This window comes from Bacteroides sp. AN502(2024) (assembly GCF_041227145.1).
Lineage (GTDB): Bacteria > Bacteroidota > Bacteroidia > Bacteroidales > Bacteroidaceae > Bacteroides.
On the sequence record NZ_JBGFSP010000003.1, the window covers coordinates 173014 to 230684 of the forward strand.

Here is a 57671-nt window from a genome sequence, read left to right on the forward strand (position 1 = left end):
CGGCCCTTCCCGACTCCCTTATCCGCATCGATAACCTGATGGAGGACTGGCACACGCCCCTTAGACTCATACGGCAGCAGCACTTTCCCCATAAAGACCGCGTGCTCGAGATCTGGGTAAATCAACCAGACAGCCGGAAGCGGAAGCGCGAGATCATGGCCATCGACAACGGTATCACCTGGGAATACCTGATCGACAAAGCATTCCGTCCGGCCCGTAATGCCCGCATGGTGATCGTCTGCACCGCCGAAGATTCGACTGTGGTGATTCCTCCGTTACCTCCGATTGCAGGCATCAAAGAATATCCCCTCGCCCGACCGCTACCCATACCTGTCATGACGGTAGCTCCGGCGTATCGCGGACAGTTTGTTGCTGTCAAGACCAATCTGGCCGCACTCGGATTGCTCGTCGCTAACCTCGGCGTGGAGTTCTCTTTCGGTCGCGGATTCAGCCTCGACCTTCCGTTCTATTATTCTCCATACGACATCAACTCCAAGTTCCGGGTCCGAATACTCGGAACCCAGCCGGAACTCCGCTACTGGCTGCGACGCGACTGGCCCGGAGATGGTCATTTCTTCGGACTGAACGGCACCGTTGCGGGGTTTAACGTCTCATTCCCCGGTACTGACCGTTTTCAGGATCCCGAACGTGCACTTTGGGGAGTAGGTCTCAGTTACGGTTATGCCCTTAGCTTCGGTACCCACAGGCACTGGGGAGTTGAATTCAACCTGGGCACCGGATACATGAATTATCATCTCGACACGTTCGACAATGCTTACAACGGTAAACTGATGCACACAGAGAAGAAAGATTACTGGGGCATCACCAGGATCGGTTTATCGCTGACATACAAATTCCGGTATCGGAAACAGATCACGTCTAAATCGCAGCAAAGGAGGCCGGAACATGATTAGGATACTATACATATTTTGGGGAATATCGGTCATACTCGGACTCTCATCCTGCCATAAGACCATCCACACCCACCCGTGGGAAGAACCTGCAATCGACGAGAAAGCGATGCTCACGCTTCGCATTGACAACAGTGTGCCACAACTCGGAGCCGTGATCGACTATACGGTTTCCCCCGCCGTCATTATCTATTCCGACGATTTGCCGGAGAACATTGTCGCCCATACCCGTAATGCGGCATCCACCTCCGATGAGAACCCTGATACGCAGAAATTCCTCTTGCAACGGGCACATTCGCTGGCCGGGGCATTCAACGAGATCGCACCGTACATTCTCGACGGTGACAAATGGGAACTTCACTTGAAATACGAAGTGTATGCAGGTACAGCCGAACAGGTGAAGAAAGGGCTCATTAAGCCGTTTCACAGCGATGATATCCAATATCGGGCGGATGTGTCTCATCCCGAACATGATATGGAAATAGAACTGCCATTCGGTGTCGTAACGATTATGGCCGTGGCTCATATCAAGCCTGTGGGAACTGACGACGACTGGTTTTACCAAACCGAGCCCTTGTATAATTTGATTTCCAATACAGACAAACGCCAGGGCGAGCACGACAATGTTTACCGGGATTGTTTTGTCGCCGGACAGGAATACCATATCGAACCAACGGGCATAGAGGGCAATATACAGCACATAACTGCCACCCTGACCCGCCCGCAAGGACGTTATATGGTAATTGCCGATGACTATGAGACTTATCTGAACATTGCCAGCACCGAGATTACGGACGCCGCTTCCCACATCTACTATCCATCGTATATTAACACGGCATACTCTGTGCTCGACCGCATACCCATCGCAAGTTCATACGATTTCGGCTATAACTTCACCCCGTCGCTGGTTTACGCCGATGATTCCCCGTATGTACGCTTGGGCGACGACTGGTCGTTTGTCAATGGCAACCGCAGTAATTTCAACATTGACATCACCGTCAGCGACCAAAGAGACGACCGTGTCATCAATCACAATCCCGGTATCCTTGTACCTGTTTTTCCCGACCGTGTCACTCTTGTTGTAGGCCACTGGCTTACGAAAATCAATGAAGATGGTGGCGGAGTTTCAATCGACCCCAATTTCAGCGACGAGATTGTCATCCATTTCTGACCTCTGCCTTTTTGAAATTCATTTCCTTATCAGTTCTTCCACCCGCCACACCAGCCGGTTGAATGTGCCGGTACAAATGACTTAGAACTTGTAGTCAATGCTAAGACCAAATACTTTGTTGGTACGACTATAGACATTGGTACCAGGCAATCCCGTACCATTATAACTTGAGAATGCCTTCGTATAATCTTCGTAAGTAGTCCACATATAGCCGACATTCAAAGCTGCTCTTTCACTCAAATTCACCTTTGCTCCAAAGCCTAACGTATAGGAGTCGCAAGAGAAACTAGTATCAGTCTGAAAATTATCAGACAATCCGTAATCAGTGATCTGTCCCCCACAACTTAACGTCAATCGCTTGTTTACATCCCACTCGATACCTGCCAAATATTCGTTAGTACCCTTAGTCAGAAACTTCTGCTTGCCATCCGCCATACCCGCTTTCTTGTCATCATAAAAGTGATATTCTACAGATGCACGCAACACTGGAAGGAATTCATAAGCCACTGCCACCGAAAGCATGGAAGGAATATCATTCGGAGTATTGACACCGTCTTTAAAGCCACCTACCAAAGCCTCTGCTTCAGTCGGATATTCCAACTTGTGAGTTTTATTCTCAATATTCATGTTAGCCTTGAACTCATACTTAGCTCCCATGTTTAACTTGTTCCATTTGACATCCACACCTATCACCGGAACTAATCCCCAACCGGTCTGGTCACAGTCCAAAGCCAAATGCATCAAGTCCGTATCACCCACTTTAGCATCTAAGAAACCCTCATAGCCTCCCGAAAAATAATTCATACGACCACCGGCAAAAGCCGAAAGCCAATCAGTTACCTTATAAGATAAGCCCAACTGTACAGAATAGATGTATTGCTTGCCATCCATAGCACTATTGATTTTATATTTGTCCGGAGTCATGATCGGTTGCCCTTGCGCCAGTCCCGCCAAACTCCCCTTAAAAATATTTGCCATAGCAGCTGATTCGAACATAGGCAGACCATCATCAAACGATGCCTTCCCACCTCCGCCGGTGATAGCGAAGAAACCGGAAATCGTCCAATCTCCTTTCTTATAGGCTGCAAACACGCTAGGGATAATCGGTGCAGCAGCTTTTCCCTTATAATATTTATGAAATGGACTATCAGATTTTGTTGGTACCGGAATTCCATTGTTCATAGCAATTCCATTATAAGTATAGAAGCTGGCATCAATATTTCTCGTCTGAAAAGCACTCTGAATACTCAATCCCATATAGAAGCCATCATTCGGCAAAAAAGCTAAACCGGCAGGATTAGACAAAGCTCCGTCTATCTCAAAGGTAGCACCACGGGATAACATACGAAGAAAAGCAACGTGTTGATTAGTATTTGTCAGAAGACCTCCGGCAAAAGTTGGAATTGAAACGATTAGCATCACAAATCCAATCAAGGAATTTTTTCTCATCTAAATCTTTTTTTAATTATTTCGGGCGCAAAGATACGATATTATTGCACATAAGAAATATGTTTGTGCATTTATTTTCGTTTAGCCACTTCCTTTAATTGATAAAACAAACTGTTTCTAATGAAACAATTACTTTTCAAACAATAGATTGATTAAACAAATCAACCTGTTCCGGTGTTTCATATTATATAATATATAGAATAATATGATGACCTATACAATTGCATTTTTCGGCACAAAGCCTTATGACGAGTCTTCTTTCAATGACAAAAACAAAGCGTTTGGGTTTGAGATACGCTATTACAAAGGACATCTGAACAAAAACAATGTACTACTGACACAAGGAGTGGATGCTGTCTGCATCTTTGTGAACGACGTTGCCGATGCAGAAGTAATCCGCATAATGGCCGCCAACGGAGTCAAACTTCTGGCACTACGTTGTGCGGGATTTAATAATGTAGATTTAAATGCTGCTGCCGCTGCCGGAATTACCGTAGTACGGGTTCCTGCCTATTCTCCTTATGCCGTTGCGGAGTACACCGTAGCTCTTATGCTATCGCTAAACCGGAAAATACCCCGTGCCTCCTGGCGTACCAAAGACGGCAATTTCTCCCTGCACGGCCTGATGGGATTCGATATGCATGGAAAAACAGCAGGTATTATCGGCACAGGAAAAATAGCGAAAATACTGATTCACATCTTAAAAGGGTTCGGAATGAACATATTGGCCTACGACCTCTATCCGGACCATAACTTCGCCCGCGAAGAACAAATTGTTTATACTTCATTGGACGAACTATATCACCATTCGGATATCATCTCCTTACATTGTCCGCTCACCGAAGCCACCAAATACTTAATTAATGACTACTCCATCAGCAAAATGAAAGACGGAGTAATGATCATCAATACCGGCCGTGGACAGCTGATTCATACCAATGCCCTGATCGAAGGATTGAAGAACAAAAAAATAGGTTCTGCAGGACTGGACGTATACGAGGAAGAGAGTGAATACTTCTACGAAGATCAGTCCGACCGTATCATCGACGATGACGTGCTCGCCCGTTTACTTTCATTCAACAATGTGATCGTCACTTCTCATCAAGCCTTTTTCACACACGAAGCGATGGAGAATATTGCTACGACCACGCTGCAAAACATAAAAGATTTTATCAATCATAAGCCTTTGCCCAATGAAGTGAAGAAATAAATCAGTCGTCTTCCTCCTTGATTTCGTCGATTTTTCTTGGTAACTCCAACCAGAATACGTAATATTGCAGCTATAAATAGTCAGCTTATGACACTGGATTATATCTATCACAGCGGTTTCGCTATCGAAACAAAAGGGGTAACCGTTATCATCGATTACTACAAAGACTCTTCCGAAACGGAGCATAGCCGGGGAATCGTACATGATTATCTCCTGCAAAGGCCGGGTAAACTATATGTTTTGGCCACCCATTTCCATCCCGACCACTTTAACCGGGAGATATTGACCTGGAAAGAGCAACGCCCCGACATTCAATATATTTTCTCCAAAGATATCTTGAAGGCTCATCGTGCTAAATCCGAAGACGCTTTCTATATAAAAAAAGGAGAAACATACGAAGACGAGACCATCCGTATCGATGCCTTCGGGTCAACGGATGTCGGCAGTTCGTTCCTGCTTCACCTGCAAGATTGGAGTATTTTTCATGCCGGTGACTTGAACAACTGGCACTGGAGTGAGGAATCTACCGAAGAAGAGATCCGAAAAGCCAATGGTGATTTCCTCGCAGAAGTTAAATATTTAAAAGAAAAAACGCCTAACATCGATTTAGTACTATTCCCGGTGGACCGGAGAATAGGAAAAGATTACATGAAAGGGGCCAAACAGTTCATCGAACAAATAAAAACTACTATATTTGTGCCCATGCACTTCAGCGAAGATTATGAAGGGGGAAATGCGCTTCGTAGTTTTGCTGAAAATGCCGGATGCCGTTTCATCAGCATCACCCACCGGGGTGAAAGTTTTGAGATTACCAAATAAACACATGATAATTATGAATAAATTTACAATTCTGTTTCTTACCCTATTCCTTGCATTGCCGATGGCAATGAAGGCAGACTCTGCAAAAGAGAAGAAAGACGACACCAGGTACCTTGTAGGGGCTGTACCTGAAGTAGATGGCAAAGTAGTATTTTCCAAAGAGTTCCAGATTACCGGAATGAGTCAGGCACAAATCTACGACACAATGACAAAGTGGATGAATGAACGTCTGAAAGAAAATAAAAATATTGATAGCCGCATTGTTTTCTCTGACGAGGCAAAGGGGCTCATAGCCGGTGTTGGAGAAGAATGGATTGTTTTCAGTTCAAGCGCCCTGTCACTAGACCGTACACTGATCAATTATCAGATTACCGTTACCTGCAAATCCGGCAACTGCCTGGTAGAGCTTGAGAAAATCCGTTTCACTTACCGTGAAACAGAGAAATACAAAGCAGAAGAATGGATCACTGACAAATATGCGCTCAATAAAGCAAAGACCAAATTAGTGCGCGGACTGGCTAAATGGCGTAGAAAAACGGTAGACTTCGCAGATGATATGTTTATGGATGTAGCAGTAGCTTTCGGAGCACCTGATACCCGTCCGAAGAAAGAGAAAAAGAAGAAGGAAGAAGAGCAACCCAAACCATCAATCGTCACAGCCGCAGGGCCGGTTATCATCGGTGGAACCGATAAAAAGACGGATAGTAAAGTGACGACTGCCGCCCCCGCTCAGACCGCAGTTCCTGCAGTAACCCTCACTCCTGCTACACCGGCAGGCAAGGCTTCCGCAGACATGCCGGGTTATATAGAAATTGATTTGAAACAAATTCCGGGCGAAGTATATGCTTTAATGGGAAGCGGCAAATTAGTAATCAGTATTGGAAAAGATGAGTTCAACATGACCAATATGACTGCAAACGCAGGTGGTGCACTGGGTTATCAATCAGGAAAAGCTGTTGCATATTGCACACTCTCACCCGATCAACCTTATGACACCATAGAAAAGACAGACAGCTATACACTAAAACTGTATGCTCCGAACCAAACAACTCCTTCAGCTGTGATCGAATGTAAGAAAATGCTTTCACAAACCACTCCACAAGCCGGACAACCCCGTACTTATGTCGGAGAAATTGTGAAGCTCTTAATGAAAAAATAAGGGAAATTGCAACAATGGAAATAAAAGGTAAATTTGACCATTTTAATATCAACGTTACAAATCTGGAACGGAGTATCGCTTTTTATGAGAAAGCACTCGGTCTAAAAGAACATCATCGGAAAGAGGCATCCGACGGTTCGTTCACACTGGTCTACCTGACAGACAATGAAACGGGATTCCTGTTGGAATTGACATGGCTGAAAGATCATACCGCTCCATACGAACTGGGGGAAAATGAAAGCCATCTCTGTTTTCGTGTAGCCGGTGATTACGATGCAATCAGGTCTTATCACAAAGAAATGAATTGTGTATGTTTTGAGAACACTGCCATGGGGCTTTATTTCATTCATGACCCGGATGATTACTGGATTGAAATACTTCCACAGAAGTGATTCCATATAAAAAGGAATATTCAGTAAATGTTCCCCCCAAATACCATGGCATATGAAGATGATAGAGTATAATCACTTCATATGCCATTATTATTGTCATTTTTCTGTATATTCTCATATACTCTTATCTGACAAGACATGAAGTTCCGGAAGAAGTCTTCTGACCTCTTCTGATTCTTTCAGTAAACTCATATCATGCAGCTTTCCCCGTTCTGTTCCTGATCTTGTCAATCATCAGTATGGCATTTGCTGTATGTATTCCGAAGAAAATCCACAGGATTTCCGTCTTCTTGTTCCTTGCCTTTATCCTTGCGAGCGAGTAATGTTGCTTTTGAGTGCCGAAGCTTCCTTCAAGCCGTGTGGCCCTTTCTTTTGAGAGTTCGCTTCTAAGCACCTTCCTCAAAGGCTCATCTTTGCCCGCCCTTCCCTTGCGCACAAAGGATGTGGATATCCCATATTTAGTACAGAACTTTCTGTTGGCATTATTGGCATATATGGAATCGGCAGCCACACATCTTACCCTTACATTCATCAGCTTCTGCTGCATACGGATACAGTCCTTCAAGCGTATCCCCTCATTGAAAGCCTTGAACGAGAGGTGTTCGATGAACGATATGCCGTCTATCTGTATATTATTGACCTTTGCACCGAACTCGACGGACTTGGTTTCCTTGCCTCTGACGATGGGACGTACATAATGACGGTCGATGCTGATGATGCGGTCACTGACTTTTCGCCCTTCAAACATTTCCTTTTCCTGTACAAGCACCTTTCTGATGATGGAAAGACGCTTATGGTAATCCTGTGTATATCGGAGTAAAGCACCGTACTCGCTATGGAGCCCATCCCTTTGACTGAGGAGCTTTTCAAGAAGCTTGATCATACGGCGCTTAAGCATTCTTGTCCTTGAAGCTCTCCTCTTTCTTTTCTTGCAGTAGGACAGATAGGATTCCGCCACATTCCTGTATTTGTTGCGCGGACGCCTTATGCCCAGATCCCTGCAATGCCGGCATATATGACTGTAGAGCCATTCGATGCTTTCCCAAAGGAGTTTCATGTCCGTAGGAAAACGCATGTGGCTCTCATAGCATGTGGCATCGGTCATGCAGACGTGAAGGTTATCAAGATAAGGTTTCCAGTGTGAAGCCAGGAGCTCCTGGAAGGAATCAATGTCAAGGCGGGATGCTATCTCATTACGGATGGCACTGACTATCTTGAAGTTGGTTATGGGAAGGGACGGGGGGATCATGATGCCACAGAACATCTGGTAGTGTATGTTCCCGTTCAGATGTTCCACCAGTTTCCTGTCGGAGAATCCGGTGTATGCCTTCAGGACCATAAGGGCGATCTTTGCGGAAGGACTGAATATGTTCCTGCGGCCCAAACGTTGTTCAGACAGGCCTGCGGCTTTTGCCATACGATCAAATGGAAAGACCGAATGAAGCCTGCCAAGCTCACTCTCATGAAAACTCTTGCGGTATTTTTCCAGAATATCAAATTCTGTAAAGCCCAAAGTTGGGTGGATTTCTGAAATTTTTTGTATCTTAGCCATATCTTAGTTGGGGAATTTCCCCCGTTTGGGCCGTCAAACCTTGTTTTCGGGGGAATACCTAAAGATACTAAAAAACCAACTAATTCGCAATAATTTGTGTATGAATTAGTTGGCTCATTTTATAATATTTAATGAATGTCCCTAAAAAGAGAGGCTGTGCCGTAATCAAAGTTTATGGCGCAGCCTCCGTTTTATACGGCTTGATAGGAGCTATTCCCAGATAGAGCCTCTGTTTCATTCAAAATAGAGCCGCTGTTTCACTCAAATAGAGCCGCTGTTTTACCCAAATAGAGCCGCTATTCTGTTCATCTTACATATTGATGAAATTTAACCTGCAAATAAATAACCCTAAGTCTGCGTGTCACCTGCTTTTGCCTACCCGGCCAACCTGAAAGCACTAAATACACTCCCTCCTACTCACAGCATATTCCTGCAAGGGATGACATTTCCTGCTTTCAGCCGCTATCTTCCTCTGTCAAGGCGTTTGCAAATAAAACTGAAACGACTGAAACCGGATAAGTCTTCAATATAACAACCTTTATTTTTTATGCCGGTTCGCTCTTTTCTTCCGGATATCCGCTTTCATCTTCGCTGCACCCGAACCATGCTGTCCGCGAATATACGTCGCTTTTTTCGCTTTCGTCTTCACCTTTTCCTCTTCTTTGGGCTTATCTTTCTTACCTTTAAAAACGATGCCACCCATGATTGCTTCTTCTATACTCATATAATGCTTTATTAGTATTCAACATTTCCGATGGCAAAGATAACCCTTTTCCGCGGATTTATTTATCTTTGCAAAGACAACAATCGTAACCACCAATGGCAACAACAATTCTTTCTGCAGAAAAGGACCCGATGGGAGCCGCTATTTCTGACTATTTCAACCATCACAGTGCTGATCGTTTGCGGGTATTTTCTTCTCAGTTCGAAGAAGATGAAATCCCCGTCAAAGAGCTGTTTCGTAATATACGGTCTATGCCTATGCTAGAGCGTACCGCCCTACAAATGGCTACCGGACGGATTTTGGATGTAGGTGCCGGAAGCGGTTGCCATGCGCTCGCACTCCAGGAAATAGGGAAAGATGTATGTGCCATTGATATTTCTCCACTATCTGTCGAAGTAATGAAACAACGCGGAGTGAACGATCCCCGCCTCGTCAACCTTTTTGATGAAACATTTTCCGAAACATTCGATACGATCCTAATGCTCATGAATGGTTCCGGAATAATCGGACGACTGAACAACATGCCCGGATTCTTCCAACGGATGAAACGTATTCTCCGCCCCGGTGGATGCATACTTATGGATTCGAGCGATTTGCGTTATCTTTTTGAGGAGGAAGACGGTAGCATAGTCATCGACCTGGCCGGAGACTATTACGGAGAGATTGACTTTCAAATGCAGTATAAAGATATAAAAGGAGACACATTCGACTGGTTATATGTAGATTTCCAGACTCTTAGTTTATATGCTTCCGAATGTGGTTTTAAGGCAGAATTGATAAAAGAAGGAAAGCATTACGATTATCTGGTTAAACTTAGCATTGCTTGAAAAGACATCCTCATATAGTGACGGTAGGGACATTCATTAAATATTATAAAATGAGCCAACTAATTCATACACAAATTATTGCGAATTAGTTGGCTTTTTAGTATCTTTAGGTATTCCCCCGAAAACAAGGTTTGACGGCCCAAACGGGGGAAATTCCCCAACTAAGATATGGCTAAGATAGAAAAAATTTCAGAAATCCACCCAACTTTGGGCTTTACAGAATTTGATATTCTGGAAAAATACCGCAAGAGTTTTCATGAGAGTGAGCTTGGCAGGCTTCATTCGGTCTTTCCATTTGATCGTATGGCAAAAGCCGCAGGCCTGTCTGAACAACGTTTGGGCCGCAGGAACATATTCAGTCCTTCCGCAAAGATCGCCCTTATGGTCCTGAAGGCATACACCGGATTCTCCGACAGGAAACTGTTGGAACATCTGAACGGGAACATACACTACCAGATGTTCTGTGGAATCATGATCCCCCCGTCCCTTCCCATAACCAACTTCAAGATAGTCAGTGGCATCCGTAATGAGATAGCATCCCGCCTTGACATTGATTCCTTCCAGGAGATCCTGGCTTCACACTGGAAACCTTATCTTGATAACCTTCACGTCTGCATGACCGATGCCACATGCTATGAGAGCCACATGCGTTTTCCTACGGACATGAAACTCCTTTGGGAAAGCATCGAATGGCTCTACAGGCATATATGCCGGCATTGCAGGGATCTGGGCATAAGGCGTCCGCGCAACAAATACAGGAATGTGGCGGAATCCTATCTGTCCTACTGCAAGAAAAGAAAGAGGAGAGCTTCAAGGACAAGAATGCTTAAGCGCCGTATGATCAAGCTTCTTGAAAAGCTCCTCAGTCAAAGGGATGGGCTCCATAGCGAGTACGGTGCTTTACTCCGATATACACAGGATTACCATAAGCGTCTTTCCATCATCAGAAAGGTGCTTGTACAGGAAAAGGAAATGTTTGAAGGGCGAAAAGTCAGTGACCGCATCATAAGCATCGACCGTCATTATGTACGTCCCATCGTCAGAGGCAAGGAAACCAAGTCCGTCGAGTTCGGTGCAAAGGTCAATAATATACAGATAGACGGCATATCGTTCATCGAACACCTCTCGTTCAAGGCTTTCAATGAGGGGATACGCTTGAAGGACTGTATCCGTATGCAGCAGAAGCTGATGAATGTAAGGGTAAGATGTGTGGCTGCCGATTCCATATATGCCAATAATGCCAACAGAAAGTTCTGTACTAAATATGGGATATCCACATCCTTTGTGCGCAAGGGAAGGGAGGGCAAAGATGAGCCTTTGAGGAAGCTGCTTAGAAGCGAACTCTCAAAAGAAAGGGCCACACGGCTTGAAGGAAGCTTCGGCACTCAAAAGCAACATTACTCGCTCCCAAGGATAAAGGCAAGGAACAAGAAGACGGAAATCCTGTGGATTTTCTTCGGAATACATACAGCAAATGCCATACTGATGATTGACAAGATCAGGAACAGAACGGGGAAAGCTGCATGATATGAGTTTACTGAAAGAATCAGAAGAGGTCAGAAGACTTCTTCCGGAACTTAATGTCTTGTCAGATAAGAGTATATGAGAATATACAGAAAAATGACAATAATAATGGCATATGAAGTGATTATACTCTATCATCTTCATATGCCATGGTATTTGGGGGGAACATTTACTGAATATTCCGACGGTAGATACAATATAACAAACAGCCAGCCGGGTATTCTTCTGTGTAAACCAACAAAATAAGGAGGCAAAAACCTCCTTATTCTTAGTACACCCTCAGGGATTCGAACCCTGGACCCACTGATTAAGAGTCAGTTGCTCTACCAACTGAGCTAAGAGTGCATTATTTTATTTTCATTGCAACCTTGAATTTGTACACCCTCAGGGATTCGAACCCTGGACCCACTGATTAAGAGTCAGTTGCTCTACCAACTGAGCTAAGAGTGCATCATTCCTCATTTGCGGTTGCAAAAGTAGGTCTTTTATTTTATTTTACCAAACAATCATGCCGCTTTTTTACTATCTTTTTTCGTCTTTATTCGAAGACATAAAGCTCAGAAGGCGTATTTCGTTTTAAAGCAAGCAGTTGCACATCCTTGCCTACAATAACGCCTTTGCTCTTTAATTTCCATTCCACCGTCTTATAAGCTAGCTCCGGGTGATTATTATCCTTACTTAAATGGCATAACCAGATATATCGCAAATGTTCAGTGATATGTTCTGCCAAAAACTCTGCTGTATCAGAGTTACTCATGTGACCGGTTTTACTTGAAATCCGCTCCTTCAAATATTTGGGATAAGCTCCCATTTTGAGCATTTCCTCATCATAGTTAGCTTCAAGTATCAGATAATGGGCCTTACTAATATAATGAGCAGCTGTAGGAGTAATCTCTCCAAGGTCAGTCAAAAAAGAAAAGACCTTACCGTCAATTTCAATGCAATATCCCACATTGTCCGTTCCATCATGTGGCACCTCAAAAGACTCAATGCGAAAATCTTCCAATATCATAGGCTCTTGCTTTTCCAGATAACGAACTGACGAGCTAAGCTTCTCCATCATACAATAGCTACGATTAATTCCCGCATGAATACGTGCGGTTGTATAAATGGGAATATTCATTTTTTCTCCCAGATTACCCACAGCTTTAATATGGTCAGCATGATCGTGCGTTATAAATACTGCGCGAATACTATCCATCAGGATATTATAATCTTTCAGTGTCTTTTTGATCGTACGTATGCCTATTCCGGCATCTATCAGTATTCCATAAGTTTCAGTGCCCAGATAATAGCAGTTCCCACTACTGCCACTCGCCAGGCTTATAAATTTTACCTTCATGTTTTATCCTTTTTATTAAAAAGCAAAATGCCGTCAACTTTTGCAGCAAAGTGACGGCAAATATACGCAAAAAAGAAATGTTAATTTGAGACAAAGATACGTTTTTTTTGCTTACTGTCTGTATCTTTGTTCCAAATTAGGTAATTAAAACTATGATTATAGCTGTTGATTTTGACGGAACGATTGTAGAACATCGTTATCCGCGCATTGGTGAAGAGATTCCATTCGCTATTGAAACATTGAAGTTATTGCAACAAGAAAAGCATCGTTTAATACTATGGAGTGTACGTGAAGGAGAACTTCTGGACGAAGCTGTCGAATGGTGTAAAGCCAGAGGTTTAGAATTTTATGCGGTCAATAAGGACTATCCTGAAGAGCAGAAAGACCATCAGGGATTCTCCCGGAAGTTGAAAGCCGATATATTCATCGATGACCGGAATCTGGGTGGTTTGCCGGACTGGGGAGTCATTTATGAAATGATTAAAGGGAAAAAGACATTTGCAGAGATCTATAGCCAAAACGAAGAAGAGGAAAAAACATCCTTGAAAAAGAAGAAAAGATGGTTGCCTTTTTAGGAAGCAAATACATATCAAACCAGCAAAGAATAGATGATGCACTCCTATCTGACATGATTAGAGTGCATTTTTATATTCATAAACAACTATCACTCAACATGAAATCACCAATTACTACGATTCTTTGTTTTCCCACTTTTCTCTAAACTCCCACAGTTGCTCAATAGTGGGATGAAATGTTGAATTTTCCCAGTTTCTGGAAATCATTGTAATCAAAGACTCCAAATACGATTTACCATCAATAATTGTAGTACATTTATTAATCTGAAACTTTTCTGTTGGATAATTCTTTGTCTCAATCATCTTTTTTGCCCAGTTCAATAATTCCTGAACAGATTCATTATCATAAGTATGTTGTATCATATCTTTAGAATTTTCCACAAAGATACAAACTTTATTTATTCATAAAGTAATAATTTTGCTATCAATAAAGAAACAATCCATGATTTTTTATGTTTATATAAATAGAGATAAACTTAAAAATAGAATGACTTATGATTTATAATTTTTTATTTCCCACCAAATCGAATACAACGAAAGTGTCTTTGTTGCTATTGGCTGTCCGGATCATCTTCGGCATATTATTAATGAATCATGGTATCCAAAAATGGAGTAACTTTCAGGAGATGTCAGCTGTATTTCCTGATCCGCTTGGAATAGGAAGTCCCCTATCTCTCGGATTAGCAATTTTTGGTGAACTTGTATGTTCGATAGCATTTATCATCGGATTCTTGTATCGCTTGGCAATGATCCCGATGATTTTCACCATGATGGTAGCCTTTTTTGTAGTTCATGCAAATGACGTGTTTGCGGTTAAAGAACTAGCCTTCATATATTTAGTCGTATTCATATTGATGTATATTGCCGGTCCCGGTAAATTTTCAATAGACCATATCATAGGAAACAAATTATCACGACGGAAATCAAGAGCATACAAAAATTAGAAATAATATCCCCGAGAACTTAAAAATCCGTATATTTGCATACACATTAAGAAATAATTTATTAATATTATTCATTAACCAAAAACATTTTAACATGAAAAGAGGGAAGCTGACTTTAGTCGCAGTAGTACTTAGCGGTAGCTTATTATTCAGTTCTTGTGTAGGATCATTCGCCTTATTCAATCGCCTGTCTTCCTGGAATCAATCAGTTGGAAACAAATTTGTAAACGAACTTGTATTCCTTGCTTTCAACATTGTTCCGGTTTATGGTGTAGCTTACCTGGCTGATGCTTTAGTGATCAATTCTATCGAGTTCTGGAGTGGGTCCAATCCGATGGCTAATGTAGGTGATGTAAAGAAAGTGAAAGGAGAAAACGGCAACTACATGGTGAAAACTCTTGAGAATGGATATTCCATTACTAAAGAGGGCGAAACTGCTTCAATGGACTTGATCTACAACAAAGAAGCCAACACATGGAACGTCGTTGCAAACGGTGAAAGCGCTGAATTGGTAAAAATAAACAATGACGGCACTGCTGATTTGTTCTTGCCGAACGGTGAAAAGATGAATGTAACTCTGGATGCTCAAGGTATGCTCGCAGCACGCCAGGCTACAATGAGCAATCTGATGTTTGCCGCACGCTAAAAATAAAAGCAAATACGAAGGAGATGAAGCTCGATATGCAGTTTCATCTCCTTTTTGTAAGAGCAAATTACAAATGGCTGATTAGAAAGGATATCCCACAGCAAAATGGAAGGCAAAGTCACGACTGAATTTAGGATGAATGATGGGGAAATGGTCCTTCCTCGTTTCATAAGCGGGATTGACAGCTTTCATTCCTCCGTCAAAACGCAGAATAAAGAAATCCAAATCCAAGCGGAGACCTAATCCGTAGGCCACTGCTATTTGCTTATAAAACTCGTCAAACTTGAACACTCCTCCCGGTTGATTGGCATAACTCCGAATGGTCCAAATATTACCGGCATCAATAAATACCGCCCCCTGCAATTTCCAGAATAACTTGCTTCGGTATTCAATACTGGCATCCAGTTTAATATCTCCGGATTGATCGAGTAAATTTCCATTTCCTGCAAAAGAACCCGGTCCCAAGTCGCGAACACTCCATCCACGGACACTATTGGCTCCACCGGAAAAATATTGTTTCTCAAACGGAATGGTCTTCGCATTTCCATAGGGTACAGCTACTCCTATACCGGCATGAAACGCAAAAGAGTTGCGATAATCGATTCTGATATTCTTAGCAAAATCAAACTCCCCCTTCAGATATTGGGCATAAGGAATTCCTAGAATAGCATATTCACCATTACTGTTCTTCCGGATGTTTGCAGCCTTTGACAGAGCATACATTACATTTCCCGCCGATTCGAAATTAAAACGGATAGAGTATGAATTAGAAGCAATCGTATTATTGATAATCGATCCTCCCACGCTATTATAATTATAGCTATATCCCATATTTATAATCAGCCGGTCCTGATAATTATACTGGAATATATGGTTCTGTCCTTTATTAATATAATCCTCTCTAAACCTGTCAGAGATACGAGGCAAATACAAAAAAGCGATATTAATCAAATCAATACGGTGTTGTATCTTATGACGTCGTGTCCACTTGTAGCTCCAGTTGGCAGAAGCCATCGTACGAAGGAATTCCGGGCGCAACTGATAATTATACTGCAAACCAAACTCCGTTGTCGCCCTGATTTTCCGTTTAAAATCAGAGGAGATGAAAGGAAACAGGAAATTAGGAAAATTGATACTCGATTCCACTCCGTACTCTGTATAGTTATTATTCGAATAACCTGCCTGAAGTCCGGAAATGACTTCATACGCTCCACGGAATTTTATCATAAAAGTTTCCGATCCGCGAAAAAGGTTCCTGTTCTGGAAAGAGACGGAAGCTGCCGCTCCCAAGTCACCGGCAGAATTAGTTCCCTCTACCTCAAAAGCCACTGATTTATGTTTGCTCTTGGTCAACATCACATAGCAATCGAGCATCGTTGAATCTCCTATTTGAGTCTCAATAAAACGGATATTCGTATATTTCAATGCCGACAAACGTCCAAAACTGGAATAGGTCTGCTGTACATCCCGCTCGTTATACAGATCGCCGGAAGCAAACCGAAGGTTATCTGTAAGAACTTTAGGACGTAAATAGAGTTTATCCTTATAGTAAATCGGATATCCCTTATAATGCACCGAATCATTGATGTCCACACTACTCATTGCCGAGGAGTGCAAAACATCATAATCCGTAATAAAATTAATCTTATTGATCCAATATTGCCGATGTGCTCTTGCCGAATCACTCGCGTGAGCTTTATACATTTGCAAATGTTGAGTCAGGTCTACATTATAAGTATTACGAACGGTATCGGCAATATATCCGATATAGTCCTTATTAAATTTATAGTAACCATTCTGAAGTAACTTATTCGTGATGCGTTGCCTGTCCATATCCAATACATTCACATCAAAATACATGCCTTCTTTCAGCAAACTGCTGGCAGAATCCTGTTTGAGAAGCGCGGCTATTTTAGGGTCATAAATATCATATTTAATAGATTTAACGACGTATGGCTTACCTGCCGTTACATCATAATAGACTTTGATCTTTTTCTTTTTTACTTTGGTCGAACGTTTCACTGTCGCTGCCATATATCCCATATTATGCACAGCCTTAGTGATCTCTTCTTCAGAGCGTTGAGCTTCATCCTCGCTATATATTACGGGAGCATCCCCTATTCTTCTCAATAACTTATTCCCCCATTTTGTCGAATCACGCCCAGCCAAATTGTATACATAAAGTTGGGTCTTTATCAGACTGAACCACTTGGCATTAGGATTTTGGCGAATATACATACGCAAGGAAGAAGGCCGTATATCTTTTTGGTCCGTACGAATTTTAACTTCATCCAGCAGATAAGATCCATCCGGCACAAACTTTGTGGTAGTACACGAAGCAAGCGACAAGACAGCAACAGAAGCAAGCAAATAAAGAAAATTTCTCCTCATACGGTTTTACGTCGATAGTATGAAAAATGCGCTTACAAAGATAAATTATATTTTCCGACGGAGAAAATAATTTAAGAAAAAGAGAGGTAAGTAAGGATAGATTGGAAATATCTTTATAGCTTTGCAGAAGAATATCAAATCTATGGCATCATTAAGTAAAAACAAAATAAAGTATATCCGCTCGCTGGAACTGAAGAAAATACGTAAAGAAGAGCGGGTATTTCTGGCTGAAGGTCCCAAATTGGTAGGTGATTTACTCGGACATTTTCCCTGTCGCTTTTTAGCAGCCACACCCTCCTGGCTTCAGGAGCATCCGGGTACTGATGCAAGTGAACTGGTAGAAGTTTCACAGGATGATCTTTCACGGGCCAGCTTATTGAAAACTCCCCAACAGGTACTTGCCATTTTCGAACAACCACAATATACACTGGATACGGAATCGGTCCGCCAATCGCTTTGTCTTGCATTGGATGATGTGCAAGATCCCGGGAATCTGGGCACCATTATCCGTTTGGCCGACTGGTTTGGCATCGGACATATTATCTGCTCGCAGAATACGGTAGATGTATATAACCCCAAGACCATACAGGCCACGATGGGAGGAATCGCCCGGGTGAAAGTACATTATACTTCTCTCCCCGATTTTATCCGGTCGCTCGGAGATATTCCTGTGTTCGGAACGTTTCTGAATGGAAAAAACATGTATGAACAACCATTGTCGCCCAATGGCTTGATAGTAATGGGAAATGAAGGGAATGGCATAGGAAAAGAAGTAGCCGCATTAATCAACCGAAAATTATATATCCCCAATTACCCGGCAGGTCAAGAGACATCCGAGTCACTGAATGTAGCCATTGCTACCGCAGTAATCTGTGCCGAGTTCCGTCGACAGGCTGCATGGAAGTAAAATCAAAAGGATAAAATAAATAAGGGAATAACGATTTCCCCTTCTTTTCTGCTTCCTGCAGATACTCATAAAAACATTGGGAAGATTGATTCGAAACATTGGGAAGATTGATTTGAAACATTGGGAGATTTTTTAAAAACCTCCCAATGTTTTTTATTTCTTCTATCTGACTTTCAGAAAGCAACGCAATCACTCCCGGTATCCATTCAACCGATTCAATCTCTTCGGTCAACGGGAATACACCGCGAACAACTCCTCCGTCAGCAATCTCCACCACCTGCTGCTTCATAACTCCAACAGCAGGTATCAGCAAATAATGAGAAGCAAAACGTTTCATTACAATCAGTTGTTTGAACGTCTTTGCTGCTGCCTGCGTTGATTCATCCGGCGTTCCTTTCTTTGCTCTATCCGTTCTTTTTGGATATGCTGTTCCACCTGAATCTGCTCCGGTTTCTTCTCACGATGAGTTCCCGTACGACGACGGTTCATCTCTTCCGGTGTCAGACGCTGTATATCATCTTTGTTCTTATCTACAATCTTATGTAAAGAGTCGGCAGTTTCTTTAGTAACTATCTTTTTCAAAGAATCCGCTTCCAATGCCTTTATCTTATTCAAAGAATCGCGTACGGCAAACTCAAGCGTATCCGTACAATGATAACGAGTCATCCTGAAACGGTCAGCTAATACTGCTCCACCCTTCTCTTGGCTGTTCTTCGGATAATAAATGAAACCTTTTATTTCTTTTATCGGACCTAATGTGTCTGCAAATAAACGAATCTGTTGCACACCCGGTTCAGTCACCGTTTTCCAATGATGGATCGTATCTTTCTCATAAATCACCTGCATGGCCATAGTGACACCTCTTAAAGAGTCGGCAAGCATCGGCTCCAGGAAACGATACCACACTTCCCATACCAGCGTATCCCGGTCTTTGTAGTTAGAGTCGGTCGGCAAAGTAAATACATATTGATTATCCATCCTTTCACCAGTCAACCGTATCATACGCTGCCACGGCCAGACATCGATGCTATCCCCCGGCTTGGTCATTTTCGGTTTCTTATCACGCTTGGCTATCAGGTCACCAACAAGTTCCTGTTCATCTTTCAAGCGTTTTTTCACCTTCTCATAAATTTTCGATAAAATCTCTGTGTTACGGGTATACCAAACCATGGATGAATCAAATACAGCTTGTGTAGTCCCATATTTCTTAAAAACGGCGTCTATATACAATGCCTTCTTATAGTTCTCGCTATAAGGCAAATTATCTCCCATAGACTTTGCCAGATGATAATCATATAGCAAATCCTCCATCTTCGATTCCGAGATTACATCACTGGGCCTTTTCACTTTACACCCGGCTATTGCAAAAGCGAACATGCAGATGAGACACAGATGAAACCGAAATTTACTTTTCATGATCCGTAGCTTCCTTTTTATCTTTATCCAGCGAATGATAGGATTCATTCAAATATTTACTATAAAAAAGTAACAAGGCAATGATACCACAACTGATAGCGGTATCTGCAAAATTAAAGATCGGACTAAAGAATATAAAATGCTCTCCGCCCACAAACGGCATCCATGTAGGCCAATTTGTATCTATAATCGGAAAATAGAACATATCCACCACTTTTCCATAAAACCAGGTAGAATATCCACCGCCTTCGGGCATAAAGCTGGCAATCTGCGAATGAGTGCTTTCATTGAAGAAAACTCCATAGCACACACTGTCTATGATATTTCCTAAAGCACCGGTCAGAATAAGAGCCACACAGACAATATAACCTGTTTTGAACCCTTTCTTTATTATCTTATAAAGATACCATCCTATCAATGTCACCGCAACAATACGGAATGTTGTCAGGAACAGCTTGCCGAAAATTTCCATGCCAAAAGCCATTCCGTTATTTTCGGTGAAATAGATATAAAACCAATCTGTCACACGTATACTTTCATGCCAGTACATGTGAGTTTTAATCCAGATTTTTATGATCTGGTCAATAATCAATACAGAAAAGATAACGAACAGAGCAATTCTTCCCTTTGTGAATAGTTTCTTCATTGTTTATTATAAGTTAAACATAACGAGCTACAAGTGCCGTGCGTAAACTCTGCGCAGCTACTTATAGCCCGTTACCTGTAGCCCATTGCTATCTGTTATTTTTTACCACTGTTCTTTGCTTCAATGCTTAACGTAGCATGAGGAACAGCACGCAGACGTTCTGCCGGAATCAACTTTCCGGTTTCACGACAGATGCCGTATGTTTTATTCTCAATACGTACCAAAGCAGCTTGTAACCCTTGGATAAACTTCAACTGACGTTGTGCCAGGCGGGTTGTCTCTTCCTTGGAAAGCGTATTGGCTCCTTCTTCCAACACTTTATACGTAGGAGATGTATCATCGGTATCATTACCATCCAGTCCCATTAAACTTTTTTTCAACTGTTCATAGTCGCGCTGTGCCAATTCCAGTTTCTCCATAATAATGGCGCGGAATTCCTCGAGTTCCGCATCCGAATATCTAGTCTTTTCTGCCATAACTTTACAATTTTAAAGGTTAATCAATTATGGTATTAGTCTTTTATCACATTCACAAACAGTGAGAAATCATCAAAATCAAGCTTTACTCCATCCTTCACCTCATCTGCAAGCTCCAAAGATGTGCCTAAAACTTGGTTACAAATATAATCTTTATTTTCATTTACCGCGTCATCAGTTTGCGTATTTTTCGAGATTGTAATTTTTATTTTGTCAGTAATCTCAAAACCGCTTGACTTACGTATATTCTGAATACGGTTCACCAATTCACGGGCGATACCCTCGCGACGCAATTCTTCGGTAATAGTAACTTCAAGCGCTACTGTCAGTTTGCCTTCATTGGCAACCAACCATCCCGGAATATCTTCACTAAAGATCTCGACATCCGATACTTCAATAACAACTTCCGCACCATCCAGATTTAATGTATACTTTCCGTTTTTCTCCAGTTCACCGATTGCTTCCTGTGACATTTCTGCAACAGCAGCAGCGACTGCTTTCATTTGCTTGCCAAACTTCGGTCCCAGCTTTTTAAAGTCACATTTCACTTTCTTCACCAATACACCGGCTGCACCATCAACGAATCTGACTTCTTTTACGTTCACTTCATTCATAATCAGGTTCTTTACAGCTTCGATGTGAGCTTTCTGTTCTTCATCTACCACCGGAACCATGATACACTGCAGTGGTTGGCGTACTTTGATATTCACCTTGCGGCGCAATGCCAACACCATCGATGTAACATCCTGTGCCATTTGCATGCGAGCTTCCAATTCCTTATCTATCATTTCTTCCTGATATTTCGGAAATTCGGCAAGATGGACAGAAACTACATTGTCACGTCCTGTTGCTGTAATCAAGTCGGTATACAACCGGTCTGCATAGAACGGAGATACAGGAGCCATCAATTTGGCAACTGTTTCGAGACAAGTGTACAATGTCTGATAAGCAGACAATTTATCCTGTGTAAATTCACCACCCCAGAAACGTTTACGATTCAGGCGAACGTACCAGTTGGACAAATTATCATTCACAAAATCAGAAATCAAACGTCCTGCCTTTGTCGGTTCATATTCATTATAACATGTATCTACCTCCTTTATCAATGTATTCAATACAGACAAGATCCAGCGGTCGATCTCCGGACGTTCTGCCATCGGCACATCCGCTTCTTTATATTCAAATCCGTCTACATTCGCATAAAGTGCAAAGAATGAATACGTATTATATAAAGTACCAAAGAATTTACGGCGAACTTCTTCCACTCCCTCAACGTCAAATTTTAGATTATCCCATGGAGAAGAATTGGTTATCATATACCAACGCAACGGGTCGGAACCATACTTTTCAATTGTCGTAAACGGATCGACCGCGTTATTCAAACGCTTAGACATCTTGTTGCCGTTCTTATCGAGCACCAAACCGTTAGAAATAACAGCTTTGTATGATACACTGTCAAATACCATCGTAGCGATAGCATGTAAGGTAAAGAACCAACCACGTGTCTGGTCTACTCCTTCTGCGATAAAGTCAGCCGGATATACCTGACGACTATCCAACAGTTCTTTATTTTCAAACGGATAATGGTTCTGCGCGTATGGCATAGCACCCGAATCGAACCATACATCAATCAGGTCTGATTCACGCTTCATCGGCTGACCATCTTTCGATACCAGTATGATGTCGTCTACATAAGGACGGTGAAGATCAATCTTATCATAGTTTTCTTCGGTATATTCGCCCGGGACAAAACCTTTATCCTTGTACGGATTCGATTTCATAAATCCGGCCGCTACCGATTTCTCGATTTCATTATAAAGTTCTTCTACAGATTCGATGCATATCTCATCCGTATTATCTTCCGTACGCCAGATAGGCAATGGAGTACCCCAATAACGAGAACGGCTAAGGTTCCAATCATTCAGATTTTCCAGCCACTTACCGAAACGGCCCGTTCCGGTAGATTCCGGTTTCCAGTTGATGGTTTTATTCAATTCTATCATTCGCTCTTTGCAAGCGGTAGAACGGATAAACCAGCTATCCAACGGATAATAAAGTACCGGTTTGTCTGTACGCCAGCAGTGCGGATAGTTGTGGACATGCTTTTCTATCTTGAAAGCCTTGTTGTCTGCTTTCATCATCATGACAATAACGATATCCAAAGATTCGGCAGCCTGCGCAGCTTTCTCGTCATATTTACCATCTACCATGAATTGAGGATCATAGGCGTTTTTCACCCATGCACCCTGATAGTCCTTGTATTTGTCTACATCCACACATTCTTTGACAAAGGTATCATCCAGCTCATCCAACATATAGAATTTACCGGTCAGGTCTACCATCGGACGAGTTTCACCTTTTTTATTGATCATGAATAGTGACGGAATTCCTGCAGCACGTGCCACATTCGCATCGTCCGCACCAAATGTCGGTGCAATGTGAACGATACCCGTACCATCTTCTGTAGTTACATAATCACCCGGTATTACACGGAAGGCCTTATCACTGGCTTTCCAAGTTCCATCTTCAGATACTTCGACAGGTTTTACCCAAGGAAGCAGCTGCTCATATTCCATACCGACAAGATCAGTGCCTTTGTATTCGGCAATCACTTTAAACGGCACAAGTTTATCTCCGGCTTTATAATCCTCCAACTTCAAATCAGCAGCTTTTGCATTGAAATGTACATTCAATAAAGCTTTTGCCAGAACCACCGTAATAGGTTCTCCGGTATAGGTGTTGTAAGACTGTACAGCCACATAATCAATTTTCGGTCCTACGCAGAGTGCCGTATTTGAAGGCAATGTCCACGGAGTAGTTGTCCAAGCGATAAAATAAGGAGTTCCCCATTCTGTCATTTCCGGTTTAGGATTCTTCATTTTAAATTGAGCAACAACCGTTGTATCTTTTACATCACGGTAACAGCCCGGTTGATTCAACTCGTGTGAGCTCAATCCTGTTCCTGCAGCCGGTGAATACGGTTGGATCGTATATCCTTTATATAATAATCCTTTTTTATACAGTTGCTTCAACAGCCACCATAATGTCTCAATATAACGATTATCATACGTGATATAAGGATGCTTCATGTCCACCCAATATCCCATCCGATGAGTCAGGTCTTCCCACTCCTTGGTATATTTCATCACGTCTTTCCGACAAGCCGCATTATAGTCGGCAACAGAGATTTTCTTACCAATATCTTCTTTGGTGATACCTAATGCCTTTTCTACACTTAGTTCCACAGGCAGTCCGTGCGTATCCCATCCGGCTTTACGCTTCACCTGATAACCCTTCATCGTTTTGTAGCGACAGAAAATGTCCTTAATGGTACGAGCCATTACATGGTGAATACCCGGCATACCATTAGCCGAGGGAGGTCCTTCGAAAAATACAAACGAAGGACAGCCATCACGTTCTGTCATACTCTTGGCGAAAACCTGGTTCTCGTCCCATTTCTTCAGCACATCTTTGTTCACCTGCGAAAGGTCAAACTGCGAATATTCAGTAAATCTCTTACCCATAGCTGTCTACGATTTTACAATTTACAAATTGAGGGGTATACCCATTTTTAAGGGTGCAAATTTACAAAAACATTTGTTTAATTGAACAAAAAGCTAAGACTTTTAATCGAATTCGTGTGATGTTAACTATTATAAAACGTCTAAAGCCTAGACAAAACAGGTATATACTTGTTTTAGTGGGAAACCGATCTACTTGTTCGAGAAAGTACCTGCAACTAACCATAAATAGTGAGAATAGCTACACAATATACCTCATAAAGGCGATTGTGAGACATTCTGAGACACACTATCTTTGCAGTATCAGAATTGAATTAATTAGTCATAATTTTATTACGTAGCCACATTTAAGTAAAAATGAAATAGGGTCCTGCCGAAGTGATTTCGTCGGGATTTTATTTTTATTACCCTCCTAACCTGAAAGATCAAGCAACCATATTCGTTGATAAGTTTTCTTTCCGAAAATAGTGACGCTATCCAGCAAGGATAGTGACGAGATACGCACATCCCCCATATAAATAAAAAACGAGTTAATTCTTTTATAGAACCACCCGCCACTGCATCAGAAAAGCCTAAAAGGCTTTTCCATAACACCTCAAATTTCCTGAAAACGAATCTTCTTTTTACCCAAAAAACCTCTTACCTATTGTTATCCTTTCACCTTATATTAAAAAAACTTATCCTATTGAACCAAACTAAAAAACTTTCAATACCTTAAACTGTCTAATCTAATACCTTATGTAACATATTCTTTTACCTTATAAACTAACAGCAATTTCTCAACTGCTTTGCAAAGGTACGAATATTTTTCGTGCACGCAAACGGTTTTATATTTTATAACACTTCCGCAGGCTATAAATTTTTCACATCGCTCAACTCAACCAGCTTATTTACAATAGCATAGATAGTCAAACCGGCAGCACTATGTATTTGCAATTTTTTGCTAATATTTCTCCGGTGTGTAATCACCGTATGAATCGACAAAAAAAGCTTTTCTGCCATCTCCTTGTTTGTCATTCCTTTCACCACACAGATGACGATTTCCTTTTCCCGCTGGCTAAGCGTATCCTGATTATCCATCTCTTCTTCAGAAGCCACATTCAGCAAACCTGCAATTTTCTTAGAAAGAGTTTCCAGATCATCGAATATCGAAACCGACTCATCATACTTGCTCAATGATGAAGCATCCACAAAAGAAGTGACCAAGGCTATTAAACGTATTCTTTTACCGGATAATTCATCTCGAAACTTAGCTACATCAAAGTAATCGCCAAAAGTAGGATTGACAATCAACATCTCAGGACATTGCGTCCGAACGCAATCATGCAAAGCTTCAGTAGACAGTATTTCTATGGGTTGAACTTTTACGTTAGAAAGGCGCTTCAATACAGCAGTCAATCCACTACGAATAATTACAGAGGTCTCTGCAATAGCTATTCGAACTACCTCGTTATTTTTCATTTTCCCTAATCCTCCTTTCCAAATTCAGAATAGCAGGAACAAAAATATAGTCCTCAACCTTACAATGAGATTCCAGTCCGGCTTCGCAAGCATATATATCGAAAAGAGCCGCGTTCAGAAGATTCTCATTTGCTTTAGCAGGACAATATTTAATAATGATATTTTTCAGTTCAGTCAATTTCTCCCCTACCTGATCGTGATGCTTGGAAAATGTACTGATCTGATAGTTTTTAGGAGCAACTCCTTTAATCAATGAATCGACATACTTAAATACGGTTTTCTCTTCATAATCCATGTGTTTACGCACCTCTCGCGTATATTCATCGAAAAACTTAAGGATGAGAAAAGCAACATCATTTTGCGAACAGTCGATTGCCTCAATCAGTTTACGACGAATAGCGGGAAGAGAAAAATCCAAAAAATAAATATGCGCCTGCCGCAGATAATCAATCAATGCAGGTATGGAAATATCATCTTTATATCCATCAAGCCGGGAAAAGCCTTCAGCCATAAAGTTGACTACAATCAGAAAGGTCCGGCAGTCTACTCCATTCAATTCACAAACCTCCTTGACTGTTTTATCACCGAACCCCAACGGAAGCCCAAAACGGCTCATCACTTGCAACAAAGAATAATTATCACTGATAAGATCGATCATCTTATCAGCCGGCTTATATTTTTGTAAATTATCCATCATACCAATTTATATTAAAGACTGCAAAGGAACGGAATATTTTGCTGAAATGCAATCATCATTTGTAGGTATTTTGATTCACCGAAAATGACCAAATACTAATTATATACCAATATTGTCCTAAATAAATTTTGAGCATGAGCTAACTGACTATACTGTTAAGTATAGCCTCGAGAGTTCAAAATCAATCCCCCCTAATCGTTTTCGATGGTTTCGGGAGGTGGTGTAAATGGTTGATCAAGCCATTTTTGGAGGTCGATTTTGGTAAATGTGTTCAGCCGGAGCGTGACCACAAGGTTAGCCAATGCCCATTTGTATCTTGCGATGTGCTTTAGCCATGTCAGAATCAGCATTGTAGTCATAGCAGTCCATATTTGGGTCTCTACGGCATTGCGGGATGTGCCGATAAAGCTCTTGATGCGTAGCAGTTGCTTGAGGTTGCGAAAGAAGATTTCTATGTTCCACCGAGCCTTGTACAGAGCCGCTATGCTTGATGCTGCCAATGTGAAGTTGTTTGTGAGTAACTCAATTTCAAAACCGTGTTCATCGTTCCATACTGCGATGCGACGTAAACGTTTGGGATATTTGGATTTGGCCGCCGAGAGTTCGAACTCGATTATTTCGTCAATAAGTACATTCTGAGCGTGTTTTTCAGGCAAAGGCAACTCCTCTATGGCTTTGTACCGGATATTGTCTTTATGACGCACTACAAAGAACACGTTGCTGCTGTCCCAATTATTCAGCAATGAGTAGTCACAGTAGCCTCGGTCGGCTACTACAATACTATACGGATGTAACTCAATATCAAAAGCAGCTTTGTTGTCGGTGGTTTTGCCATCGGTGATATTCACGAACTCCGGCAAAAGACTGTCATAGTCCAATAGCGTGTGCATCTTGACCGCCCCCTTGGTGGTAGTGTAATGTGCCCAGTCATATATTGACAGAGTCAATGACACCAATGTGGAGTCGAGCAGTTTTATCGGCATCTTGAAACGGAACTTTCTTCGTTGCCATAGGGCTTGCTGTCCGAAATACTGAAACAACGAGTAGAATATGCCGCGAAAAACCGAACTGTCTCGGTTGGCGTTCTGATATGCTACCGTTGACTTGGATGGTGCACGGTTGATTCCCAAATGATTGAGGTTGCCGGTGGCTGATTTCAGCCCGTTTGAGATATCTCTGACTGAATCACATCCTGAGAATTGGCTGAAAATCATGCTAACAAACTGACTCCATGTATTGTAGCCCTTGCAATGCTTGTCTGACCCCGAAGATTTTATGATTTTCCTGATATTTTCTTTCGGGAGATGTGATATTACCTGTGCGAAAAGTGTTATATTTGCCATAGGAAGTAGATGAGTTGGTAGCTTGCTACTAAGGTAGTCATTTTACCTTAGTTCTACTTCCTTTTTATTTGTTCCCCCCAATTTATTTAGGACAATATTGATTATATACTACTATTTTGTGGCACAACTTTAGGCGGGCCAGTCTTTTTTTTAGTAATTTTGTCGCCATCAATTTGTAATTAGTAACTCACAATTTGTAATTAATAAAATGGCAAACGAACTCGAACTGAAATACGGATGCAACCCCAATCAAAAACCTGCCCGTATCTTTATGAAAGAAGGCGAACTGCCCATCGAAGTATTGAATGGACGTCCCGGTTATATCAATCTATTGGATGCATTCAACAGTTGGCAACTAGTGAAAGAACTAAAAGAAGCTACCGGACTGCCGGCTGCCGCTTCTTTTAAACATGTCAGCCCTGCAGGTGCTGCTATTGCGGTAGAAATGAGCGACACGCTGAAGAAGATTTATTTTGTCGACGACATGAAACTATCTCCATTAGCTACAGCATACGCCCGTGCACGTGGAGCAGATCGAATGTCATCTTATGGAGACTTTATCGCATTGTCCGACACTTGCGACGAAGAGACAGCACGCATTATCAACCGTGAAGTATCCGACGGTGTCATTGCTCCCGACTACTCTCCCGAAGCACTGGAGATTCTGAAGAATAAAAGAAAAGGGACCTATAATGTAATAAAGATAGATCTTGCATACCGCCCGGCTCCTATCGAACATAAAGATGTATTCGGAGTAACTTTCGAACAAGGAAGAAACGAATTGAAGATCGATGAAAGTCTTTTGAAAGAGATGCCTACGCAGAACAAGGAAATCCCAGCTGATGCAAAACGAGACTTAATCATTGCCTTAATCACTTTAAAATATACTCAATCCAATTCTGTATGTTATGCCAAAGACGGACAGGCAATCGGTATTGGTGCAGGTCAACAGTCTCGTATTCACTGTACACGCCTGGCAGGAAATAAAGCAGATATCTGGTATCTACGCCAACACCCGAAAGTAATGAACTTGCCATGGATTGAGAAAATCCGTCGTGCAGACCGTGACAATACGATTGACGTTTACATCTCGGAAGATTATGACGACGTACTGGCAGACGGCATCTGGCAACAGTTCTTCACTGAAAAGCCTGAAATACTGACTCGCGAAGAAAAACGGGCATGGTTGGATACGATGACAGGTGTAGCTTTAGGATCGGATGCCTTCTTCCCATTCGGAGATAATATAGAACGCGCACACAAGAGTGGTGTCAGCTATATTGCACAGCCGGGCGGATCAGTACGTGATGATCATGTGATTGAAACTTGCGACAAATACAATATGGCAATGGCATTTACAGACATCCGCTTGTTCCACCATTAAAAAAGAACGACCGTTTTTATTCCAGATATCCCCATTTATAATGAGAATGAGACAAATCTTCCATCATAAATGGGGATTTTCTATTTCTTTAAGACCTTCTATCTTTGCAGCGTTACATTTAAAAACGAATCAAAGATGAATAAAATTGGTGTATTTTATGGTTCCACAACCGGAACAACAGAAGATCTTGCCCGTCGAATTGCAGAGAAATTAGATGTACCATCGGCAGATGTATTTGATGTATCCAAGCTAACAGAGGCATTAGTCAATAAGTATGATGTGTTGGTGCTCGGTTCTTCCACATGGGGAGCAGGTGAACTTCAAGACGACTGGTACGATGGAGTAAAAGTTTTAAAGAAGTGTGATTTATCCCACAAATCTGTAGCTCTGTTCGGTTGCGGTGACTCCGACTCATATAGCGACACATTCTGTGATGCAATAGGTATTCTTTATGAAGACCTGAAAGATACCCACTGTAAATTCTGTGGAGCAACAGATACTGCAGACTATACATTCGATTCCTCCATTGCTGTCGTAAACGGTAAGTTTGTAGGTCTTCCACTTGACGAAGTCAACGAAGATAACAAAACAGACGAACGTATAAGTGCATGGGCAGAACAAGTGAAACAAGAAATTTGCTAATTTTACCGGAACATAAAAAGAACACTTTGCATCATGGAAACTGAAAGAATCATCCCCGGCGAAATCCGAATTTTTCTTAATCATATTTATGAATTTAAGAAAGGCATACGCAACATGGTACTTTACACAATGAGTAAAGAGCACGAAGAATTTGCCATCCGCCGATTGAAAAATCAAAAGATCAGTTATATGATACAGGAAGTAGGTACCAATAAAATCAACCTGTTTTTTGGAAAGGCAGAATGTATGGAAGCCATGCGGCACATCATCATCCGTCCTTTAAACGAACTGACTGCCGAAGAAGATTTTATTTTAGGAGCTATGCTGGGATATGACCTTTGCCAGCAATGCAAACGGTATTGCAGTAAAAAAGGAGGTATAAAGATGGCAGTTTAAGCGATAACCTTAGCATAAGTTTAGCTTTGTTTGCATGTAGTTTGTCTGAGTTGAATCGTTTCTGAAAAGGCAGTTTCCTGATGGTAGATATACTCAAAGGAATTGCCTGTAAAAGAAACGATTCTTTCAATTACAAGCAAAAGCTCCACTTGTTTTACACATATATGTCCACGTAATTTCTCTAATAGTAAATCAAAGTCCAGAGAGCTGCCCATTTACGATAGTAGTAATAAACCAATTGCCATTTAGGGAAATCAAGAGGAAACATACGCCATTGACAACCGGTCTTCACTAAATAAAAAATGGTATTCCAAATCATTCGCAAATCGTATTTTCGCTTTCTTTCTTGCAGGTTCAGCACTTTTGTTATATATTTCCCCTCTATTTCCGTCAAATCAGTCTGATACACTTTTTTTAAAAGTTTGGTCACTTCAAAGAAAGAAACTATCAGACTGATATGACAACTTTGTTAAAAAAAGATTTCAGTCATTTTTTAACGGGCTCTTAACTTGTAACAGAAACTTTAACATGAACAGCAGACAACAACCCTTGAAATCTGAAAAGACTTTAACTGAAATATTTAAATATGAAGTAGCAGACGGCGTTTCCGAATATCATTTAATGATTCACGCAACCCAGTCGAAAGATACTTATGAGGAACAATTAAACGCCATTATAGATACATACTACCAATTACGGGAAAAAGAACTGCAAGGTACAGTCGCCATTTTCAAACGATATTTCTTGAGCGACGCTTCCAATCAGGCAAACACTTTACTGGCACTTACAACTGAAAGTTCGGATTGCGCACTTTCTATCGTCGAACAGCCACCGTTGAACGGGACCAAAATAGCAGTATGGATTTACCTCCAAACGAAGATGCAGACACAAATGCTGCATAATGGTCTTTTTGAGGTTAAACATGGCCCATACCGCCATCTTTGGGGTGGTTGCTCTTTCAATCGGGCTGCCAATCCGGAATACCAGACCCGACTACTATTAAATGACTATGTCATGCAGCTTATCGAACAAGGTTGCAAACTAGCCGCCAACTGTATCCGTACCTGGTTTTTCGTACAGAATGTGGATGTGAATTATCCCGGAGTAGTAAAGGCACGTAACGAAGTATTCATTACTCAAAACCTGACGGAAAAGACACACTACATTTCCAGTACAGGTATCGGAGGACGTCACGCTGACCCTAAAATTCTTGTACAAATGGACACGTATGCCGTAGACGGAATCAAACCCGAACAGATTCATTTTCTTTATGCACCGACACACCTGAATCCCACTTATGAATACGGTGTCAGTTTCGAGCGTGGCACTTATGTAGATTATGGAGATCGTCGCCAAGTATTCATCTCGGGCACAGCAAGTATAAATAATAAAGGCGAAGTGGTATATCCGGGAGATATCCGCAAACAAACAGAACGGATGTGGGAGAATGTGGAAGCCCTGCTGAAAGAAGCAGAATGTACATTTGACGACATGGGGCAGATGATTGTTTATCTGCGTGACATAGCAGATTATACCATCGTCAAAGATATGTACGACAAACGTTTTCCTTGTACACCCAAAATATTTGTACATGCACCGGTATGCCGGCCGGGTTGGTTGATCGAAATGGAATGTATGGGAGTAAAAACCTGTGAGAATAAGGAATATGCTCCCTATTAATATCATTTAAAAGATATACCGTTGAAAAGATTACTTATCATTTTATATATCTGTCTGATAGGATTACTTGCTGCTACCACTTTCATAGAGCAAGCATACGGGACAGAGTTTGCAGAAAGAAACATATATCACACAACCTGGTTTTGTTGTCTGTGGGGAGTAATTGCCGTAATAGGATTTGTAGCCCTCATCCGACGTTCTTTATGGTACCGGCTCCCTGTTTTACTGTTTCATGGCTCCCTCCTTATTATCTTGCTGGGAGCCATGATTACGTTTATCTATAGTGAACAAGGATATATGCATTTACGTCTGAATACAGTAAAAAGTAGCTTCCAGTCACCACAAAACAACAAAAATATAGACTTGCCATTTACTATGAAACTGGACAGTTTCCGGATAGAGTATTATCCGGGCACAGAAGCTCCTGCTGATTACGTCAGTTATATCAACTACTCACTTCCCGGGGAGAAAGATTCTTTTCATAACGAACGCATCTCAATGAACCGTATATTTGCCATGCAAGGATTCCGCTTTTACCAGTCATCATTTGACGAAGATGGTCAAGGAAGCTGGCTAACAGTAAACTATGACCCATGGGGTATCAGAGTAACCTATAGCGGATACATCCTACTAGGTATCTCCATGATTTTACTACTTTTCTATCGCCGGGGGGAATTTCGTCAGTTATTAAATCATCCCTTATTGAAAAAAGGAGGGTTATTCATTTTATTCCTTTTTTACCTAACTGAAACGACGCAAGCACAGGAAACACCTCTTCGCGTATTAAACAAAATACAGGCAGACAGTCTGGCACAACAGCAGGTTATCTACCATGACCGTGTAGTACCGTTCAATACACTGGCAAGAGACTTTGTAAAGAAACTGACAGGAAAAACCTACTATAAAGGATTCACTCCCGAACAAGTAATAAGTGGCTGGATTCTATACCCGGAATCATGGAAAAATGAACCGATGATATATATAAAAAGTCCTGAACTGCATCATTTACTCGGTTTGAAAACCTCTTATGCACGCTTGACCGATTTGTTTGACGGTCCGGTCTACCGTCTCCAGAAAACATGGCAACAAGAACAGGGAAAAGACAGCAAACTCGCTAAAGCGATCCAGGAGACAGATGAAAAAGTCGGTCTGATCCTGATGTTGGAAAAAGGAACATTCATTCATCCATTACCAACTGATGGCAACGTGCAACCTCTCTCCGAACTGGAAGTAAAAGCAGAATTACTCTACAACCGGATTCCGTTCAGCAAGATTCTTTTTATGATTAACCTGTCATTGGGAGTGTTGTCTTTCCTGCTTCTGCTTCATAACAGCCTGCGAAGAGGTGTACCCTCCCCCAAAGCCAAAACAATTTCCCTGATAGCAAAAACTTTCTTTTCTGTAGCACTCTATCTTGCTTTCATATTCCATTTAGCAGGATATTGCCTGCGCTGGTACATTGCCGGTCGTATTCCACTTAGCAACGGTTACGAAACCATGCAGTTCATGGCTCTTTGTGTTCTCTTGATAGCCTGCCTGCTCCATCGAAAATTCTCGTTTATACTTCCATTCGGATTCCTGCTCTCCGGCTTTGCTCTACTAGTCTCCTATCTGGGACAAATGAATCCCCAGATAACCCCATTAATGCCGGTGCTCGTCTCTCCATGGCTAAGTATTCATGTCTCATTAATTATGATGTCTTATTCCCTATTGGCATTTATCATGCTAAACGGAATACTGGCATTGTGCCTCCCCAAAAAAGAGTCGGGAAGCAATGCCTCCGGAAACAACGCTAAACAAGATAACCGGATAGAACAGTTGACGCTAGTCAGTCGTTTACTACTCTATCCTGCCACCTTCTTTTTAGGAGCAGGCATCTTTCTGGGAGCAGTTTGGGCAAACGTTTCCTGGGGACGATACTGGGCGTGGGACCCGAAAGAAGTATGGGCGCTGATTACTTTTCTGGTATATGGAGTAGCCTTCCATTCACAAAGCCTGCGCATTTTCCGCAAACCTCTATTCTTCCATATCTATATGATTCTTGCTTTCCTGACCGTCTTAATGACCTATTTCGGAGTGAATTATGTTCTTGGAGGAATGCATAGTTATGCAAACACCTGAACCACCATATATAGCTAGTAATTGATAGAAGAATACCCATTTTAGGGGATTGCGGGAAAAACGGAAAGCCCCTATCTTTGCAATATCAGAATTAAATTAATTAGTCATAATTATATTACGTAGCCACATTAAAAATACATAGAAATCGGCCGAAGTGATTCACCCGCATTTCTTTTATTTGGTTGTTAAGTTGAAAAAACCATATAATGTATTTATTTGGGAATATGAATAGATGACATATTCTAAAAGAGGCAAGGGCGTCCGGCTTGTGAAAGCCGGACGTTTTTTATATCAGTAATAGCATAAAGTGAGAGAGCTCATACATTCATGAGCTCTTTCCAACCAGCCGTTTCAAAAGCGATATACTCCGCTATAAACTTCTCCATCTCTTCTTTCTTCACTGGATGCAATACCAACTCTTCGAGCAGGGCAAACAACCATACCGTATTCAGGTGGACAAAGAAGTTCGTTATTGCTATATTGATATGCGGATATTTCTGTTTCATCCCTTGAAAAAAAACAGAAATCGTACGCGTCATCAAATCCGTGTATTCAGAACGGAAGGTTTCCAAGACAGAACCTTGTGCCTGAAAAAGCAGCAACTGCAAACGGTCACGATGTTCAGAGACCAATCTGATATATTCTCGTACAGACATTTTCTGATAATCCGAACCCATAAAGACATCAAGCGTCATCTGCTCTGCATCGTGATTATAAATCATAGCATACAGATCATTCAATACCGGTTTCAGAATCGTACGGAATATTTCATCCTTATTGGTGAAATAATGATAGATATTACTCACCGTCACCCCTACCCTTGAAGCAATTTCACGCATAGACGCATCCTTATACCCCTTTTCCAGAAACACTTCTTCGGCTGCCTTCAAGATTCCCTCTTGTATACCTCCTTTCAAAAATTGCATAGCATCACTATTATTTATCCATTCATATTTGTAAGCTGCCTGTTCACCATTCGGGCAAATATACCATTTTTCTTTTTCAATTCCTCCGGTGTTCCCATCTCAGCAAGACTTCCATTCTCCAATACTACAATTCTGTCGGCATTAGCAACGGTTCGCATACGGTGTGCAATAATCAGTACCGTTTTGTTACGTACCAATTCCGATATCCCTGCCTGTATCTTGGTTTCATTCTCAACATCAAGTGAAGCAGTAGCCTCATCCAGCAGCACAATCGGAGCATCCTTCAACAAAGCGCGGGCAATGGAAATACGCTGACGCTCACCGCCAGATAATGTTTCTCCATTCTCACCGATAATTGTCTGGTATCCCTGCGGCATTTTAGTAACAAACTCATCACATTGTGCCAGACGGGCAACTCTTCGGACTTCCTCATCCGTAGCATCCCGTTTGCCAATACGGATATTATCCATAATAGAAGCATTGAAAAGAACCACATCCTGAAAGACAACAGAATAGTTTTTCAACAAAGTTTCAGGATCAATCCGACTGATATCCTGCCCACCGAGGGTAATCTTTCCCGACTGAATATCCCAAAAACGTGCCGCCAACCTGACCACCGTACTCTTACCACTACCCGAAGGACCAACCAAAGCCGTTTTTTCACCTTGTCGGGCAATAAAAGACAAATTATTCAGAATTTGTTTTCCCTGCTCATAAGCAAAGTCTACCTGTCTGAACTCGATGTCAAAAACTTGAGGAGTGAATTCGGTAGTCCCGCTTTGTACCGGCAATGCTTCTATCTCATTCATTCTATTGATACGCACATCCAGATAGAACAAAACGGCCATATTATTCATCACCTCACTGACCGGAGCATATACACGTGACCCGATAACCATAAATATAAGATAGGTAAACAAATCAATCGTACCCGAAGCCAAGAGATTGGCACCTACGATAATAACACTTGCCAGTCCGAGTTTCAATATACTTTGGGAACCATAAACCAACATGCCGAGCACCAGTTCATTACGAGTCATGAACTTTTCATAGGTATCAATGCTCACATCCAGTTTTTCCAGATAGTCTCTCTCCTGATTGTAGGATTTTATCTCCTGAATGGTATCAAGTCCTTCCTGGATATGCTCGGTCACCATTCGCTTGTTCAGATAATTACTGTCATTACTTTTCTGTATTTCCTTCTTCGAAAAAAGAAGAATTGAGGCGGCAAGCGGCACTACCCAGAACAAAGCAATCGTCAACTGCCAGTTATAAAATGCCATACCAACAGCAATAAGCAAAATACTGATAATGGAAGCAAACAACTGAGGAACTGCATGCGAGAAAGTATGTTCGAGATCGGTGCAGTCATCCATAATCGTGGCGGTGAGGTCGGAAAGATTCTTTTCGCCAAAGAAAGCCAGAGGCAACTTACGAAGCTTTTCCGCCAATGAGATACGTCGGTTTGCACTCTCGTCATAAACGGTGGTATAGGTACTACGATATTGCAATACCGCAAAGATATACATGACTATCATAAAGCCAATGCCGAGTATGCTATAATAGAGAATACCATGCATCACCGAAGCCGAAGGCTGAAACACAAGACGAAGATATTCCTCAAGAAAGAGAAAAACAAATACCGCCGGCAACATCAATACAATATTGAGCAGTGTAGTGAAAAACACACCTTTACAGAAATCTTTCGCTCCTTTAGTTGAAAGAGAAAAACGTCTTTTTATTACTTCAATCATTAGTAACCTCCTTTCCTATTGTCCAGCGAACAGATTGCTGGTATTCATTCCACATATGATAATAGATTCCTTTTTTTTCAAGCAGGTTGACATGTGTGCCTTGCTCCGCAATCTTCCCCTTGTCAATGACGAGGATATTGTCGGCATCAGTGATGCTTGAAAGACGATGAGCAATCATCAATACGGTTTTTCCTTTTGTCAGCTCTTTTAAGGCTTGCCGGATGAGATGCTCATTTTCGGGGTCGGCAAAAGCTGTCGCTTCATCCAGTACAATGATGGGAGCATTTTTCAGAATTGCACGTGCCAGTACAATCCGTTGCTGTTCCCCACCGGAGAGATATGTCCCCTCCGTACCAATCTTCGTATTCAGTCCGAGCGGAAGTTTATTGATAAATTCCCGGCATTGTGCCATATCCACTGCCCGTTCCACTTCCTCCATGGTTGCATCGGGGTTACCATATTTGATATTTTCGAGCAGAGAAGTTTTAAACAGCTTTGTGTTCTGGAACACGAAAGAAATATGTTTCATCAGTTCTTCGGAAGCAATTTCTCTTACATTGATGCCACCTATTAAAACGTTCCCTTCCGTTGCCTTCCAGAAACGGGGAACGAGACGGGCAATTGTTGTTTTTCCTCCGCCCGAAGCTCCGACAAGGGCTACCGTGTTTCCCTGCGGAATAGTGAAACTGACATTATCCACCGCCTTCTGATTAGCTCCCGGATAGCAGAAGGAGACCCTTTCGAACCGAATACTGAACTCCTTTACCGATTGTGGATGTGCTACAACAGTCAGATGCTCATAAACAACCAGATTCTCAAGACGTCCGATAGCTTCACTCGCCTGCCCCAAAGCCTGATTGAGATACATACTCTTCATGATACTTTGAGAGAATACAGGAGTAATAAGAACAAACAGAAAGAAATTGAGCAATACCGATGCATAATTACCTGAATAACCAATCAGCAGAATAGCCAACGGAGCAAGGAGAAACACAAAGCCATTGATTATTACGGTATAGAGCGACATCGGCTTCTCCCACATTCGAGTATAGCCGAATACCATTTTATTATAATCCATAATACAACGGTGAAAGTTCTTGAAAGAGTAAATGGTCTGCTGGAAAACCTTCACAACGGGAATTCCTCTCACATACTCTACAGCTTCGGTATTCATTTCCTCCAGAGAAGTCATGTAGTTTTTCATAAACTGCCGCCCCTCCGCATTCATCATAAATCCCATAATCAGCATGGCAATAATCACAGGGATGATACATGCCAGACCAAGTATCCAGTCGAACACAAAAATCAGTATGACAGCGACCAACGGCACTAGAAAAGTAGCCGCAAGGTTGGGCAACTGATGTGCCAGAAAAAGATGGGTAACTCCTGCATTGTCATCTATAATCTTACGAATACGTCCGCTCGTATTAATGTCAAAGAAGCCGAGAGGCATACGCACTATCTGGCGCATGGCTTCTTTGCGCAAATTCGATTCAACCCGAAAAGCTGCAAGATGCGAAGACATCAAGGCGGAAAAATAAAGGACGATGCTTGCCACAGCCATGCCTGCCGCCCACCAAGCATACATCACCACATTACCGGAAGAGGTTATCTCTCCGTATTCAAGCAGTTCTCTCACAATCAGCCAAATAAAGATATAAGGCAACATACCCGCCAGGGCACTTAAGGCAGACAGTAGCATTGCCGCAGGCAAAAGCACTTTCCGTTTACCCATGTAACTCTGAAGTTTTTTCAATGTACTCATAACATACGTTCAATTTATATTAAGTTCGACAATCATTAAACTTATCATTTGTTTTCAAAAAGGAACAATATTCAAAATCGTTCAAAAAAAAGAGCTTATATTTCTATAAGCTCTTTCATCCCATTCAATCCGGTACATGTGCACCTTTGATATATGATTAATCCCGACTCGTCTCTCACTGATTCGCATAAGTTTTCAATTATTTTCTGCAAAGGTACGGCTCGCCGACAAGACGGACAATACCTAAAAATAATGAAAATACACCTCCGCATAAGGAGCCTTTAAATACGACTAAAACGTATGAAGTACTAAAAAGGCGGAAAAAGTTTTTTGCAACTTCATGTCACAAACTCCTATTAATGCTTATCTTTGCCACCCAATCTCATTACAAAATTATAAAGAGTCACTTCAATGTCAAGAGAGCAAATATTAATCAAGACCTCATGGATCAGTACAACCGGCAATGCAATCCTGTCCATATCCAAAATCATAATCGGTTTGTTTGCCGGTAGTCTAGCCGTAATCAGCGACGGTATCGACTCGGCAACCGATGTTGTCATCTCTATCGTTATGGTTTTTACGGCACGTCTCATCAACCGTCCTCCTTCAAAGAAGTACGTATTCGGCTATGAGAAAGCCGAAGGTATCGCTACAAAGATCCTCTCACTTGTGATATTTTATGCCGGTGTACAAATGCTGCTATCGTCCACTAAAAGTATATTTTCAGAGGAAGTGAAAGAGATACCATCGGCTATCGCCATCTATGTCACAGTATTTTCTATTATCGGTAAACTCATACTGGCCTCATACCAGTATAAACAGGGAAAGAAGATCAACAGTTCCATGCTGACGGCAAATGCCATCAATATGCGTAATGATGTTATCATCTCAACAGGAGTCTTATTAGGATTAATATTTACTTTCATCTTCAAGTTACCGATACTCGATTCGATAACAGGATTAATAATCAGCCTCTTCATCATCAAATCCTCCGTCCATATTTTCATTGATTCTAATGTGGAACTAATGGATGGAGTGAAAGATGTCAATGTATACAACAAGATATTCGAAGCTGTCGAGAAGGTGCCCGGTGCCAGTAATCCGCATCGTGTCAGATCACGAATGATAGGAAATCTCTATATGATTACCCTTGATATCGAAGTGAATCCGCAAATCACGATCACGCAAGCCCATGAGATTGCCGATGCAGTGGAGAAGAGCATTATAAATTCGGTAGATAATGTATACGACATCTTGGTACATGTAGAGCCTGCCGGTAAATGTCAGACAGGAGAGAAATTCGGGGTCGATAAAGATATGGTTTAATCTTATTTATTCACCTAATATGTAATAAACTCAAAACGTTGCAAATTTCCTTCTTCATTTGCCCTGTTTACATAAATAAAAACTATCTTTGCGTATCTGAAATCCTGAAATACGAAAAGAAATGGATCAAATAGACAACCTAAAAGAGCTTATCAATCAGAGAGATGTGGACACAGCAATTGAGCAATTGGACCAGCTTCTCCAGGAAAATTCTGTCGAGAAAAAGAAAGATACTCTATACTATTTACGGGGAAATGCCTACCGAAAGAAAGGAGATTGGAAGCGGGCACTAGACAACTACCAGTATGCCATCGATCTCAATCCAGAAAGTCCTGCTGTCCAGGCAAGAAAAATGGCGATAGACATCCTCAACTTCTACCACAAGGATCTGTTTAATCAATAATCGAATTCAAAGATAACGTAATAAAATAAAGATTATGGCAAAAATCAAAGGAGCAATCGTAGTCGACACGGAGCGTTGCAAAGGATGCAACCTGTGCGTAGTGGCATGTCCGCTTGATGTAATCGCCCTCAACAAAGAGGTAAATATGAAAGGCTATAACTATGCCTGGCAAGTAAAAGAAGACACCTGTAACGGATGCAGCTCGTGTGCAACAGTTTGTCCGGACGGATGTATTTCAGTATATAAAGTAAAAGTCGAATAAAAGAGAAGAATATGGCAGAAGAAGTTGTATTAATGAAAGGAAACGAAGCCATCGCCCAGGCAGCTATTCGTTGCGGTGCGGATGGATACTTCGGATATCCTATTACTCCCCAATCGGAAGTGTTGGAAACGCTTGCCGAACTGAAACCGTGGGAAACAACCGGCATGGTAGTACTTCAGGCAGAAAGTGAAGTAGCAGCTATCAATATGGTATATGGAGGTGCAGGTAGTGGAAAAATGGTGATGACATCATCCTCAAGTCCTGGTGTAAGTCTGAAACAGGAAGGTATCTCTTACATCGCAGGTGCCGAACTTCCTTGCCTGATTGTGAACGTAATGCGTGGCGGTCCCGGACTGGGAACCATCCAACCGAGTCAGGCAGACTACTTCCAGACAGTAAAAGGGGGTGGTCATGGGGACTACAAACTAATAGCACTCGCACCGGCATCCGTACAGGAAATGACGGATTTCGTGGCATTGGGATTCGAATTGGCATTCAAATACCGCAACCCGGCTATTATACTTGCCGATGGTGTGATCGGACAGATGATGGAAAAGGTCGTTCTTCCTGCCCAAAAGGCACGCCGCACGGAAGCAGAAATACTCGAACAATGCCCATGGGCTACCACCGGAAAGGCAAAAGGCCGCAAGCCGAACATTATCACTTCTCTGGAGCTAAAACCGGAAGCTATGGAAATCAACAACCTACGCTTCCAAGCCAAGTATCGTAAAATCGAAGAAAACGAAGTACGCTTTGAAGAGATCAACTGCGAAGATGCAGAATATCTGATCATCGCTTTCGGTTCAATGGCACGCATTGGCCAAAAAGCAATGGAACTGGCTCGCGAACAAGGCATCAAAGTAGGTATCCTGCGTCCGATCACCTTGTGGCCGTTCCCGACAAAGGCAATTGCCTCTTATGCTGATAAAGTAAAGGGGATGCTTGTTACGGAACTGAATGCCGGACAGATGATTGAAGATGTCCGCCTGGCTGTAAACGGTAAAATAAAGGTAGAACATTTCGGACGCCTCGGTGGTATTGTGCCCGACCCGGATGAAATTGTAACAGCCTTGAAAGAAACAATAATCAAATAACGAAACCATGAATCCCGATAAAATAAGAAACGTACTGAATATCCTCTTTATGGTATTGGCCGTTGCAGCCGTCATCATTTATTTTGTAGCCAAAGAAGATTTCAAAATATTCATCTACGTATGCGGCGCGGCAATCTTTGTCAAGCTAATGGAGTTTTTTATACGGTTCACCAACAGATAAGGAGAAGAAGTTATGACTAAAGAAGAAATAATCAAACCCGAGAATCTGGTTTACAAAAAACCGACTCTGATGAACGATAACGCCATGCATTACTGTCCGGGCTGCAGTCACGGTGTGGTACACAAACTCATTGCCGAAGTAATAGAAGAAATGGGCATGGAAGATAAGACAGTGGGGATCTCACCGGTAGGATGTGCGGTTTTCGCCTACAACTATCTGGACATCGACTGGCAAGAAGCAGCACACGGACGCGCTCCTGCTGTAGCAACTGCTATCAAACGCTTGTGGCCGGACCGTCTCGTATTCACTTACCAGGGTGACGGTGACTTGGCTTGTATCGGTACAGCCGAGACTATACACGCATTGAACCGCGGTGAGAATATTACCATCATCTTTATCAACAATGCGATCTACGGTATGACAGGCGGTCAGATGGCACCGACCACTTTAGTAGGCATGAAAAGTTCCACTTGTCCTTACGGACGCGATGTTAAAATTCACGGCTATCCATTGAAGATGACTGAAATCGCAGCCCAACTGGAAGGAACAGCTTACGTGACCCGTCAGTCCGTACAATCCGTACCGGCTATCCGCAAGGCAAAGAAAGCAATCCGCAAGGCTTTTGAGAACTCCATGAACGGTAAAGGTTCCAATCTGGTAGAAATCGTTTCTACTTGTAGTTCAGGCTGGAAGATGACTCCGGAGAAGGCGAACAAATGGATGGAAGAACACATGTTCCCATTCTATCCGCTGGGTGATTTAAAAGATAAAGAATAACGCTAAAAGTCAACAGAACAATGAAAGAAGAAATAATTATAGCAGGATTCGGTGGACAAGGCGTATTGTCTATGGGTAAGATTCTGGCATATTCCGGTTTGATGGAAGGCAAAGAAGTAACCTGGATGCCGGCATACGGTCCCGAGCAACGAGGTGGAACAGCCAACGTTACAGTTATTGTAAGCGATGGCAAAATATCCTCACCGATTCTTAGTAAATACGATGCTGCCATCATTCTGAATCAACCTTCACTCGAGAAGTTTGAAAACAAAGTGAAACCCGGCGGTATCCTGATTTATGACGGTTACGGAATTATCAACCCTCCTACCCGTAAAGATATTAAGGTATATCGTATCGATGCAATGGATGCAGCCAACGAGATGAACAATGCCAAAGCATTCAACATGATCGTACTTGGCGGATTATTGAAGCTTCACCCCATCGTAACATTGGAAAATGTGATCAAAGGACTTAAGAAGACCCTTCCGGAACGCCACCATCACTTGATTCCCATGAATGAGGAAGCCATCAAGAAAGGTATGGAATTAATCCGTGAGGTTTAATTAACAGATAATAGACAATGGATAATTGATAATTATTAGCTACGTATCATACGTATGCAACATAATTTTCAATTATCCATTGTCATTAAATCAATTAAAGTAAGTATCTTTGCCTCCAATTATGAGACGAATCTTACTATTATATATATTACTTTCCGTTATAGGTTTGACAACTGTTCATGCACAGTTCGATAATGGTCGACAGAGAGTGGACGAAAACGGATACGACCAATACGGTAACCAGGTAGACCCTACCATGATTCCGGACAGACTGGATAGTGCCAATGTAGAAGTACAGGGATTACCTCCGAAGTTATATATGTGGCGCATCAATAATCAGTTAGGCGACCGTACCATCATCCCGGCAGATACTGTTTATCACCACTTCCAGAATTCAAATCTTACCGAAGGACTTAACGGACATTATAATTATCTGGCCAATATGGGTTCTCCCCGTATATCACGCATCTTCTTCGAACGCCGTGATCCGGAACCGACTATCTTTATGGAGCCCTTCTCCAGTTTCCTTATTCGTCCTACGGAATTTAAATTCACCAACAGTAACGTACCTTATACGAATCTGACGTATCATAAAGCCGGTAATAAAATAAACGGAGAAGAACGCTTTAAGTCTTATTTCTCTGTCAATGTAAACAAGAAACTGGCTTTCGGATTTAATATAGACTACCTGTACGGACGAGGATATTACAACAATCAGAATACGGCGTACTTTAACGCAGCAGTTTTCGGTAGCTATATCGGCGACCGATATCAGCTACAAGCCATATACAGCAACAATTACCTCAAGACAAACGAAAACGGAGGTATCGAGGACGACCGTTACATCACCGCACCCGAAGAAATGGCGCAAGGCCAAAGAGAATATGAGTCAACCAATATTCCCACTCTATTAAGTGCAACGACCAACCGCAATCACAATTTTTATGTATTTCTGACCCACCGTTATAATTTGGGATTCAGTCGCGACATACCGCAAGCCGAAAATGATACCACCCCCGCCAAACAGGAATTCGTACCGGTCACCAGTTTCATACATACCGTTCAGGTAGAGCGTGCACGTCATAGCTTCAACTCCGATGATGATATGCGCGAGAAGAACTATTATCCAAACACCTACCTGGAACCGGATAATCCGCTTGTCAGAGACAGTACGACCTACATAGGTATCAAGAATACCGTAGGCATCGCACTACTGGAAGGATTCAATAAATATGCCAAAGCGGGTCTGACAGCATTCGCTTCCTATAAAATCAACAAGTACACTCTTATGAACATGGAGGGAAATCCGTTGCCCGACAAATACAATGAAAATGAAATATTTGTCGGAGGCGAACTATCCAAACGTGAAGGAAATGTGCTTCATTACCATGCCATTGGTGAAGTGGGATTGGCAGGAAAAGCAATCGGACAATTCAATGTGAAAGGAGACATCGACCTGAACTTCCCGTTGTGGAAAGACACCGTCAGCCTGATAGCTCGTGGTGAAGTCAGCCACAAGCTGGCTCCTTTCTATATGCGTCATTATCACTCCAAACATTTCATGTGGGACGATGATATGGAAAAGGAATTCCGTACCCGTATCGAAGGAGAATTGAGTATTGCACGCTGGAGAACACGTTTGAAGGCAGGAGTTGAAAACATAAAGAACTACACCTACTTCAATCAACAGGCAATGCCGGAACAGAAGAGTGGAAGTATACAGGTTTTATCAGCAAATCTTAATCAGGATTTCAAACTGGGCATTTTCCATTTAGACAATGAAGTAACCTGGCAGAAGTCCAGTGAGCAGACCGTACTTCCTTTGCCTGATCTCTCGTTGTATCACAATTTCTATATGCAGTTCAAGCTGGCAAAAAAAGTGCTTAGTGTACAGTTAGGTGCCGATGTTCGTTATTTCAGTAAATACAATGCACCCGCTTATATGCCGGCTATCCAAAACTTCCATCTGCAACCGACAAACGATCAGATAGAGATAGGAGGTTATCCGATCGTGAATGTATACGCAAACTTACATCTAAAGCGTACACGTTTCTATGTAATGATGTATCACGTGAATCAAGGTATGAGCAGCCCGAATTACTTCCTGTCTCCTCACTACCCCATCAACCCCCGTGTACTGAAAATCGGTCTTTCATGGAATTTCTATGATTAACAGATACTTAGTACCCGTAGTCATCGTATTGGCAATCATCTTTTCTATCCGCCAATGCGGTAAGCCGCAGCCGTCAGGACACCCGCGTGATTATGCAGCCATTTCCAAAGAAGGTATATTGCGTGTAGCGACTGAATATAATTCGATCAGTTTCTACGTGGACGGTGATACCGTCTCCGGTTTCCATTACGAACTGATACAGGCCTTTGCCCGCGATAAGGGACTGACAACCGAAATAATCCCCCTGATGAGTTTCGAGAAACGGCTGGAAGGATTAAGTGAAGGACATTACGACGTAATTGCCTGCGACATATTAGCTACCAGCGAGCTGAAAGACTCTCTGCTCCTCACCTCTCCCATCACGCTCAACAAACAAGTGCTCGTGCAACGGAAAGAAAACGGAGAAAACGACTCACTCTATATCCGTAACCAACTGGACTTGGCCGGGCGGACACTTCACGTTGTAAAAGGATCACCTTCTATCTCGCGCATCCAAAATCTGGGAAATGAGATTGGAGATACCATTTATATCAAAGAAATAGATAAATACGGCCCCGAACAATTAATCTCGATGGTCGCTCACGGAGACATCGACTATACCGTTTGTGACAAAAGCATCGCACGCACGGCCGCCGATTCCATCCCACAGATAGATATAAATACAGCTATCAGCTTTACGCAGTTCTACTCATGGGCGGTCAGCAAACAATCACCAGTCTTGCTCGATAGTCTGAATACCTGGCTGAATAAATTCCAGAAGGAGAAAGAATACCGGAAGATTTATAAAAAATACTATGGTAAAAAATAAACTCCCCAAAACTTGACTTTCGCTTTCGAATGTCGTATCTTTACAGAGTTAATGATAAAGTAGTTTCAATTAAACTACGCGTAAAGGAGGGAATCGCGATTCTCTCCTTTTTTTGTATCCATCCGGGGAAAAAACCTTCTCGCCCGGCTTTTCGTTTCGTTTTACCTGGTGATTACGGTTCTTCAGCCGGAAAACCGGCTGTGTTCCCCTTGCTTTTTACTGAAATGAAGCATCTATTCACTTCAAACAGAGGCTCTGTTTACCTGAAATAGAGCCTCTGTTCCGATAAAACAGAGCTTCTATTTCAACTCGACAGAATGCCTGTTTTCCAACTGTCCCCGCAAAGTTAATAATCAATAAAGTTGCTCTTGACAAAAAATAGCTTTATCTTTGGGGGTTGTTAGAACCGACACAATAGGTATATTATATTATGAGTGAAAAGATAATCAAATGGGGCTTCATTGGTTGCGGAGAAGTAACCAAGACGAAAAGCGGCCCCGCTTTCCAGAAAGTAGAACATTCGGAAGTCGTAGCCGTGATGAGTCGTGACGGCGCGAAGGCGAAAGCGTATGCCCAAGAGAGAGGAATCAAGAAATGGTATGACGATGCACAGGAGCTGATAGATGATCCGGAAGTAAACGCTGTCTATATCGCTACTCCTCCTTCTTCACACGCCACTTATGCCATTATGTCGATGAAAGCGGGTAAACCCGCCTATATTGAAAAACCCATGGCGGTAACGTATGAAGAATGTACCCGAATCAACCGCATATCCCATGAAACAGGAGTTCCCTGTTTCGTTGCATACTATCGCCGTTATCTTCCTTATTTCCAAAAAGTAAAGGAATTGGTTGAGAACGGGACTATCGGCAATGCCATCAATGTGCAGATTCGTTTTGCCCAGCCTCCACGCGACTTGGATTACAATCGCAATAATCTCCCCTGGCGTGTACAGGCTGATATTGCCGGAGGTGGTTACTTCTATGACCTTGCTCCGCACCAGATTGATTTGTTGCAGGATATGTTCGGTTGTATCCTCCAAGCAAGTGGTTATAAGAGTAATCGGGGTGGACTTTATCCTGCCGAAGATACATTGAGCGCCTGTTTCCAATTTGATAACGGATTGGTGGGTAGCGGTTCCTGGTGTTTCGTAGCCCACGATTCTGCTCGCGAAGACCGCATAGAGATTATCGGTGATAAAGGGATGATTTGTTTCTCTGTCTTCACTTACGAACCCATCGGATTGCATACCGAGAAAGGACGGGAAGAAATCCGCGTCAGTAACCCGGAGCATGTACAACAGCCTCTTATCCAAGCTGTAGTAGATCATTTACTGGGCAAGTCGGTTTGCTCTTGCGACGGTGAAAGTGCAACGTTGACTAACTGGGTAATGGACAAGATCTTAGGTAAGCTATAGCCCTGAAAGAAGCCAAGAGAGAATGAAACTAACAATATTTTTGTGACATGACTAAAGAAGATTTAATGAGGAAAGCAATCGAGCTTTCCAAAGAGAATGTCGAAAATGGCGGAGGTCCTTTCGGTGCTGTGATTGCCACGAAAGAGGGGGAGATTATTGCAACAGGAGTGAATCGTGTTACGGCATCTTGTGACCCCACTGCTCATGCCGAAGTGAGTGCAATACGTGCGGCAGCTGCCAAACTAGGTACTTTTAATCTTAGCGGATACGAAATCTATACTTCCTGCGAACCTTGCCCCATGTGTCTCGGTGCTATTTACTGGGCACGGTTGGATAAAATGTACTATGGAAACAATAAGAATGATGCCAAGAATATCGGTTTCGACGACTCGTTTATCTATGACGAACTGGAACTGAAGCCTGAAGAGAGAAAGCTGCCTTCCGAAATCCTCCTACATCATGAAGCCCTTACTGCCTTCAAAGCCTGGGTGGAGAAAGAAGACAGAGTAGAGTATTAGGAAACCGATCTATTAGTTGTCAGCAGCAAAAAGAATTGCAAGCCCTCAGTAAAGAAGGTATCAAACGATAAAGAATAACAGCGATACTAATAAAAATCCCCGGAACGGCTGTATACACTCAGCATTCCAGGGATCTTTTACACACAAAAGTTATTGTTGGAATTGAAAACTGTCTTCGTTGGATTAGAAGCGCATACCTACGGTAAACAGCACCTGACTACGCGTATTCGTTACTTTCGTTGCTTCCGGTGAACCAATATCCGTACCACCCACTCCATTCACAAACGGATAGAAATCTTCCTTATACGTAGAAAACTTATAAGCCAGATCGGCATAAAACATTGATCCGCGATATCCAATACCCAATGTATAGTTACTCATTGATTTAGAATTGGAAAAATCAGTGTCTGTCTGAATAGAGTTAGTAGTCAGGTCTTTGAAAGCATCCTCACGGAAAGCAGCAGTACTATAATTATATCCTGCTCTAAAAGCAAACTGTGGAATCACCTTATACTCCAACCCGAGACGAACCGTACTAACCCCTTTCAACATAGATGTCGTACTATTTTCAAATTCATAAGCAGAAGAATATCCTTCAGTATCTTTGAATTTCATGGAAGAATAATCTTTATACTCATACTCTGCTCCCAAAGCCAAACTCTTACCCACCGTATATCCTACACTGACATTATAAGTCCAAGGAGTCTGAAAATTGAATGAACGAACCATATCTCCTTTTCCCGAAAGATTATCCCATGATTTTACGTCATACCCTTTTATTTCTCCAGTTACAAGATTCATCACATCCGATATAACTTGTGCACTCGTCTTATATTCCAAACGATAGAATATGGGCGTATGTATAGCTAATCCAACCCGAAAAGGCGAATATTCAAAAGGACGAATAATAGCTCCCAACTTCACATCAAAGCCGGACCCCTTTATTCGATTCCAACTCTGCAGATTGTATCCTTCACCGTTTCCATAATTCTCATCATAAAAAGTATACTTATTATAATCTACCGAATAAGCACCTAGTGTCACCCCCAAATATGCCCGATCATTAAAATTAAATGATACATTAAAATCATATTGATCGATTCCGCCGCGCTCTTCCGAACGAAAATTTGCATATCCGTTATCCAACATTCCTTCAAAACGTCCGGGAGAGATATAAAGAGGATTACCATTTATATCCTTATACTGTACATCATTCCCTTGTTCATCCTTATAGGTATATGGAATATTGTTTTCCCCTTCTGTTATTGTTATATCTCTAATCAGTCCGGCATCTGCTCCTAAAATAGATAGCCAGCCAATGCTATTATCCATATAAGGAAAATCTCCCCATTGTGTAATACCGGCTGCTTGAAAGGCCATTAGATAAGTTTGGGAATAAAGTCCCAAATTACCTTCCATGCGCATGTTATTATTAAATGATTTCGCTCTATGATAATTAAAACCGAAATTCACAAAACGCAGCGGAGTTTCATTACCAATCTTCGAAGAAAAGACAAACCCGATGTTATTAAAATCTCCTTTAGTTAAATCGGAATTAAACTTTTTCCCCAAATACTGACTTTCATTCCCATAAAGAGAAAATCCAAATGAAGTCATTACATCACTACTGCGATAAAGACCAATACCTGCCGGATTAGTTCCTATTGTAGATATATCTCCTCCGAGAGCTCCCATAGCTCCACCCATACCCACAAATCGAGCTGTTCCATTTAAATCTTTTCCTGTCAGTTTGGCACCGTCATATATCGTTTGTGCCATTCCCCCAGATGCGATCATTAGCATCCCTAGGGCACTTAAAACCATTATCTTTTTCATTTCTGTCCAAATCAATTAATTAATACTTATCTTCTGGCACTGCTGCTACGAGAAGATCCTCCACCTGATGATCTATAAGAACCACCGCTGGAATAGCTACCCCGATAGCTACCGCCACCTGACGAAGAAGGAGAATAACTACGTGAAGAAGAACGAGAAGTACCATAGGAAGAAGAGCGAGTATTAGTTGCCGGAGAATAACTACGCGGTGCTTCTGAACTACCACGGCTATAAGTTGATCTTGCACTACTGCTTCTAGTAGTTCCGGATGAACGGGAATAACTAGAACTTCCACTACTTCTAGTACTGCTTGGACGAGAATAAGTAGCACTACTACGACTACTTGAGCTACTGCGTTCACCTGAAGTCCGCGTACCCACTACACGTCTGGAAGAGGTTCCCCTGCTATACATAGAACCGGAAGAACGAACAGAACTACCTTCCGAACGAACGGCAGAGCCTCCACGAACTGAAGAGCCACTGGAACGAACGGCACTCGAGCCATAACGACGAACAGTGGAAGGATTCCTGTAACTGCTTTGTCCGAAAGAACGACGGTTTGTATAGGTAGGACCTGTCCAACGACCGCTGCCACCTCCGCCCCAGCCCCAGCTAGGACCACCATGCCAGTGGTGATGATGTCCCCAATATCCGCCACCATACCAGCCACCCCAGTAGCCGCCATGCCAGCCGTCCCAATAACCGGGGTAATATCCCCAAGCGTAGTAAGGACGATTCCATCCCCAGCCATAGTTCCATCTCCAGCCATAGTTCCATCCCCAGCCATAAGAGCCGTAACGCCAATCCCACCAAAGCGGGTTACTAAACGTCGGGAATGCATAAGCATACAAACCATCGGTATATACGTTCCAGTCCCATGAATTCGGACCGTAAACTACATCCCAATACAACGGACTGCTGATGCTGATAGCAAAACGCGGATTACGGAAACGGATGATACGTTCAGCGTATTCATAGTCGTCTGCCGTACCATTGAATTCGCCAGTCACCCATTCTCCGTCCAAATCCGGATTAGATTTTTCTTTTATATATAAGGTATCATTATCCATTACGAATTCATTTTCACGTGCATCGTAACGGCGGTTATATTCATCCACATCCCGTGTTCTTCCCTTACGGTCCTGAATAACTACTGTAGTACCCGGTGAAGTATAGATGTTAGTCGTCACCTGTTTCTTCGGTTCCTTCTTTACCGGAGTTTCTTTCTTCTCCTGTTTGCCTTTGGTAGGAACGAAGTAAAGGTCGTCATCAACGCTTTGTGCCCAAATACCTATCGGAAAGCACAAGGCAAATAGCAAGAAATAAACAATCTTTTTCATATCATCTCGGTTTATGTAATAACTTAAACTTATTCACGTTACAAAGATAAGGAAGAGATTTTTCGTCCGGAGGAGATTTTCCCCAAAGGATAATAGGGAAATCCCTATTTCTTGCGTATCTTTGCCCATTATTCACCAGAATTAAAAAACAACTATGAAGTATTTTGAGTTCACATTTCGCACCCATCCTTGTACTGAAACCGTCAATGACGTACTGGCTGCCATATTGGGTGAAGTCGGATTTGAAAGTTTTGTTGAATGTGAAGGGGGACTGACTGCATACATCCAACAGACATTGTGTGATGAAAACGCCATCAAAATTGCCATCGCGGAGTTTCCCCTACCCGACACGAATATTACATATACATACACCGAAGCAGAAGATAAGGACTGGAATGAAGAATGGGAAAAGAATTTCTTCCAACCCATCATTATCGGAAACCGATGTGTGATTCACAGCACTTTCCACCAAGATGTCCCCAAAGCGGAATATGACATCATCATCAATCCTCAAATGGCCTTCGGAACAGGACATCACGAAACTACCAGTCTCATCATTGAAGAATTGTTGGACAGCGAACTGAAAGATAAATCTCTGCTCGATATGGGCTGCGGAACTTCGATACTTGCCATCTTCGCACGTATGCGGGGCGCACATCCTTGTACAGCTATCGATATTGATGAATGGTGTGTACGAAACTCCATCGAAAATATCGAATTGAACCACGTAAACGATATAGCGGTTTCACAAGGAGATGCCTCGTCGCTTACAGGAAAAGGGCCTTTCGATGTTATCATCGCCAACATCAACCGGAATATATTACTGAATGACATGAAGCAATATGTTGCCTGCATGCATATGGACTCCGAACTCTATATGAGTGGATTTTATGTAGATGACATTGCCGCCATCCGCAAAGAAGCGGAAAAGAACGGACTGACTTTCGTTCATTATAAAGAGAAGAATCGCTGGGCAGAGGTGAAGTTTGTCTATAAAGGATAAGAGCCGGCAAAAGACTCTTGATGGATGCAGAAAAAATAGTGACTGTAGTCAATGAGTACACAACTCTCTCATACATAAAAACGAAAATCCTCTTTCATCCTATCACCGTCGCTCTGAAACGCCCTATTCATCGTATTTACAGAGCGGTGATAGGTTGTCACTAACCTGTCACCTCATCTATCACCTATCACCGCCTGTTTTTTGAAAAAGCGTCTGGTAAACAATCATTTTAATAAGGAATAATTCTTGTTTCATTACGGGGAAACTAGTGTTTCATTATGGGAAACAAAGCATTGCATTACGGGGGACCAGGTGATAGGTGACAGATACGGGTGATAGGTTGAAAGAGGAATTGACGAAATCAATAGGGAGAGAGATGATAATAACGTTTCCATTAGATTCCATATAGTCCTTTTCTGCAATTCAATTGTAAAAGTACTAATACTTCATGAAAATTCCTCATACTTTAGATAGAATCTTTCAAACAGTTTGAGAATAGAGCAAAAGGGTAGCATAAACACCCGTTACTTAATCGTCAACTTTTTTAGTTCCTCTAACGAGCCATTAAACACATTCAAGTCGACGTCTTCTTCAATGCCGGGGACACTTCCTACATCCGTATGCTGCCAGAAGTGCCATTTTCCCTGATACCTTACAGAGTCTACATAATAATGGGCAATCCAATAAGGGTATGCATTGAAGATAGAGTCATCCAGGTAACGGGTTTTGAATTTATAAGAGGTATAAAGAATTGGCTTCACTCCATAATGAGATTCCACCCGGTCCAACCAGCGTTTGATGCCTTGCTGTAGTTCCTTTTTTTCCTTCCGACCGGTCACTTCCACATCAAGCACGGGAGGTAAATCACCGGAAACAAGTTTTACCGTGCGAATAAAGAAGTCAGCCTGTTTCAAAGCATCCGTGCCCGGAATATAAAAATGATAAGCGCCACGGATAAATCCATGATTGCGGGCATTGGCAAAGTTTGCCTCAAATGTGGTATCGTTATGATCTCCTCCTTCCGTTGCCTTCATAAAAACAAAATACAAAGGAGTAGCCGTCTCTTTACTCTGCAACAGCTTCTTCCAATCAATCTTTCCCTGATAGTGAGATATGTCAATGCCATGAATATCATATCCGTCAGGGATACATACACCGTATTCCTTTAAGCCATGGCAAGGTTTCCATCGATAAGCATAAGGACGGATAAAGAAATAATAGAAAGCTACAGAAAAACAACCGACAATTATCACTGCCAGCATATTACGGAGCCAGATAGGCATCACATATCGATGCTTCGCCTGTTCCTTTTTTGAGGTACGGGAAGTCTTGGAAGAGGAAGCTGTTCCCTTTCTTTTAGTAGTGGAAACAGTTCTTTTCTTCTGTACGGCAGACATCGGGTTGTTGCGTTGCGACATTTACTTCAAACGATCAATATTTTAGAAATAGTCACGGATTGCACGGAATACACGGTTTATAAGAAATAACTAAAGACCGTGTTAATCCGCGTAATCCGTGCCTAAAAGAAGTTGTCATTGCAGCGGTTAAGTAACTGTTACATTAACAACCGCTGCTCTGAAGTGTATTTATTTAGCTTGTTCCAGTTGCAAAGTCTTAGTTGCCTGATCGCAAACTTCTGTAGGGCCGAAGTATTGGATCGGCCCCGGATATACATAATCCGTTTCGATAGCCCAACGTTCGCGTTGTGCAGCAAATGCTTTGAAAGGAGCACCATCCAGTTTTACCAATGCTTTCTGGATAACCGGCTTCATTTCACCGTGACGACGTTCCATGTTCATCATCATGGTAATAGGCACACCACCGGCAATCCATTCGGCAGCAGGAGCAGTTGTGTTACGTACAGAAGACATATAACCAGTCTTACCGTTAGCAATCAACATAGAAGCTGTGTAACCCAAAGAGTAGCAATAGTCTGCATCGAAGTTTGACGGAGCAGCACAGCGTCCTTCATAACCGAAGAAGTGGTGCTGAGCAGCAAATTTACCGACATACTTGCCTTCTTCTTTCCATGCAGCCAACTTAGTAGCGACCATTTCAGACAACAGCTTTTCTGTTTCGATCAGTGATACCTGAACGTTTCCGTGCGGGTCACGATCCAAAGTCAACTGACGGGCAACCCCTTCCGGAAGACTTGCATAGATAGCTGAATTTTCCGGAGAAAGTTTACGGATGATATAATCACGCTGGTGGGATTTCTTAATCTGACCGAATTCTTCAGCATTAGCAGCCAGGAAGTCATTCAATTCAGCAATCAGACGTTTCATGGCAGGAATAAACTCTACCAATCCTTCCGGGATCAATACTGTACCGAAGTTGTGTCCTTGTGCCGCACGGTCTGCTACCACTTTAGCGATGTAAGTCACTACATCATCCAAAGACATATCTTTTTCCTCCACTTCTTCTGAAACGATACATACATTAGGCTGTACCTGCAAAGCACATTCCAATGCGATATGAGAAGCCGAACGGCCCATCAACTTGATAAAGTGCCAATATTTACGGGCAGAGTTACAGTCACGTTGGATGTTACCGATTACTTCAGCATAAGTCTTACAAGCTGTATCGAACCCGAAAGAAGTTTCAATCATATCGTTCTTCAAGTCACCGTCGATTGTTTTCGGGCAACCGATTACCTGTACGCCATACTTCTTGGCAGCATAATATTCAGCCAATACACAAGCATTTGTGTTAGAGTCGTCACCACCAATGATAACCAGTGCTTTGATACCCAATTCTTTGATGATTTCATACCCTTTTTCAAACTGGCTTTCGGTTTCCAGCTTCGTACGTCCGGAACCGATAATATCGAAACCACCCGTATTACGGTATTCGTCGATAATATCAGCAGTCAGTTCCATATAATTGTGTTCTACCAGACCACCGGGACCCAGGATAAAACCATATAATTTGTTTTCCGGATTCAATTTCTTGATACCATCGAACAAACCGGAGATTACATTGTGTCCGCCCGGAGCCTGACCACCGGAAAGAATTACACCTACGTTCATAGCAGGAAGAGTTACAGCTTCACCCGCTTCGAATGTAATCAACGGCATTCCATACGTGTTCGGAAATAATGCTTTGATAGCTTCCTGATCAGCTACGGACTGTGTAGCAGCACCTGCTACAGCCTTAACAGCTCCTGAAGCCAATGCTTTCGGAAGTTTGGGCTGGTAAGCAGCCCTTGCGATTTGCAATGCACTTTTAGTCATTTTCTTTAATTTTTTATTTAAAGGTGTTAGTAAATTTCTTGTCAAACTTGAAAAGCGTTGCAAATTTCGCACTTTTTTCCGAATTATGAAAATCAGCGAGCTAATTTATCATCTAATTCCAGGGATTCTGCTCCCAGCCTCCACCAAGAGCCTTATAAAGTTGAACCACCGCAATCAACTCGTCACGAATGGCATTACTCAATCCGATTTGGGCATCAAAGTATCCACGTTGGGCATCCAATACATCCAGATAGTTGATGACCCCATTGATATATTGCAATTGTGCCAATTCCATGTAGCTCTTGGCCGAACGTTCCAGATTGGCACGAAGTTCGTACACTTCCCTGATCTTGTTGAAGTTGACAATTGCGTTACGTGTTTCCTTGAACGCTTCCAGTACGGATTTCTCATAGTTATGTACTTCGCCCTCATAAGCGGCCTTCTTCGCTTTCAATGCCGCACGGTTCTTTCCCCAGCCCAAGATAGGAGTCAATAAAGCTCCTTCCATAATTGCATAGGGAGATTTCAGGAGCTCCGACAAAGAAGTACTTTCATTACCGAAACCGCCTGTCAAGGCAAGACGCGGGAACATATTCGTATAGGCCACTCCTACTTTTGCATTGGCAGCAATCAGCTTCTGCTCTGCCTGACGAATGTCGGGACGGCGTTCCAACAAAGTGGATGGCAACCCTACAGGAAGTATTTCCGGAGAGTTAAATTCCTGAAGCAAACGGGAACGGGCTATCTTATTAGGATATTCACCCGCGAGATAAGCAATATCATTCTCTTTCAGAGAGATTTTACGTTCCAAGTCAGGAACCAAAGTTGCCGTACGTGCCAACTCTACTTGTGCCTGCCGATAGGAAGTCTCGGAAGTCAATCCGCCGGCAAACCGGATACGTGCCAGACGTACTCCTTCTTCACGGGCTTTCAACGTTTGTTTGACAATATCAAGCTCTGTATCCAAAGCTACCAACTCATAGTAAGCCTGCGCCACTTCAGCCACAATAGTCATTCGCAATGCGCGTTGCGCCTCAATAGATTGCAGATACTCGGCAATACTGGCCGAACGTGCCCAGCGTAGATTTCCCCAAAAATCGAGTTCCCATGAAACAAGGAATTGTGCTTCAAAAGTATCCGATCTCTTGAAAGCATCTCCTCCATGATTCTCAAGTTCTCGTTTCCCTGTCACTTTACCTTTAATATTCGGAAGCAATGCTGCCGTAGAAATTCGTTTCTGTGCAGCCATTTCTTTCACACGGGCAGCAGCAATCAGCATATCTTTATTGTGATCCAGCGCACGCTCTATCAGACTTCTCAATGTAACATCCGTATAAATATCTTTCCAGTCCCGGTCACCGAAGCTGACCGAATCCTGTGCTCTTTCCAAGCTATCGGGTAAATGAAGATCAGGACGGACATACCTTGTCCCTACCTTACAGGAAGTCAGTATTCCGGCAAGTAACAGGATAGCAATATATAGTTTCTTTCGTTTCATTATTTCTTCTGTTTTAAGATTTTCGACTTTGTTTTATACACCATCACAAAGAAGAAGGGCACAAGAATGATACCAAATACGATAGCAAATATCATTCCGAAAAATACCCCCGTACCGATTGCCTGCCGGCTTGCCGAGCCCGGACCGCTTGCCAGTACCATCGGAAGCATTCCAAGCACAAAGGCAAGAGAGGTCATCAGAATCGGACGGAAACGCAATTGGGCTGCGTATATGGCCGACTGCACCAGATCTTCACCTTTATCTACCTGTACCTTGGCAAACTCTACAATCAAAATCGCGTTCTTAGCGGCAAGTCCGACCAGCATAACCAAGCCAATCTGGAAATAAACATCGTTTTCCAATCCGCAAACCCAAACTCCTAAATAGGCTCCCAAAGCAGCTACAGGTAAAGAAAGCAACACGGCAATAGGCACTGTCCAACTTTCGTATTGTGCGGCAAGGAAGAGG

52 protein-coding genes, 2 tRNA genes and 1 pseudogene (2 of these 55 only partly in view) are annotated in these 57671 nt (G+C 42.3%); 28 read left to right on the plus strand and 27 right to left on the minus strand.

Annotated elements, in window-relative coordinates; translation table 11 throughout:
• Positions 1 to 92: the start of a hypothetical protein gene (locus AB9N12_RS00715; RefSeq protein WP_369889031.1), read on the minus strand. The gene continues 412 nt to the left of window position 1, outside the view; only the first 92 of its 504 coding nucleotides appear in the window; its start codon is at positions 90 to 92; the stop codon falls past the left edge of the window.
• Between the two features lie 63 nt (positions 93 to 155).
• Here AB9N12_RS00715 and AB9N12_RS00720 point away from each other — a divergent pair, with 63 nt between their 5' ends.
• A complete protein-coding gene (locus AB9N12_RS00720; protein ID WP_369889032.1) occupies positions 156 to 914 on the plus strand; it encodes a DUF3575 domain-containing protein in 759 nt (252 codons plus the stop codon).
• Positions 907 to 2082, plus strand: coding sequence for a DUF6562 domain-containing protein (locus tag AB9N12_RS00725; RefSeq protein WP_369889033.1), 1176 nt, complete (start codon positions 907 to 909; stop codon positions 2080 to 2082). Before AB9N12_RS00720 ends, AB9N12_RS00725 begins: the two co-directional genes overlap by 8 nt.
• A gap of 81 nt (positions 2083 to 2163) precedes the next feature.
• Here AB9N12_RS00725 and AB9N12_RS00730 read toward each other — a convergent pair whose 3' ends face one another.
• The gene (locus AB9N12_RS00730) at positions 2164 to 3531 is read right to left on the minus strand and encodes an OmpP1/FadL family transporter (protein WP_369889034.1); all 1368 of its coding nucleotides are present in this window, start codon (positions 3529 to 3531) and stop codon (positions 2164 to 2166) included.
• A gap of 208 nt (positions 3532 to 3739) precedes the next feature.
• Here AB9N12_RS00730 and AB9N12_RS00735 point away from each other — a divergent pair, with 208 nt between their 5' ends.
• From AB9N12_RS00735 to AB9N12_RS00750, 4 genes are all read left to right on the plus strand, one after another.
• On the plus strand, positions 3740 to 4741 hold the full coding sequence (locus AB9N12_RS00735; protein ID WP_369892774.1) for a 2-hydroxyacid dehydrogenase: 1002 nt from the start codon (positions 3740 to 3742) through the stop codon (positions 4739 to 4741).
• A gap of 87 nt (positions 4742 to 4828) precedes the next feature.
• Positions 4829 to 5560, plus strand: a complete 732-nt coding sequence (locus AB9N12_RS00740; RefSeq protein ID WP_369889035.1) for an MBL fold metallo-hydrolase — start codon at positions 4829 to 4831, stop codon at positions 5558 to 5560.
• Between the two features lie 13 nt (positions 5561 to 5573).
• A complete protein-coding gene (locus AB9N12_RS00745) occupies positions 5574 to 6719 on the plus strand; it encodes a DUF4468 domain-containing protein (RefSeq protein ID WP_369889036.1) in 1146 nt (381 codons plus the stop codon).
• A 14-nt stretch (positions 6720 to 6733) separates the two neighbouring features.
• A complete protein-coding gene (locus AB9N12_RS00750; protein ID WP_369889037.1) occupies positions 6734 to 7111 on the plus strand; it encodes a VOC family protein in 378 nt (125 codons plus the stop codon).
• A 193-nt stretch (positions 7112 to 7304) separates the two neighbouring features.
• Here the strand turns inward: AB9N12_RS00750 and AB9N12_RS00755 are convergent, their stop codons facing one another.
• Positions 7305 to 8663, minus strand: coding sequence for a transposase (locus AB9N12_RS00755; RefSeq protein ID WP_369889038.1), 1359 nt, complete (start codon positions 8661 to 8663; stop codon positions 7305 to 7307).
• A 538-nt stretch (positions 8664 to 9201) separates the two neighbouring features.
• Positions 9202 to 9387 (minus strand): hypothetical protein, encoded by a 186-nt coding sequence (locus AB9N12_RS00760; RefSeq protein ID WP_022136515.1) that lies wholly within the window; start codon positions 9385 to 9387, stop codon positions 9202 to 9204.
• A gap of 95 nt (positions 9388 to 9482) precedes the next feature.
• Between AB9N12_RS00760 and AB9N12_RS00765 the strand changes: the two genes are divergently transcribed.
• Positions 9483 to 10214: a class I SAM-dependent methyltransferase gene (locus tag AB9N12_RS00765; RefSeq protein ID WP_369889039.1), complete on the plus strand. Its 732-nt coding sequence runs from the start codon at positions 9483 to 9485 to the stop codon at positions 10212 to 10214.
• Between the two features lie 168 nt (positions 10215 to 10382).
• Positions 10383 to 11741, plus strand: coding sequence for a transposase (locus AB9N12_RS00770; RefSeq protein ID WP_369889040.1), 1359 nt, complete (start codon positions 10383 to 10385; stop codon positions 11739 to 11741).
• Positions 11742 to 12010: 269 nt separating this feature from the next.
• Here the strand turns inward: AB9N12_RS00770 and AB9N12_RS00775 are convergent.
• From AB9N12_RS00775 to AB9N12_RS00785, 3 genes are all read right to left on the minus strand, one after another.
• Positions 12011 to 12083 (minus strand) — tRNA-Lys (locus AB9N12_RS00775).
• Between the two features lie 32 nt (positions 12084 to 12115).
• Positions 12116 to 12188 (minus strand) — tRNA-Lys (locus AB9N12_RS00780).
• A gap of 88 nt (positions 12189 to 12276) precedes the next feature.
• Positions 12277 to 13080: an MBL fold metallo-hydrolase gene (locus AB9N12_RS00785; protein ID WP_369889041.1), complete on the minus strand. Its 804-nt coding sequence runs from the start codon at positions 13078 to 13080 to the stop codon at positions 12277 to 12279.
• 152 nt (positions 13081 to 13232) lie between these two features.
• On the opposite strand from AB9N12_RS00785, the gene AB9N12_RS00790 reads away from it, so the two are divergent.
• Positions 13233 to 13655, plus strand: a complete 423-nt coding sequence (locus AB9N12_RS00790; protein ID WP_369889042.1) for a BT0820 family HAD-type phosphatase — start codon at positions 13233 to 13235, stop codon at positions 13653 to 13655.
• 114 nt (positions 13656 to 13769) lie between these two features.
• Here AB9N12_RS00790 and AB9N12_RS00795 read toward each other — a convergent pair whose 3' ends face one another.
• Positions 13770 to 14018 carry a hypothetical protein gene (locus tag AB9N12_RS00795; RefSeq protein ID WP_369892775.1) on the minus strand — a complete coding sequence of 83 codons (249 nt, stop codon included), beginning with the start codon at positions 14016 to 14018 and terminating at the stop codon, positions 13770 to 13772.
• A 131-nt stretch (positions 14019 to 14149) separates the two neighbouring features.
• On the opposite strand from AB9N12_RS00795, the gene AB9N12_RS00800 reads away from it, so the two are divergent.
• On the plus strand, positions 14150 to 14599 hold the full coding sequence (locus AB9N12_RS00800) for a DoxX family protein (protein WP_369889043.1): 450 nt from the start codon (positions 14150 to 14152) through the stop codon (positions 14597 to 14599).
• 94 nt (positions 14600 to 14693) lie between these two features.
• The gene (locus AB9N12_RS00805) at positions 14694 to 15245 is read left to right on the plus strand and encodes a DUF3332 domain-containing protein (protein ID WP_369889045.1); all 552 of its coding nucleotides are present in this window, start codon (positions 14694 to 14696) and stop codon (positions 15243 to 15245) included.
• Between the two features lie 81 nt (positions 15246 to 15326).
• On the opposite strand, the gene AB9N12_RS00810 is transcribed toward AB9N12_RS00805, so the two are convergent.
• Positions 15327 to 17636, minus strand: a complete 2310-nt coding sequence (locus AB9N12_RS00810; protein ID WP_369889046.1) for a BamA/TamA family outer membrane protein — start codon at positions 17634 to 17636, stop codon at positions 15327 to 15329.
• Between the two features lie 142 nt (positions 17637 to 17778).
• On the opposite strand from AB9N12_RS00810, the gene AB9N12_RS00815 reads away from it, so the two are divergent.
• Entirely contained in the window at positions 17779 to 18543 is a 765-nt protein-coding gene (locus tag AB9N12_RS00815; RefSeq protein ID WP_369889047.1) for a TrmH family RNA methyltransferase, read from the plus strand.
• Here the strand turns inward: AB9N12_RS00815 and AB9N12_RS00820 are convergent.
• The 8 genes from AB9N12_RS00820 to AB9N12_RS00855 all read right to left on the minus strand — a co-directional run bounded on the left by AB9N12_RS00820 (position 18494) and on the right by AB9N12_RS00855 (position 28103).
• Positions 18494 to 18880: a hypothetical protein gene (locus AB9N12_RS00820; protein ID WP_369889048.1), complete on the minus strand. Its 387-nt coding sequence runs from the start codon at positions 18878 to 18880 to the stop codon at positions 18494 to 18496. The genes AB9N12_RS00815 and AB9N12_RS00820 overlap by 50 nt on opposite strands.
• A 5-nt stretch (positions 18881 to 18885) precedes the next feature.
• Positions 18886 to 19959, minus strand: coding sequence for a DUF4296 domain-containing protein (locus tag AB9N12_RS00825; protein WP_369889049.1), 1074 nt, complete (start codon positions 19957 to 19959; stop codon positions 18886 to 18888).
• Positions 19949 to 20605 carry a lipoprotein signal peptidase gene (locus AB9N12_RS00830; protein WP_369889050.1) on the minus strand — a complete coding sequence of 219 codons (657 nt, stop codon included), beginning with the start codon at positions 20603 to 20605 and terminating at the stop codon, positions 19949 to 19951. The genes AB9N12_RS00825 and AB9N12_RS00830 overlap by 11 nt, the downstream gene beginning before the upstream one ends.
• Positions 20606 to 20700: 95 nt before the next feature.
• Positions 20701 to 21081 carry a TraR/DksA C4-type zinc finger protein gene (locus AB9N12_RS00835; protein WP_004295883.1) on the minus strand — a complete coding sequence of 127 codons (381 nt, stop codon included), beginning with the start codon at positions 21079 to 21081 and terminating at the stop codon, positions 20701 to 20703.
• Positions 21082 to 21116: 35 nt separating this feature from the next.
• On the minus strand, positions 21117 to 24605 hold the full coding sequence (ileS, locus tag AB9N12_RS00840; RefSeq protein ID WP_369889051.1) for an isoleucine--tRNA ligase: 3489 nt from the start codon (positions 24603 to 24605) through the stop codon (positions 21117 to 21119).
• A gap of 849 nt (positions 24606 to 25454) precedes the next feature.
• A complete protein-coding gene (locus AB9N12_RS00845) occupies positions 25455 to 26063 on the minus strand; it encodes a response regulator transcription factor (RefSeq protein WP_369889053.1) in 609 nt (202 codons plus the stop codon).
• Positions 26053 to 26757 (minus strand): hemerythrin domain-containing protein, encoded by a 705-nt coding sequence (locus AB9N12_RS00850; RefSeq protein WP_369892776.1) that lies wholly within the window; start codon positions 26755 to 26757, stop codon positions 26053 to 26055. The genes AB9N12_RS00845 and AB9N12_RS00850 overlap by 11 nt, the downstream gene beginning before the upstream one ends.
• 194 nt (positions 26758 to 26951) lie before the next feature.
• Positions 26952 to 28103, minus strand: a complete 1152-nt coding sequence (locus tag AB9N12_RS00855) for an IS4 family transposase (protein ID WP_369888970.1) — start codon at positions 28101 to 28103, stop codon at positions 26952 to 26954.
• A 208-nt stretch (positions 28104 to 28311) separates the two neighbouring features.
• Here AB9N12_RS00855 and AB9N12_RS00860 point away from each other — a divergent pair, with 208 nt between their 5' ends.
• From AB9N12_RS00860 to AB9N12_RS00870, 3 genes are all read left to right on the plus strand, one after another.
• Positions 28312 to 29487 (plus strand): phosphoribosylaminoimidazolecarboxamide formyltransferase, encoded by a 1176-nt coding sequence (locus tag AB9N12_RS00860; RefSeq protein ID WP_369889054.1) that lies wholly within the window; start codon positions 28312 to 28314, stop codon positions 29485 to 29487.
• A 135-nt stretch (positions 29488 to 29622) separates the two neighbouring features.
• A complete protein-coding gene (fldA, locus tag AB9N12_RS00865; RefSeq protein ID WP_369889055.1) occupies positions 29623 to 30129 on the plus strand; it encodes a flavodoxin FldA in 507 nt (168 codons plus the stop codon).
• 33 nt (positions 30130 to 30162) lie between these two features.
• Positions 30163 to 30525: a DUF2023 family protein gene (locus AB9N12_RS00870; protein ID WP_369889056.1), complete on the plus strand. Its 363-nt coding sequence runs from the start codon at positions 30163 to 30165 to the stop codon at positions 30523 to 30525.
• A 211-nt stretch (positions 30526 to 30736) separates the two neighbouring features.
• Here AB9N12_RS00870 and AB9N12_RS00875 read toward each other — a convergent pair.
• Positions 30737 to 30835: pseudogene (locus AB9N12_RS00875) on the minus strand (transposase); the annotation flags it as partial.
• A 218-nt stretch (positions 30836 to 31053) separates the two neighbouring features.
• Here AB9N12_RS00875 and AB9N12_RS00880 point away from each other — a divergent pair.
• Together AB9N12_RS00880 and ccsA are read left to right on the plus strand one after the other, a co-directional pair.
• Positions 31054 to 32205, plus strand: a complete 1152-nt coding sequence (locus tag AB9N12_RS00880) for a Rid family hydrolase (protein ID WP_369889057.1) — start codon at positions 31054 to 31056, stop codon at positions 32203 to 32205.
• Between the two features lie 21 nt (positions 32206 to 32226).
• A complete protein-coding gene (gene ccsA / locus AB9N12_RS00885) occupies positions 32227 to 34326 on the plus strand; it encodes a cytochrome c biogenesis protein CcsA (RefSeq protein ID WP_369889058.1) in 2100 nt (699 codons plus the stop codon).
• A 317-nt stretch (positions 34327 to 34643) separates the two neighbouring features.
• Here ccsA and AB9N12_RS00890 read toward each other — a convergent pair whose 3' ends face one another.
• Genes AB9N12_RS00890 through AB9N12_RS00900 form a run of 3 tightly spaced genes read right to left on the minus strand, consistent with a single transcriptional unit; the run spans position 34644 to position 38771 of the window.
• Positions 34644 to 35252: a TetR/AcrR family transcriptional regulator gene (locus AB9N12_RS00890; RefSeq protein WP_369889059.1), complete on the minus strand. Its 609-nt coding sequence runs from the start codon at positions 35250 to 35252 to the stop codon at positions 34644 to 34646.
• 14 nt (positions 35253 to 35266) lie between these two features.
• Positions 35267 to 37006: an ABC transporter ATP-binding protein gene (locus tag AB9N12_RS00895; protein WP_369889060.1), complete on the minus strand. Its 1740-nt coding sequence runs from the start codon at positions 37004 to 37006 to the stop codon at positions 35267 to 35269.
• The gene (locus tag AB9N12_RS00900) at positions 36999 to 38771 is read right to left on the minus strand and encodes an ABC transporter ATP-binding protein (RefSeq protein WP_369889061.1); all 1773 of its coding nucleotides are present in this window, start codon (positions 38769 to 38771) and stop codon (positions 36999 to 37001) included. Before AB9N12_RS00900 ends, AB9N12_RS00895 begins: the two co-directional genes overlap by 8 nt.
• 411 nt (positions 38772 to 39182) lie before the next feature.
• Between AB9N12_RS00900 and AB9N12_RS00905 the strand changes: the two genes are divergently transcribed.
• The 10 genes from AB9N12_RS00905 (at position 39183) to AB9N12_RS00950 (ending at position 48293) form a co-directional block, all read left to right on the plus strand.
• On the plus strand, positions 39183 to 40097 hold the full coding sequence (locus tag AB9N12_RS00905; protein WP_369889062.1) for a cation diffusion facilitator family transporter: 915 nt from the start codon (positions 39183 to 39185) through the stop codon (positions 40095 to 40097).
• Positions 40098 to 40218: 121 nt separating this feature from the next.
• Positions 40219 to 40500: a tol-pal system YbgF family protein gene (locus tag AB9N12_RS00910; protein ID WP_369889063.1), complete on the plus strand. Its 282-nt coding sequence runs from the start codon at positions 40219 to 40221 to the stop codon at positions 40498 to 40500.
• A 34-nt stretch (positions 40501 to 40534) separates the two neighbouring features.
• Complete coding sequence (locus AB9N12_RS00915; protein ID WP_004297419.1) at positions 40535 to 40762, plus strand: ferredoxin family protein; 228 nt, start codon at positions 40535 to 40537, stop codon at positions 40760 to 40762.
• Between the two features lie 11 nt (positions 40763 to 40773).
• The gene (locus AB9N12_RS00920) at positions 40774 to 41856 is read left to right on the plus strand and encodes a 3-methyl-2-oxobutanoate dehydrogenase subunit VorB (RefSeq protein WP_369889064.1); all 1083 of its coding nucleotides are present in this window, start codon (positions 40774 to 40776) and stop codon (positions 41854 to 41856) included.
• 193 nt (positions 41857 to 42049) lie between these two features.
• Positions 42050 to 42814 (plus strand): thiamine pyrophosphate-dependent enzyme, encoded by a 765-nt coding sequence (locus tag AB9N12_RS00925; RefSeq protein ID WP_369889065.1) that lies wholly within the window; start codon positions 42050 to 42052, stop codon positions 42812 to 42814.
• A gap of 20 nt (positions 42815 to 42834) precedes the next feature.
• Positions 42835 to 43377 carry a 2-oxoacid:acceptor oxidoreductase family protein gene (locus AB9N12_RS00930; RefSeq protein ID WP_369889066.1) on the plus strand — a complete coding sequence of 181 codons (543 nt, stop codon included), beginning with the start codon at positions 42835 to 42837 and terminating at the stop codon, positions 43375 to 43377.
• Between the two features lie 121 nt (positions 43378 to 43498).
• A complete protein-coding gene (locus tag AB9N12_RS00935) occupies positions 43499 to 45550 on the plus strand; it encodes a putative porin (RefSeq protein WP_369889067.1) in 2052 nt (683 codons plus the stop codon).
• Positions 45543 to 46358, plus strand: coding sequence for a transporter substrate-binding domain-containing protein (locus AB9N12_RS00940; RefSeq protein ID WP_369889068.1), 816 nt, complete (start codon positions 45543 to 45545; stop codon positions 46356 to 46358). The genes AB9N12_RS00935 and AB9N12_RS00940 overlap by 8 nt, the downstream gene beginning before the upstream one ends.
• A gap of 430 nt (positions 46359 to 46788) precedes the next feature.
• Positions 46789 to 47775 carry a Gfo/Idh/MocA family protein gene (locus AB9N12_RS00945; protein ID WP_369889069.1) on the plus strand — a complete coding sequence of 329 codons (987 nt, stop codon included), beginning with the start codon at positions 46789 to 46791 and terminating at the stop codon, positions 47773 to 47775.
• Between the two features lie 47 nt (positions 47776 to 47822).
• A complete protein-coding gene (locus AB9N12_RS00950) occupies positions 47823 to 48293 on the plus strand; it encodes a nucleoside deaminase (RefSeq protein ID WP_369889070.1) in 471 nt (156 codons plus the stop codon).
• Between the two features lie 183 nt (positions 48294 to 48476).
• Here AB9N12_RS00950 and AB9N12_RS00955 read toward each other — a convergent pair whose 3' ends face one another.
• A complete protein-coding gene (locus AB9N12_RS00955; RefSeq protein ID WP_369889071.1) occupies positions 48477 to 50129 on the minus strand; it encodes a TonB-dependent receptor in 1653 nt (550 codons plus the stop codon).
• 26 nt (positions 50130 to 50155) lie between these two features.
• A complete protein-coding gene (locus AB9N12_RS00960; protein ID WP_369889072.1) occupies positions 50156 to 51469 on the minus strand; it encodes a hypothetical protein in 1314 nt (437 codons plus the stop codon).
• A 154-nt stretch (positions 51470 to 51623) separates the two neighbouring features.
• Here AB9N12_RS00960 and prmA point away from each other — a divergent pair, with 154 nt between their 5' ends.
• A complete protein-coding gene (gene prmA / locus AB9N12_RS00965) occupies positions 51624 to 52472 on the plus strand; it encodes a 50S ribosomal protein L11 methyltransferase (protein WP_369889073.1) in 849 nt (282 codons plus the stop codon).
• A 524-nt stretch (positions 52473 to 52996) separates the two neighbouring features.
• Here the strand turns inward: prmA and AB9N12_RS00970 are convergent.
• The 4 genes from AB9N12_RS00970 to AB9N12_RS00985 all read right to left on the minus strand — a co-directional run.
• Positions 52997 to 53890 carry a glycoside hydrolase family 25 protein gene (locus AB9N12_RS00970; RefSeq protein WP_369889074.1) on the minus strand — a complete coding sequence of 298 codons (894 nt, stop codon included), beginning with the start codon at positions 53888 to 53890 and terminating at the stop codon, positions 52997 to 52999.
• Between the two features lie 168 nt (positions 53891 to 54058).
• Entirely contained in the window at positions 54059 to 55705 is a 1647-nt protein-coding gene (locus AB9N12_RS00975) for a diphosphate--fructose-6-phosphate 1-phosphotransferase (protein WP_369889075.1), read from the minus strand.
• A 112-nt stretch (positions 55706 to 55817) separates the two neighbouring features.
• A complete protein-coding gene (locus AB9N12_RS00980; protein WP_369889076.1) occupies positions 55818 to 57203 on the minus strand; it encodes an efflux transporter outer membrane subunit in 1386 nt (461 codons plus the stop codon).
• Positions 57203 to 57671: the 3' portion of an efflux RND transporter permease subunit gene (locus AB9N12_RS00985; protein WP_369889077.1), read on the minus strand. It continues 2636 nt past the right edge of the window; only the last 469 of its 3105 coding nucleotides appear in the window; its start codon lies off the right edge, out of view; its stop codon occupies positions 57203 to 57205. The genes AB9N12_RS00980 and AB9N12_RS00985 overlap by 1 nt, the downstream gene beginning before the upstream one ends.

What these genes read in the sequence shown, in the direction of transcription:
- AB9N12_RS00720 (WP_369889032.1), top strand. Translation starts at nt 156, where the DNA reads ATGGCCATCGACAACGGTATCACCTGGGAATACCTGATCGACAAAGCA.
- AB9N12_RS00725 (WP_369889033.1), top strand. Translation starts at nt 907, where the DNA reads ATGATTAGGATACTATACATATTTTGGGGAATATCGGTCATACTCGGA.
- AB9N12_RS00730 (WP_369889034.1), bottom strand. Translation starts at nt 3,531, where the DNA reads ATGAGAAAAAATTCCTTGATTGGATTTGTGATGCTAATCGTTTCAATT.
- AB9N12_RS00735 (WP_369892774.1), top strand. Translation starts at nt 3,740, where the DNA reads ATGACCTATACAATTGCATTTTTCGGCACAAAGCCTTATGACGAGTCT.
- AB9N12_RS00740 (WP_369889035.1), top strand. Translation starts at nt 4,829, where the DNA reads ATGACACTGGATTATATCTATCACAGCGGTTTCGCTATCGAAACAAAA.
- AB9N12_RS00745 (WP_369889036.1), top strand. Translation starts at nt 5,574, where the DNA reads ATGAATAAATTTACAATTCTGTTTCTTACCCTATTCCTTGCATTGCCG.
- AB9N12_RS00750 (WP_369889037.1), top strand. Translation starts at nt 6,734, where the DNA reads ATGGAAATAAAAGGTAAATTTGACCATTTTAATATCAACGTTACAAAT.
- AB9N12_RS00755 (WP_369889038.1), bottom strand. Translation starts at nt 8,663, where the DNA reads ATGGCTAAGATACAAAAAATTTCAGAAATCCACCCAACTTTGGGCTTT.
- AB9N12_RS00760 (WP_022136515.1), bottom strand. Translation starts at nt 9,387, where the DNA reads ATGAGTATAGAAGAAGCAATCATGGGTGGCATCGTTTTTAAAGGTAAG.
- AB9N12_RS00765 (WP_369889039.1), top strand. Translation starts at nt 9,483, where the DNA reads ATGGCAACAACAATTCTTTCTGCAGAAAAGGACCCGATGGGAGCCGCT.
- AB9N12_RS00770 (WP_369889040.1), top strand. Translation starts at nt 10,383, where the DNA reads ATGGCTAAGATAGAAAAAATTTCAGAAATCCACCCAACTTTGGGCTTT.
- AB9N12_RS00785 (WP_369889041.1), bottom strand. Translation starts at nt 13,080, where the DNA reads ATGAAGGTAAAATTTATAAGCCTGGCGAGTGGCAGTAGTGGGAACTGC.
- AB9N12_RS00790 (WP_369889042.1), top strand. Translation starts at nt 13,233, where the DNA reads ATGATTATAGCTGTTGATTTTGACGGAACGATTGTAGAACATCGTTAT.
- AB9N12_RS00795 (WP_369892775.1), bottom strand. Translation starts at nt 14,018, where the DNA reads ATGATACAACATACTTATGATAATGAATCTGTTCAGGAATTATTGAAC.
- AB9N12_RS00800 (WP_369889043.1), top strand. Translation starts at nt 14,150, where the DNA reads ATGATTTATAATTTTTTATTTCCCACCAAATCGAATACAACGAAAGTG.
- AB9N12_RS00805 (WP_369889045.1), top strand. Translation starts at nt 14,694, where the DNA reads ATGAAAAGAGGGAAGCTGACTTTAGTCGCAGTAGTACTTAGCGGTAGC.
- AB9N12_RS00810 (WP_369889046.1), bottom strand. Translation starts at nt 17,636, where the DNA reads ATGAGGAGAAATTTTCTTTATTTGCTTGCTTCTGTTGCTGTCTTGTCG.
- AB9N12_RS00815 (WP_369889047.1), top strand. Translation starts at nt 17,779, where the DNA reads ATGGCATCATTAAGTAAAAACAAAATAAAGTATATCCGCTCGCTGGAA.
- AB9N12_RS00820 (WP_369889048.1), bottom strand. Translation starts at nt 18,880, where the DNA reads ATGAAACGTTTTGCTTCTCATTATTTGCTGATACCTGCTGTTGGAGTT.
- AB9N12_RS00825 (WP_369889049.1), bottom strand. Translation starts at nt 19,959, where the DNA reads ATGAAAAGTAAATTTCGGTTTCATCTGTGTCTCATCTGCATGTTCGCT.
- AB9N12_RS00830 (WP_369889050.1), bottom strand. Translation starts at nt 20,605, where the DNA reads ATGAAGAAACTATTCACAAAGGGAAGAATTGCTCTGTTCGTTATCTTT.
- AB9N12_RS00835 (WP_004295883.1), bottom strand. Translation starts at nt 21,081, where the DNA reads ATGGCAGAAAAGACTAGATATTCGGATGCGGAACTCGAGGAATTCCGC.
- ileS (WP_369889051.1), bottom strand. Translation starts at nt 24,605, where the DNA reads ATGGGTAAGAGATTTACTGAATATTCGCAGTTTGACCTTTCGCAGGTG.
- AB9N12_RS00845 (WP_369889053.1), bottom strand. Translation starts at nt 26,063, where the DNA reads ATGAAAAATAACGAGGTAGTTCGAATAGCTATTGCAGAGACCTCTGTA.
- AB9N12_RS00850 (WP_369892776.1), bottom strand. Translation starts at nt 26,757, where the DNA reads ATGGATAATTTACAAAAATATAAGCCGGCTGATAAGATGATCGATCTT.
- AB9N12_RS00855 (WP_369888970.1), bottom strand. Translation starts at nt 28,103, where the DNA reads ATGGCAAATATAACACTTTTCGCACAGGTAATATCACATCTCCCGAAA.
- AB9N12_RS00860 (WP_369889054.1), top strand. Translation starts at nt 28,312, where the DNA reads ATGGCAAACGAACTCGAACTGAAATACGGATGCAACCCCAATCAAAAA.
- fldA (WP_369889055.1), top strand. Translation starts at nt 29,623, where the DNA reads ATGAATAAAATTGGTGTATTTTATGGTTCCACAACCGGAACAACAGAA.
- AB9N12_RS00870 (WP_369889056.1), top strand. Translation starts at nt 30,163, where the DNA reads ATGGAAACTGAAAGAATCATCCCCGGCGAAATCCGAATTTTTCTTAAT.
- AB9N12_RS00880 (WP_369889057.1), top strand. Translation starts at nt 31,054, where the DNA reads ATGAACAGCAGACAACAACCCTTGAAATCTGAAAAGACTTTAACTGAA.
- AB9N12_RS00890 (WP_369889059.1), bottom strand. Translation starts at nt 35,252, where the DNA reads ATGCAATTTTTGAAAGGAGGTATACAAGAGGGAATCTTGAAGGCAGCC.
- AB9N12_RS00895 (WP_369889060.1), bottom strand. Translation starts at nt 37,006, where the DNA reads ATGATTGAAGTAATAAAAAGACGTTTTTCTCTTTCAACTAAAGGAGCG.
- AB9N12_RS00900 (WP_369889061.1), bottom strand. Translation starts at nt 38,771, where the DNA reads ATGAGTACATTGAAAAAACTTCAGAGTTACATGGGTAAACGGAAAGTG.
- AB9N12_RS00905 (WP_369889062.1), top strand. Translation starts at nt 39,183, where the DNA reads ATGTCAAGAGAGCAAATATTAATCAAGACCTCATGGATCAGTACAACC.
- AB9N12_RS00910 (WP_369889063.1), top strand. Translation starts at nt 40,219, where the DNA reads ATGGATCAAATAGACAACCTAAAAGAGCTTATCAATCAGAGAGATGTG.
- AB9N12_RS00915 (WP_004297419.1), top strand. Translation starts at nt 40,535, where the DNA reads ATGGCAAAAATCAAAGGAGCAATCGTAGTCGACACGGAGCGTTGCAAA.
- AB9N12_RS00920 (WP_369889064.1), top strand. Translation starts at nt 40,774, where the DNA reads ATGGCAGAAGAAGTTGTATTAATGAAAGGAAACGAAGCCATCGCCCAG.
- AB9N12_RS00925 (WP_369889065.1), top strand. Translation starts at nt 42,050, where the DNA reads ATGACTAAAGAAGAAATAATCAAACCCGAGAATCTGGTTTACAAAAAA.
- AB9N12_RS00930 (WP_369889066.1), top strand. Translation starts at nt 42,835, where the DNA reads ATGAAAGAAGAAATAATTATAGCAGGATTCGGTGGACAAGGCGTATTG.
- AB9N12_RS00935 (WP_369889067.1), top strand. Translation starts at nt 43,499, where the DNA reads ATGAGACGAATCTTACTATTATATATATTACTTTCCGTTATAGGTTTG.
- AB9N12_RS00940 (WP_369889068.1), top strand. Translation starts at nt 45,543, where the DNA reads ATGATTAACAGATACTTAGTACCCGTAGTCATCGTATTGGCAATCATC.
- AB9N12_RS00945 (WP_369889069.1), top strand. Translation starts at nt 46,789, where the DNA reads ATGAGTGAAAAGATAATCAAATGGGGCTTCATTGGTTGCGGAGAAGTA.
- AB9N12_RS00950 (WP_369889070.1), top strand. Translation starts at nt 47,823, where the DNA reads ATGACTAAAGAAGATTTAATGAGGAAAGCAATCGAGCTTTCCAAAGAG.
- AB9N12_RS00955 (WP_369889071.1), bottom strand. Translation starts at nt 50,129, where the DNA reads ATGAAAAAGATAATGGTTTTAAGTGCCCTAGGGATGCTAATGATCGCA.
- AB9N12_RS00960 (WP_369889072.1), bottom strand. Translation starts at nt 51,469, where the DNA reads ATGAAAAAGATTGTTTATTTCTTGCTATTTGCCTTGTGCTTTCCGATA.
- prmA (WP_369889073.1), top strand. Translation starts at nt 51,624, where the DNA reads ATGAAGTATTTTGAGTTCACATTTCGCACCCATCCTTGTACTGAAACC.
- AB9N12_RS00970 (WP_369889074.1), bottom strand. Translation starts at nt 53,890, where the DNA reads ATGTCGCAACGCAACAACCCGATGTCTGCCGTACAGAAGAAAAGAACT.
- AB9N12_RS00975 (WP_369889075.1), bottom strand. Translation starts at nt 55,705, where the DNA reads ATGACTAAAAGTGCATTGCAAATCGCAAGGGCTGCTTACCAGCCCAAA.
- AB9N12_RS00980 (WP_369889076.1), bottom strand. Translation starts at nt 57,203, where the DNA reads ATGAAACGAAAGAAACTATATATTGCTATCCTGTTACTTGCCGGAATA.